This window comes from Gordonia otitidis NBRC 100426 (assembly GCF_000248075.1).
In the GTDB taxonomy this organism is placed as follows: domain Bacteria; phylum Actinomycetota; class Actinomycetes; order Mycobacteriales; family Mycobacteriaceae; genus Gordonia; species Gordonia otitidis.
In genome coordinates this window covers 1-42,116 of record NZ_BAFB01000128.1, presented here as the reverse complement: position 1 = coordinate 42,116, position 42,116 = coordinate 1, and the positions used below count along the sequence as shown (strand labels likewise).

Genomic DNA, 42,116 nt, shown 5'->3' with positions numbered 1-42,116 from the left:
GGGAGATCCGGGCGATCACCTGGGGCGTCGATCCCGACCTCGCGCTGGCCACGATCGACCGCATGCGCGATGTCGCCGAGAGCGAAGCGCCGGCCAGCAAGTCGGCGGAGCGATCATCGCAGCGTGATGCATCGGCGCAGGCAATCAGGGAGATGTTGGCGGCCGACGCCGAGGCTTCCGCCCAGTTCGAGGCGGTGCTCAATGCGTCGGCGCTGTGGATGCGCGGTCGTGAACGCGGACGCACCACGGCCGCGATGCTGATGCACGAACTCCGGCTGTGCGCCAACGAACTCGGCAGGCGATATGCGGAGAAGGGTGCCCTAGCGTCGCCGCGGCAGATCTACATGCTGTTCGACAGCGAGCTCGACGACTTCCTGAACAACCCGGAGAACTACACGGACACGGTTGCCGACCGCGAGCGAAGCTACCTCGACTTGTTCGACCGCACACCGCCATTCGTCGTCGATGGCACGCCTCCGCCCGTCACGGAGTGGGCTCTGCGCGCCGATCGGACGGCACAGGTAGCGTCGCAAGGCGACGTCATCTCGGGCGTGCCCGCATGCGGCGGAACGGCGACCGGCCGCGTGCGCGTGATCACCAGCCCCGACGACCCGTCCGCTCTCGAGCCGGGAGACATCCTGGTTGCTCCGATCACCGATCCCTCCTGGACCCCGCTGTTCGTCGCGGCGTCAGCCGTGATCGTCGACGTCGGTGCACCCTTCTCACACGCAGCCATCGTGAGTCGTGAGCTGGGTATCCCGTGCGTCGTATCGGCCACAGACGCGACGAAGCGCATCGCCGATGGTGCGACCGTCGAGGTGAACGGCACTGCAGGAACCGTCACCATCCTGTAGCGCACAGTCTTCGCTCGGGCCCGGAAGCCTGCGATGGCCCGGGCCCGAGCGAATCCAGGGCGCAGACTCCACGTGCCGTAAACCTTTGAAATACATCAGGTTCCACTCACAGATCGGGTCCGCGCAGTACGCGTGCCAGCGCCCATCGTCTCGCACACCCACGAGGAGCCCTCATGCATGCTTCCACAATCAGTTCTGACGGGCCTACCGCGCAGAGCAAGGTGGCTCATGTCTGAGACTGTTGTCGGGCTTCACACGCCGCGGGATCCGCGAATCGGAACCGACAGACTGGGATTCTATGCGCTCGGTGGACACGTCGAGAGCCCTCGACAGATGCTCGACGAGCTGGCGCTCGCGGAGGAGATAGGCCTCGGCCAGGCGTTCATCTCTGAGCGGCTCAATGTCAAAGAGGCGTGTGCACTGTCGGGAGCTGCGGGAGCAGTCACCGACACGATAGGCATCACGACCGCTGCGACGAACATCAACACCCGTCATCCAGCGATCACCGCGGCCTTCGCGACCACCATGCACCGCCTCACCGGCGGGCGGTTCACCCTGGGTGTAGGCAGGGGTCTGCGCCCACAGATCGCTGCCATGGGCCTGCCACAGACGACCACCGCCGAACTGGAAGAGTTCGCGCACCTCATGCGTCGGCTCTGGCACGGTGAAACCGTGCTCGACTACGAGGGCAGGTTGGGCAACTTCCCAGCGCTCAAGCTCGATCCCGGATTCCATGAGGACATCCCGCTGGCGACAACAGCATTCGGCCCCGCCACCCTGGCGATGGCCGGACGCGCATACGACGTGGTGGTTCTCCACACCTTCTTCGCCGACGACACCGTTGTGCGTGCGGTGGACACCGTCCGGACCGCAGCTGAGCAGGCGGGTCGCGACCCACGCTCGGTCACGATCTGGTCGTGCTACGCGACGGTCACCGACGAGGTGGACGACCAGACGTTCATCAAAAAGACCGTCGGAAGGCTCGCGACCTATCTACAGGTGTACGGAGACCTCCTCGTGAAGACCAACAACTGGGATCCTGCGCTGCTGGAACGTTTCCGATCCTCGAATGTGGTGTCAGGTCTCGACGGCTGGGCCGACGCCGTTGGCGATCAGGAGACGCTCGAGCGACTTCGCGAAGTGCTGCCTGCGGAATGGCTGGACTGCGCTGCCACCGGCTCGCCCACACGCTGCGCCGAACTCGTACGTCGTCAGTTCGACCTCGGCGTCGACGGTGTGATCATGCATGGGGCGACTCCTAGTGAACTCGTGTCGACCACAGCTGCTTTCGAGGAGATCGAGGAAGATGCTCGAGCGGGGTCGTCACCGTGCAGCGAGGTGCACCGCGCGTAGGTCTGCCGTTATTCGCCCCCGATCCGAGACCGGAACACCGCGTCCCGGCAAACCGCTAGAAGCTGGGCGGCGTGCTCACGAACAAGAAGACCGTCTCGGCGTCGGAGTCGTTGTGCCAGCGGTGTGTTGCCGTGGCGGCGTAGTGGATGGTGTCACCGGGATGCAGAAGGTAGTCGCGTCCCTCGATGCTCATGCGGAGTTCACCCGAGATGACGTAGACGAACTCCTCTCCTGCGTGCGAGGTGGCCGCCTCGGATTCGGAGCGCGGTCCCGCAGTTACTTCGTTGCAGTCGAGGAGCCGTCTGCCGGTGATACAGAATCGGACACGTGCATCCGTCCCGAGGCTGTACCCGTTGGTCTCCCCGGCACGCGACACCACGGTTGGCAGCCTGTTGCTCTGTTCGAGCAGGGCGTGCGCGGTCGTTCCCAAGGTCTGGGCGATCTTGTGGAGGTTGATGACACTCGGCGTCGTGTTGCCGTTCTCGATCTGACTGAGGAAGGGCTGTGACAGTTCGGTCGACCTGGCCACCTCGGACATCGTCAGTCCCAGGCCCTTTCGCGTCTCTCTGATTGCTGCGCCGAGCGCGCGGGCGATCTGGGCCTGGTCGTCGTCCACGTCTGCAAGGTAGCAGGCCTGCCACAGCGTCTCGGCGCTGTGTCTGGGCGCGAGGATCCGTCAGAGTGACCGGCGCAATGGGCGCGGTTAACGCAGGCGTAACAGATCGAAACCGTGCCGCAACACTATCGACACAGCTAATAAAAGATTAATCAGGATTATATGTAGTGCAGCTCGCGCCTTGCAGTATGCCATCGCCTCGGCGGCTTCACCACGCCTAGAGGCGATCTCTCACAACATCACGAGGAACCGTTTCACCATGTCAACCACACAAGCCGACAGCACCGCGTTCGAGGTGCCAGTCATCGACATCAGCCCGTACACCGGCAACGGCACGGCCGAAGACCGTGCCCGGGTCGCAGACGAGATGGATCGCGCGTGCTCCACGGTGGGATTCGTGCAGGTCCTCGGCCATGCGGTCCCCGACGACGTCTGGCGCGGCTTGGGCGAGGCGGTCGACGACTTCTTCGGTCAGTCGCTCGAGGAGAAGAAAACCTATGTGGCACAGGGGAACCGAGGCTACTCGCCGCCCAAGAGCGAGTCTCTGAGCCTCAGCTTGGGTATCGAGGCGGCCAGCCGGATGAACGACTTCTTCGAGGCATTCAACGTCGGCACGGAGGCGCGGTCTTTTGCCGGACTCGACCTCTCCGAGGACGACTACGGGATCAACGTCTGGCCTGATCTCGACGGCTTCCGGCCCAAGGTCGAGGAGTACTACGCGCACGCTGCGCGGGTCGCGCGGGTGCTGACCAGCGTTTTTGCCGACGCCTTGTCGCTGCCGTCGGACTTCTTCGAGTATCTGACCGACCATTCGGTCGACGTGCTGCGCATGAACAACTACGCGCTGCCCGAGGGCACGGTGACCCTCGACGGCGATCTGACCGGAATGGGTGAGCACACCGACTTCGGGCTGGTCACGGTTCTGTGGGCGGATCAAGTCGCAGGCCTACAGGTGCTCGGTCGCGATGGCGTGTGGCACGACGTCTCGCCCATCGACGGTGCGCTGCTGATCAATCTCGGCGACCTGACCGCCCGGCTCACCAACGATCGCTGGATGTCGACGCTGCACCGCGTGAAGCCGCCGATCGTCAACGGGACGATCCAACGCCGCCGATCTGTCGCCTTCTTCCACGACGGAAACATCGACGCCACGATCGAGACGCTGCCCAGCCATCTCGAATCCGACAATGGTCTGGCATACGAGCCGATCACAGTCCGCGAGCACATAGCCGCGAAGCTCGCAGGCTCCCGACAGGGCAAGGCCAACACGAGCGCCGTCCGCGAAGCAGCGCGCGTTCGTTCCGCAGCGGAAGCGGCGAGATGACCGAGCCCGCTGCAGTGCCCACGCCCGACGACGGGGGCTCGCCCACCATCGTTCTGATCCACGGCGCGTGGGCGGGCACCTGGGTGTGGGATCGACTTCTCGAACCGTTGGACCTGGCCGGAATGCGGCCTCTCCCGGTACGGCTGCCCGGCGTCGGTCCTACGTTGGACAGACCCGCAAGCCTCGGCGACGTCGTCGACGAGGTGCTGCGTCAGATCGACGACGTGGACGGACCACTGCTGCTCGTCGGTCATTCGGGAGGGGGAGTCGTTGCAACCCAGGTGGCCGAGCGCATCAGCGAACGGGTCTGCGGTGTCGCCTACATCGCCGGAATGATGCTGCCCTCCGACTGGAACTTCGGCGACCTGTGCGACGCGGCGGGGCTGCGCCCACCCGTCGGTATCGCCGCATTCCTCACGGTCAGCGACGACGGTGAGACGACGTCCGTACCGCCGGAGGCCGCGGCCAGCGTGTTCTTCCAGAAGGCGGACCCGGCCGACGCCATCGCGGCGTCGAGATCTCTGTGTCCGCAACGGGAATCGGGACGCCTCATCGCCCCGCACTGGACCGCGGAGCGATTCGGACGAATCCCGAGACTCTATGTCGAGGCCACCGACGACCGTTCGGTCCCAGTGGCCGCACAACGGCGAATGCAGCAACTCGTTCCCGGCGCGGAAGTCATCACCCTCGGCAGCGACCACGCACCGCAGCTGTCCGAACCGGCGTCCGTGGTGCGCGCGATCACGGAGTTCGCGCGCAAAGCTACAGCAACGTGCTTTCCTCAAGGTTGCGGCGGATGAGCAGTTCGTCAAGCAGCAGAGTCAACGATGCCTGTGATGTCGACGCTGAGAAGGTGCACCGCTGAGTGTCGGTCGGCAGCCCCCCGAAGTAGTAGTAGCTTCCAGCGGGCTGTGCTCGATGGATCTGACGGCGTCAGAGGAATGAATCGTCGCCGCTGAGTCCATAGCGCGGGTGGCCGCCGATGACGATGGACTCGAAGATTCCGTAGCCAGTCGCGTCGCCCTCTGAGCAGCGGATCACGCAATCGCGCAGCTGATGCACCTCGAGAAGCGTGTCCCGCTCGGTCATGTCCTCGTAGCGTTCACCGGAGGTGTAGTCGTTGCCGTGCCACTGACCGTGTCTATCGCCCTTGAATCCGAAGTAGTTCGCGGTGCCAAGATGGAATCCGGTGTCTGACACCGGCTCGATCTCGATCACCCGTCGATCCCCCCCAACCTGCATCGAAAGTGATGGTCCCGCCGAGGAGTCGCCTGGTCTGAACGTCGTACTTCAGATCGTCTGCGATGCCATACAACGATTGCTGACTTCCGTCTGCGTGGTTGAGGAAGCCCGAGAAGTAGTGCACCTCTCCGTCGACCCATTGCAGATAGTGGTGGATCTCGTACGGATCGCTTCCGTCTGCCGGTTCGAAGTACATGGGGCTCCAGGTCAGGATGAAGTTCTGGTTCATGCGGTCAGGGGCTTTCACATCAGGCGCGGGGGAGCCTACATCCATTCGTACGCCCCACGACCGGTCGCGGTAACCGAGCCATGTCTCGTCGGTGATGTCGGTACGTTTGCCGTCGACTTCGACCCAGCCCGACACTGTTCCGAGCTGGTGGAAACGGCGAAGGTCAGACGCTACGCGGAAACCGTCGCTGCCGCGCTGAGCATCTTTACGCTCGAGAAAGGGCGCCATGATCGGAGTGAACACGACGTCAAAACTCAGGGGTTGCACGTCGTTTTCGCGGAGGGTGCACCGTAGAGCCCGCATCGGCTCGATGATCTCATAATCAATTGGTCCTACGCCCAGACGTTCGGGATCATCGTCGTACTCGCGACTTGCGCGGACGGTGATTTGCTCGACACCCCGCGAGATCCCGGCGAAGCCATCGAACACGTTGCGGTTGATGTATTTTCCCAGACCGAAGTCGATCTGCAGCGAGCCGTCACGTGCGAACATCGAGAGCCAGACTTTCTCGGTCCACGAGTAGTCGGCTTGCGATACTGTAGCGAATGTTTCGGCGGTCTGGTGGATCAGAAACTCGTCCGAGGGGGTAACGAGCTGCATGTCTTGCTTCATGAGATACCTTTCCGAGCACACGGGAGTTCATATTGGTGTGCGCTTCGATTCGTGGAATGTGTTCAGTGCAGGGCAGTGAATGCGCTCGGTCTTGAGTGAGCGATCACGGAGCCACCAAAGAGGGCTCCGGCCTGGTCGTCGTCATCAAGTGGATCTGGATAAAGCGACATCGTCCGTTCGGAGATGGACCAGTCGATCTCGTCATCGATGCCAACCTGTTTTGCGAAAGGGCGCAACCCCCAGCTGTACATCCTGGTGGCGGAGAAGATCCGATCCTGCCGGTCCATACCGGTGAAATCCTGATAGAGCCGTAGGTGGTGTTGTGTGATCTCTTTCTCGAGATCACCCCATGCTGCGGACTCGAGGACGACGCTGCTTCCGTCTGCGCGCCACCCGATGACAGCTGCGTCGGTGACGGCACCGAGCAATTGATCAGGCTCGGTGAAAGTCGTTCCCCAGTCGTTGATCTCGAAATAGCCGAACGCTCTTCGTGGAAACCTCAGCGCCATGGTCACGCCGCTGAGTCGCAGATCGCAGTCTCGGGCCCACGGATAGGAGAACTGTCCGGAATCCAGAGACAGGAAGTCGCGAATCAGAATCGCGTGGTCGGGCCCATCTGCGTATGGCCCATTGTCACAGATTCCTACTCGGGAATCGGTGAAGTACATGAACCCGTATGCGGACAGCGTCGCGTTGAGTTGCTTAAGATCTCGACTCCCCGCATCGAAGAGTGGTCGTAGCTCAGCTCGTAGAGCGTCTACTTCGGGGGCTGGAAGGTAGCGATTTGTGAATCCCGCGTCCTTGTAGTCGAGTGTCCCGTCACCCCGGTATCCGAGCGAAAGACGTCGCCAGAAGTCGATCACAGTGCGAATATCGTCGATGTCCTCATCAGGGCGCAACCGACCGAGCGTGATGAGTTGCTCGCGACCGCAAAGGTAATGGTAGCCAACCATCCAGATCCACAATGGACTGATCAACCCCGGCCGGCGACGAAGTTCGGCGCCGATGTCCTCTGCTCGACGCTCCGCTTCGATGGCACGCACGCGAGGCGGGTACGTGTGGAAGTCCTCGATGGTCGACATGGCGATGTACGGCATCATCGGAAACAACTCAGACGTGAAGCCTGAGCGCCGCGTCATCTCGGGCTTGAACGATCGACCCATGTGGAGAATCAGGTCGTTGAGCCCTTCGTCGGTGAGTGGTTGCGCACACAAGCGGGCGACTGTGTCCGGACCGACGGATGACGGAAACGGTTTGCGCGCGATATCGTCTCCGACCGTCCTGATGTAGTTCCACCAGTCGGTCACCGCCGAACCTGACGTCCTCACGTCACGTGGTCCCTCGAGCTCGATTGGCGTATGGGTCACAGAGTCGTCGTTGGGTTCTCTGATTGCATGCTGCGCACCCGGGTCGTCGACACCGATGGTGTTCTCTTTGACCAGCGCTCCCTTTCCTAACGCATCCGAAGTCATGGTGACCTCTTCACCATTCTCAGGGATCCAGGAGCCGAGGTCGACGGATAGCAGGCACGGGACCTCGTACTCGCGGGACACGATCGCCAGATGCGAACGGGTAGTACCAGAGGTGCACACTATGCCGCGCAGTCGGCCGAGGATCGGGGACAAGAACGTGGTGCCGCCGGAATCGACGAGAGCGATGACGCCATCTAGATCGAGGTCGAAGGAGTCCAACACGTCCTGCGGGGTACGGAAGCGGCGGATGACGCCGTGTATCGGCGCGAATTCGTACGAACTGAACCCCACTCTGCGGACGGGAACGGTGGTGGTCACCGGGCACCTCCGATTGGGCGGAAGCAACTGTCCCGATCCGCGGGCACGAAGATCCCGCCGATGAGCGCGAGAGCTGTGTCGGGATCACTGAATCGCTCGTACGACGCGAGGATCGACGGACTGATCGACCAATCGATGTCGTCGTAGCATCCCGCAATCCGCGCCCACGCCTTGAGCTTCCAGCTGTACATCTCCGTGGCGTACAGATTGCGCAGTTCTGGGTCGGTCTCAGCCAGGCGGGCATACAGCGCGCGATGCGCCTTGCGGATGTGCGCTGTCATGTCGACGACGTCGTCGCGGCTCAGCGCGTGGAGTTCACCGGTGTCGTCGGTGGTGAACACACGGGCGGCGATCACGTCCGACAGGTAGTCGCTCGGGGTGAACCATGCCGTGCCCCACACGTTGTTGTCCATCGCCACCGTCGATGGCAGGCGGTAGGCAAGGACGAAGTTGTGATGGGGCAACGTATCTCGGATGCCGTCGAGCCACTCGAAGTCGCCGACACCGTCGCAGCACAGTTCGCGCAAGGCGAGAAACGTGCCGTCACCGAGGTCGTACGGGCCGGTGTCACAGACCGCGGTACGCGCATCGCAGTTCTCCAGGAAGGCGTACGCGGTCAGGCGCGCGGCGAACTTCCGCAGGGCGGTGGTGGTCTCTGCGTCGTTGGGTTCGAGCTGGGAGACGATCGACTCGAGGATGTCGCGATCGACGACGTGTGAACTGTTGGGCGGTGTGGCGTCCATGTTGTACAGCACGCCGTCGGTGCGCATGGCGATGGTCGCCCGACGCCAGAATCGGAGGACGTCGAGTTGTTCGTCGAGTCCGTCGGAGAGGGTGTTCTCGCCGAGGTCGACGTAGAGCTCACGTCCCGTCAGGTAGTGCAGTGGCATGGCAGCGAGGTTGATGAAGCTGCGCTTGGTTCCGATGGGAACGCTGTTGGCCACCAACTCTTCTGGCGACATCTTGTCGGTGATCACCCGGATACGTTCGGGAACCCGCAGGTAGTCCTCCATCATCGACATGATGATGTAGGTGTTCATGCCGAACAGTTCGGACTCGAAGACGGTCCGCCTGGAGAGCTCGGATTTGTATGCGCGGCCGCCTTCGCGGATGAGCTCGTTTCATTCCTCGAGCGTCGGCTCATAGTCCGGATCAGTCAGCAGGCGCTGGCTGTGGGCGACGGTCGGAGAGCTCACGCGATCACCGCCGGTGACTCGACGATGTCGATCGTGGCGGTCTCGGCGTCGGTGAGTCCGAGCGTCACCTGTGCGCCGGAGGGAACGTCCGCCGCCAATTGCGCTGCGAGGACACACGGAACCGCGGATTCGCGCGAGAGGATGGCGAGGTGTGACTCACGGCTTCCCGCGGTGCAGACGATGCCTTTGAGGTCGGGGAGGATGGGGGACAAGAAGGTCATGCCCCCCTTGTGGACGAAGGCGATCGTGTCCTCGAGGTCGTCGTCGTCGATGTCGAGGACGTCCGAGGTGTCTTCGAACCAACGGGCGGTACCCGAAAGATTGGCTGTAGCAAAGAGATTGACGCCGGTACCAGCGTGGTCGAGCGATGGTGACATGATGTGTCCTTGCCCTTTCTGCGAGCATTGGGTCTTCGCAGAATATGAACCAGATCACATCAACCGGCAGTCCACTTTGGGGGACAGAATTAGGCGAGCAACGTCGAATCCTGGGGATGCACCTCGTTCAGAGAGTGGCGTCCCGTGCGATGAGCGCCAGCTCCAGTCGTGACTGACAGCCGGTCTGGTGGAGGATTCGGGTGACGTACTTCTTCACCGAATCCTCTGCGATACACAGAATGTCGGCGATCTGCGCGTTGCTCTGACCGTCGGCGACGAGCTTCACCACTTCGCGTTGACGTCCCGTGAGGTTACGGACGGCCTGCAGTGCCGGCTCGATGGGTAGCCGCTTAGTCACCGGTGCGAGTTGCTGACCGACGAGACGCAGTACACCGATCTCGTGCGGTCCGAGGTCGGCCGCGTTCTTGCCGAACAGTCCGATGAGCGCGATGCGTCCACCCGCGAGCGGAAGACGCATTCCCGCAGCAGATCCGACATGCCAGCGCTCGTGCAGGAAGTGCCGGACGTATGCCTCCGACGACGACGGCAGACGGTGCTGGTTCTCGAGCTCGGCGAGTGACGCGACCGAGGAGGTCAACAGTTGTCGCACGGCGGGCGGAGACCCGAAGACGTCATGTGACGCCCAGCGCTCCTGATACTCGGGCAACATCTTCGCGGTCATGCCCGACGTCAGCGGTGTCGTGTCCTCGAACACGAGGTGAAAGGTCGACCCCGAGAAGAACGACACGTTGGAGACATCGAGATGCCGACACAGCGCCTCGACGAGGCCCTCGCGGAACTGGGCGAGTGTCGAGGCGTCGTGGCAACCCGAGATGATCTCGAACGCCTTGCGGTAGTCCTCGACGTCCAGGATCGCAGGCGGGGTCCAGGTGGAAGTGGTGATTGCCATGACGGTGACTCCTCGTGCCGAGCTGCTCGCGAAAGTGTCCCCCAATGTGGACTACATCACATGAAGCAGCGTCAATAGGTTTACATCACACCCGGCTCGTGCACCAGATACGGCCCTCTGACCAGGGCATATGGCGGCACGACTGTTGGGCGCGATGCTTCTCAGACCAAGGAGTCCCACCATGTCCGACTCGTCAACGATAGCCCCCAAGTGGGGAACGTCAGAGACCCTCCCACTGCCCAAGCGCTACAACGGTGCAATCCGGGAACTCACCGGAACCCGTACATCCAATGCGGACTTCGACTGGAAGCGCGACGTCTTCTCCGCTGACCTGTTCACGCTCGACGATGCGCGCGCCATCGAGCAGGACGCGCTCGACAGCGGGTATCGCTTCGAGTTCTCCGCGACGGCGTCCTTGGACTCCGAACCGGAGAAGTATCGGCGTCCCGAGGGCGGCGACAAGGGTTTCGTCGCCGACGAGGGCAGCAGTGATCAGTCGCTATCGGGGCGTGGCGACAACGTGCAGACCACGACTAGCAACACGGTGGGCATCGTCGCGCGCATCTCGCGGATCGAGCAGGTCATGGAGCTGCTGGCCAGCGGCGTGCCGGAGAACATTATCGCCGTCATCGACGATTCGGGCGGCACACTCACCGCGCCCATCCTCGAGGGCTTCCACGGTGTCATCTGTCTGGGCGGAACGGTGCGCTCGCACCTGGGCATCCTCGCCCGCGAGTACGGGGTGCCGACGCTGATGAACTGCCGAATCGACGGTCTCTCCGACGGTGACCGCGTTGAGATCGAGACGTCCGTGGCTCCGCCCGCCGCCGACGCATACGAGACCGGAGACACCGGCCACGCCCGCATCTGGAAACTCGACAAGTAGAAAGACCTGCCGACATGTCACGAGAGATCCGCTACACCGATCTGTTGGAATCGAACAGCTTCCTCCGCAATCTGAGCGACACCACCTACTGGCTGTGTATCACCCGCACGGTCCAGGAGTCGAAGCTCTTCCCGATGAACCCCTACATGCTGTTGAGCTATCTGAACAGCTTCTACCGCCTCCCCACCCAGCTGCGTGAGATCGAATCGGTTATTCCGGCAGAGGAACTCGGCGATCGGGTCCGAGAGGCCAGCTTCAAGGTCAACACCGTCAACGCCGCGTGGGGGATGCCCGCGTTCTACCTGCTCGGTCGGGAGATGTTGATGTCGTGGGGCCTGATCCGGCCGCAGGACGCCGCCGACGATGTCCTCGACGTCCTGGACTTCAGCAGGCGGTTCAACCTCTCCTACCACCGCAACGACGGTCATGTCAGCAACAAAGAGTTCGGTGATCGTTCGCAGTTCCTGCCCGAGCGCACCCTCGACGGATTCAACGACCAGCTGCACGGAGTGAGCAGCGGCGACCGTCTGCACACGGCGACGGTGAAACTGCTTGCCACACTGTCGCAGTACGCCTTCCTCGCGCACTGTGAGTGCCGGATCGGAATCCACAACAGCGGGCCGTACAACTTCGGCGACAATCGGCAACTGCTCGTCCGCGACTTCTTCGACCTTACCGAGGGCGACTACCCGTGGCTCGACGGAATCGCGGTCACGTTGCCGCACAACAACCTCACCATCCCGATCGTATTCTCCGACACGAACTTCCGTCTGGTGGACGACTGGGCATCGTTCGAGGCGGAGCCGAGTTACGACGCAGCGAACATCGCCGCCGTCGGTATGTACACCTCCGATCCGTTGACCGACGGCTACGTCCCGGTGGGCATGGAGAACGCCGAGGTCCTCGCGGAGACGATGGAGCACTACCGCGACATCCTCACCGAGGCGACCGCCGACCTGTGGAAGCGGATGGCCACGTGGAGTCGTGAGCAGATGATCGACGCGGGCGCACTGGTGTATTCGTCTGTCGGCAAGGATTTCGCCCATCTGGCAGGCACGTACCGGCAGAGCGATTGGTTCGACATTGACGAACGCGTGCAGCGGTTCAAGCCGCTGATGAACGACGAGTACGCCCGTGACTATCTCGCCGAGATGGTGGGACTCATCGGGTTCCCCCAGCAGAAGACCAACCGGTACTCGATGGCGCGCTACTCCAATCTCAACCAGAACATGATGAGCGGCATCCCCTACTCGGTGCTCGTCGACGACGATTTCGCGCCGACCGTCGGTGGCGAATTGCGCGGCGGGTCGACACTCGACGCGAAGAGTGCACTCTGGACCACCAGCGCCGGACGTATCGACATCGATGAATACAACCGTCGTGCACGAGGGTTCAGTCCCGTGGTGCACGACGAGAAGTTCCGCTATCTCGACGAGGAGTGGGTCAAGTGGAACCACGGTTCCCCCCTCGCCGACGAGTTGTACCGCGTCGGACGTCCGCACGCGTCGACCGAGGGTGCGCAGTGAGCGGACAGCACATGCAACTCGCCGATCTCATCAGCAGGGCTGCGCGCACCTTCGGTGACGCACCGGCACTGATCCAGGGTCGACGAAATATCAGCTTCGCCGAGTTCGACACGGTCACCGATCGTCTCGGTACCGCGCTGCTCGCACGAGGACTGGCGCCGGGCGATCACGTCGCGGTGTTGGTGCCCAACGGAATCGACGGTGTCGTGACGTACTACGCGCTGGCCAAGGCCGGACTGGTGCGGGTGCCACTCAATGCCCGAGAGACCGACGTCGAACTGGCCTACAAGATCGTCGACTCTGGCTCGCGTGCGCTGATCACCGACGGGCGGGTCCCCGAGCGAACTGACATCGTCATCGGGACAGACGAACTCGACACTATGATCGCGTCGGCGCCCGACGGGCCGTGCCGCGTGGTCCGCGATCCGGAGGCGCCGCTGCGACTGGCCTACACGGGCGGTACTACCGGCAAGCCCAAGGCCGTGATTCTCACGACGCGAAGCGAACTCGCCGAGGTGGCGAACTTCCTCGTCGACCTGCTCCCCAACCTTGGGCCCGACTCGGTGATGCTGCACGCTGCGCCGATCACGCACGGTAGTGGTGCATTCTTCCTGCCCCACCTGGTCAAGGGCGGCAGCAGCGTCATCCTCGACAGGTTCACGCCGCAGGGATTCGTCGACGCGGCAGTCGAGTACGGCGCGACGTCGACATTCATGGTGCCCACCATGATCGCGATGCTGATCGAGGACGCGGTGATCGACCGGGATCGACTGGGATTGACCCGCCTCTGCTACGGGGGCGCGCCGATCGCTCCGGCGCTCCTCAGACGTGGGATCGACAAGCTCGGACCGGTGTTCGCTCAGCTCTACGGACAGGCCGAGGCGCCACTGGCGATCACGTGCCTGCAGCCGCACGAGCACACGCCGGAGCGTCTCGCGTCGGCCGGGAAGGCCTACACGTTCGTCGAGGTCGATATCCGTGACGCGCAGGGAAACTCGCTCCCGGCAGGGGCCGCGGGCGAGGTGTGTACCAGAGGTCCGCACACCATGAGTGGCTACTGGCAGCGGCCCGAGGCGACCGCGGAGACGGTCGGCGCGGACGGGTGGCTACGCACCGGCGACATCGGACAACTCGACGACGACGGATATCTGTACCTGCTCGACCGACGTCATGACGTCATCATCAGCGGCGGGTTCAACGTCTATCCCCGGGAGGTCGAGGACGTACTGCTCACCCACCCCGCGGTGCGCGAGGCCGCGGTCGTCGGGGTCGACGACGAGCGGTGGGGCCAGCGAGTCAGCGCCGCGGTCGTGGTTCGCGAAGACGTGACCGAGCAGGAGATCGTCGACCACTGCAGCACGCAACTGGCCGGATTCAAACGACCCCGCCACATCGAGTTCTGGGACGAACTGCCGAAGAGTTCGGTCGGGAAGTCGTTGCGACGCACCGTCCGCGAGGCGATGGCGCATCACAAGGAGGTTGAAAATGCTTGACCCGAAAGATCTGACCCTGCACGGCCTCACGCTGAAGCAACTCGCGAGCGCCGAACAGCTCGTCGACATCATCGAGCAGGATGACGTGACGGTGTCGCAGAACCTGGAGGCCGCGGTCGCCGACGCCCAGGTGATGGCCGCACGAGGCTCATACATGATCACTCCCGCAGGCCGGGAACACCTCGACTCGGTGTATTCCGAGGCATTCGCCGAGCAGCGCAACGACGCCGAACTCGCTGCTGCCCTTGCGGACTTCGAGAAGGGCGTCAACAAGCAGATGCTCTCACTCATGACGTCGTGGCAGACCGTCACCGTCGATGGGGTGCAACAGCCGAACGATCATTCCGATGCCGACTACGACGACAAGGTCATCGACAGGCTCGCGCGTCTGCACGAACGCGCGGAATCGGTCCTGGCACCGTTCGCAGGCTCGGATCCGATCACGAAGCGGTTCGTCTCGAGGCTCGACGTCGCGCTGCAACGTGTCGACCGTGGCGACCGGGACTATGTCAGCAACGTGCGGCTCGATTCTTATCACACGGTCTGGTACCAGATGCACGAGCACCTGCTGCGCATGATGGGGCAGGAGCGGGAGGAATGACTGCACAGGTGACCAATCCGTCGGTGCTCCGCATCACCGAGCTCGACGACGAACCGGCGCGAGAACTGGTAGGTGGTAAGGCCTGGAGCCTGTGGCGCATGAGTGCACTCGGCCTGCGCGTACCGCCGGCCTTCGTCGTGACCACGACGTCGTGCGCCGACTACTTCGCCTCGGGCAAGCGACTGTCTGACGAACTCTTCGCCGAGATCGTAGAGGGGGTCTCCTATCTCGAGGATCGCACCGGACGTACCTTCGGCCGCGGTGAGCATCCGCTGCTGGTGTCGGTGCGCTCGGGTGCTGCGGTGTCGATGCCGGGGATGATGGACACGATCCTCAATCTCGGCATCAACCCGGACACCGAGAGCGCGCTTGCCGCGGAGACCTCGCACGCCGACTTCGCAGCCGACGTGCACCGCCGGTTCGTCGCCCTCTACGGAAAGCTCGTGTCGGGATGCGTCGAGGATCTCGAGGATTTGCCGGACACCGCAGCCGTAACGGCCGCCATCGCCGACGAGACCGGCGACACGATTCCAACCGATCCGATGACCGCGCTGCGCAAAGCCGTTGCTGCGGTGTTCGATTCCAGCCAATCACGTCGGGCGAAGGCCTACCGGGCGCACTACGGCATACCCGACGATATCGGCACCGCCGTGACGGTACAGGCGATGGTGTTCGGCAACCTCGACGAAAATTCTGGTACCGGTGTGCTGTTCACTCGCAATCCGCTCACGGGTGCCAAGGACCCATACGGCGAGTACCTACCCCGCGGGCAGGGCGAAGACGTCGTCTCCGGGCGCGTCACGCCGCAGCCATTGGCGTGGCTGGCGAGCAATCGCGCGTACCTGCACGACGAGCTCATCGCCGCAGCAGATCTACTTGACCGCGAGGGCGCCGACGCGCAGGACATCGAGTTCACCGTGCAGCACGGCGAGCTCTACCTGCTGCAGTCGAGGCCGGCCAAGCGCACCGCGAGGGCCGCGGTCCGTATCGCAGCGGCGCTGGTCGGCGAGAACGCCATTGAGGAGGCAACAGCCTGCTCGCGTGTCACCGCCGATCAGGTCCGACACCTGCTGAGGCCGAGTATCGATGCCGATGCGGTGGGTGACACGCAACCACTGGCCACTGGGGTCTCGGCGAGTCCGGGATACGCCGTGGGACGAGTCGTACTCACTGCGGATGAGGCACAACGGAATCCGGGATCGATTCTCGTGCGTGAATCGACGAGTCCGGAGGACGTACACGGCATGATCGCCGCCTCGGCGGTTGTCACCGAGCACGGTGGTGCCACATCGCATGCGGCGGTGGTCAGTAGGGCGCTCGATACGCCCTGCGTCGTGGGTTGCGGTGCGGGAACCGCGCCAGCACTCGCCGGCCGCATCGTTACGGTCGACGCCACCGGCGCCCGCATATTCGACGGTGAGATCGGCGGAAGGGCGACACGAGTCGACGACGACGCCGATCTCGCAGCACTGGCACGCTGGGCCGCCGCGATCGCCCCGCTCCGGGCGGTGTCCGAAACCGCGCAGGGTGTCGAGGTGTTCGACGCGGACGCCGCGATCGCCGCGTCCGGCGGGGAGACCGTAGAGATTCCCGAGAACTGCCGCGTCGTGACGGGCGCGTACTTCGAGACCGACGCCGGGGTATCCGCAGCACTCGACGCTGGTGTCGAGGTGATCGTGACGACCACACCGCTGCCGGTACTTCTCGCCGCGGTGGCACACCGAAAGGCTGACCGATGAGTGAGCAGGCCGCAACAGCCGAACAGTCGATTTCGGGAACACCGCGACTCGGGCCCGATGACATCAACGAGATCCTGCGCACCTTCGCTGCGTCGGGATGGGCGGGAATGCGCCTCGACGTCGGCGATGTCACGATCGCCGTCGGCAAGGACGGCCCACCTCCGGAATCCGCCGGCACGCAACCGCGCGATGCCGCAGCCCCACCAGCCCCGGTGCCGTCGCAGGTCGCTCCCACGGCGGCACCGTTCACCACCACCGCGCGTGCCGTTGCAGCTCCGACCGCACCCACACCCGTCACACCGGGTCCGAGAGTGCCGAACTCGACCGGCGAGGTCGAACTCGACGAGACCGGGCTGATCAGCGTGACCTCGCCGACGGTCGGTGCGTTCTGGGTCGCTCCCGATCCTGGGTCGCCGCCGTTCGTCGCCGTGGGTGACACGGTGTCAGCGGGTGATCAGCTCGGCATCGTCGAGGTGATGAAACTGATGAATCCGGTCGTGACCGATGTCTCCGGCGAGGTGGTGGCCATCCGTGCCGCCAACGCCGACATGGTGGAGTTCGGTCAGACGCTCTTCCTCATCCGGCCCCATGAGTAGTCCACAGGCGCTGCAAGATCGTCGTGTCACCGCGCAGGCCCGAACGCCGGTCGGTGCACTGATTCGGCGTGTGCTCGTCGCCAATCGTGGCGAGATAGCCGTGCGGGTCGTGCGTGCGTGCCGTGCGCTGGGGATCGAGAGCGTCGTGGTGACCTCGGAGGCCGATCGCGACACGATGGCTCCGGAAATGGCCGATCGCGCAATCTGCATCGGACCCGCCGCGGCGTCGGCGAGTTATCTGAACGCCGATGCCGTACTCGCGGCGGCTCTCGGGACCGGCTGTGACGCCATCCATCCCGGATACGGTTTCCTCTCGGAGAATCCTGATTTCGCACGACGCTGCGTCGAGGAGGGACTCGTCTTCATCGGGCCCCGCCCCGCCATCGTTGCGGGGACCGGCGACAAGGCCCAGGCACGCGAGATCGCGAGGGAAGCAGGCGTTCCGGTCTTATCCGGTTCCGACATCACCGCGAGTCCGGACGAGGCAATCGCGGCCGCTGCGACCATCGGCTACCCCGTCCTGATCAAGGCTGTTGCCGGTGGCGGTGGACGTGGCATGTCGGTGGTCGCAGACGACTTCGAACTACGTCGCCGACTGCCCATCGCGATCGCGGAGGCTACCGCCGCGTTCGGTGACGGGCGGATCTACGTAGAACGGTTCATCGGGCGTGCGCGTCACATCGAGGTACAGGTCATCGGTGACAAACACGGATCGGTGGTGCATGTCGGCGAGCGGGACTGCAGCGCGCAGCGGCGTCATCAGAAGGTGATCGAGGAGTCTCCGGCGCCGGCGCTTCCGGCTAGAACGCGTGCCGAGATTCACGCCGCCGCAGTACGATTCGCGCAGGCGATCGACCTCGACAGTGCGGGTACCGTCGAGTTCGTCTACGACACCGACACCGATGTGTTCGCGTTCCTCGAGTTCAACGCGCGCATCCAGGTGGAGCACCCCGTGAGTGAACTGGTGTCGGGAATCGACCTCGTCGCCGAGCAAATACGGGTGGCTGCCGGACTACCGCTGTCCTTCGGGCAGGACGACGTTCGTGTCGCAGGACACGCAGTGGAGGCACGGGTGATGGCCGAGTCACCCGAGCGCGGCTTCATCCCGATGCCCGGCACGGTCCGGACGTGGGCGCCACCGTCGGGGATCGGTATCCGCGTCGACTCCCACTGCCGTGCGGGCACGGTCATCAGCCCGTACTACGACTCGATGATCGCCAAGGTGATCGCCTACGGACCCACCCGCGATACAGCACTCAGCCGACTCGACGCCGCACTTGCGGAGTTGCACGTTGACGGGGTCACCACCACCGTCGACTTCAGTCGATTCCTGTTGAACGCCAGTATTTTCCGCGACGGACTGATGACGACCCGCTGGATAGACCAGACGGGTGCCGACGAGTTCCGCGCCACTCGTGAGGAGACGAGATGAGTAGTTACCTCGACTCTGCCGACCGTTCCGTCGGCGGCAAGCGAACGATCGACATCGTCGACCAGACACTGCGCGACGGGCCGCAGAGCTGGTGGGGGATGCGCATGACCAAGTCGATCGGCCTGCCGATCGCCGCCGAACTCGATCGCACCGGGTTTCGCACGATCGACCTGGTGGGGAGTTCGATCTTCGAGGTCCTGGTGCGGCACTGCAAGGAGGACCCCTGGGATCAGTTGATCTCGCTGTCGAAGGCCATGCCGCACACCACGGTGCGCGCAGGTACTCGAAGCAACGGCATCGTCACCTTCGGCCTGACCGCTGACAGCGTGATGGATCTCTGGGTTGAGCGACTCTGCGCGCACGGCATCGGCAGCTTTTGGATCTACGACGGTCTGTTCAACACCGACAAGATCGGCCGCTTGGTCAAGGTGGCGCAATCCAATGGTGCCCAGGCACTTCCGTGCATCCTCTACGCCGATAGCCCGTACCACACCGACGAGTACTACGCTGCACGCACGCGTGAACTCGTCGCACTCGGAGCCGATGGCATCGAACTCGAGGACGCAGCAGGCCTGTTGACGCCTGAGCGCACTCGCACCCTCATTGCGGCGATCAAGGCGGAGGCCGGCGATCTCCCCGTCGAGGCGCACTTTCATTCGAACAACGCCCTGTCACCGATGAACTACCTCGAAGCGGTACTGGCCGGTGCCGACCGGGTACACAGCGCGAGCAGACCGCTGGCGGCAGGGGTGTCATTGCCCTCGACGGAGAACACTGTCGCCAACCTGCGTTACGCAGGATTCGATGTCGATATCGACGACTCACGGTTGGAACCGGTCGAGAAGCATCTGGTCAACGTCGCGGGTCTCGACGACCTGCCGGTGGGGGCACCCGTCGAGTTCTCGCTCTACCAGTACCGTCACCAACTTCCGGGGGGCATGGCCGGCACCTTCAAAGCACAGCTGCGCGACCGCGGAATGGAGGACCGGTTCGAGGAGGTGCTCGACGAAATGTCCACGATCCGCAAGGAACTCGGATATCCGGTCATGGCCACCCCGTTCTCGCAGCTCGTCGGCACTCAGGCGGTGCTGAACGTGGTGACCGGAAACCGTTATTCGGTGGTCCCCGACGAGGTATTGCTCTACGCCAACGGCTTCTACGGCGACTCGGTGGCGCCGATCGATGAGAATGTTCTGGACAAGATCATGGACTCCCCGAAGGCGAAGACCTACCGCGATTGGGAACCGCCCCAACCGGAGCTGTCCGAACTGCGGAAAAAGTTCGGCAAGGACATCTCCGACGACGAGCTGATACTCCGACTTCTCGTGCCCGAGCACGACATCGACGTGATGCGCGCAACGCCGCAGCGCACCGTCGATTACGGGCTGAGCAGCAGGGAGGTCGCGAATATCAAGAAGCTCATCGCCACATCGGTCGGCGCGTATCTGCACATCGAATCCGGCGGGTTCGAGCTGACGCTTCACGGAGACCACTGAGGAGACCAGGGAGATGCCGACAGACGAGAAACGCAGCGATGTGAAGAAGTCCGAACTGACCGACCGTCCCAACAAGAGGCGACCCGGGGCACAGGCGGGTGGCCTGTCGGTTGCAGACTCCCGACCCCGGGTCGTCGACGGTTTCCTCCGGGGTGCGCGGTGCACACGATGTGCTCACGCGCTGTCGCAGACTGATGTGCCCTGGTGCCCGGTGTGTTTCGGCCAGATCGAGCCCGCCGGGTTCTCCCCGTCGGGCTCCGTCTGGGCAGCCACGACGGTGCGGATGCCTGTCGGCCGATGGCGCCCGCCCTTCGCCTTGGCATACGTCGACGTCGACAACGGGCCCCGCGTACTGGTGCACGTCGCCGCAGAGCCAGCACCGCACGCTGGAGATCGCGTCGTCTTCGACAGTGACGAGGCGGGCGACCTCGTCGCGCACAACGCCACCACAGCAGTGACAGAAAGAGTTTCGCGATGAGAGGCGATGTCGCAGTATGGGGGGTCGGAACATCCGACTTCGGAGTATTCACCGACCAACGTGTCGAGGCGCTCGGATGGCGTGCCGTCAGCGAGGCGATCCGCGACGCCGGTGTCACACCCGACGACATCGAGGCGATCGTCGTCGGATCGGTGTTCGGTCCGCCGGGAGTGGCGACCCGCATCCAACGGGGACTGGGCATCGGTGCGATACCGATGTGGACGATCGAGAACGCCTGTGCGAGCGGCACAAGTGCCTATCATGAGGCAGTTGTAGCGGTTCGGGAAGGTCGATTCGGCTGTGTCCTTGTCATCGGAATCGATCAGATGTCGACCCTGTTCACCGGAGCGATCGTGCCGGAGGCGACCGATCCCGAGGGGGCGACCGGTCTGCCGCTGCCGGGGCTGTACGCGTTGACGGCGGCCCGCTACATGGACGTCTACGGACTCACGCTCGAACAGTTGGCCGCAGTCGCGGTGAAGAACAAGACGAATGGTGTCGACAACCCGCGTGCCCACCTGCGTCGTGAGCCGCCAACCGTTGAGCAGGTGCTGCGGTCGCGGCCCATCGCTGATCCGCTCACCATGCTGCAGTGTTGTCCGACGACGGACGGCGCCGGCGCGATGGTGATCGGCAGCGGACGTCGGACGCAGCGTGACGTGCTCGTGGAGTCGTCGGCAATGGTGTCGGGTAAGCCATGGGATCAGCGCAACGACGAGGTGTGGGGCTTCGCGTGCGTACGCCGTGCCGGCGAGCAGGCGCTTGCAGGCGCCGGCCGGTTGATCGGCGAGATCGACGTGTTCGAGGTGCACGACGCCTTCACGATCGGCGAGATCACGACGTTGGAAGCTCTCGGGGTTGCCGACGAAGGGAAGGGCGGCGATCTGGCGGTATCGGGTCACACCGCGAGAAGTGGTGCGCAACCGGTTAATCCGAGTGGCGGACTCTTGTCACGAGGGCATCCGCTCGGTGCCACCGGGACCGCGCAACTCGCCGAGATCGTTTGGCAGCTCCGCGGTGAGGCAGGTCCACGGCAGGTTGAGAAGCATCGGGTCGGCATGGTCGAGACCATGGGTGGCGGTGCCGCAGGCATGGACGGCAACGCCTGCGTGGTGACGGTGCTGTCGGCATGAGGGAACCAGTGGGATCGAGCCTCGAGGGGCCCGCCGGCCTGCTCGGATTTCGCCCGATCGCCGGTCTGCGCACAAGCGACGGAAGACGAGTAATCGACGGCGCGTTGTACCGCAGTGCGACACCACAATTCGTCGCTGCGGCAGATGCGCGGCACTTCGTCGAGCGAACGGGACTCCGCCAGATCGTCGATCTGCGTCTCGACTACGAGGCAGCGGCCGAGGGCAGCGGTGGCTTCTCCGCGACGGAAGTCGCGATACTCAACATTCCGTTCGCGATTCGTGCGCCCGTCGCAGAGGGGTCGGCGGTGGCGCCCATGCCCGGTGCCGATCCACTAGTGGCTACGTACCTCGGCTATCTCGGTGCGTGTGACGCCTTCAGAGCGCTCATCGACGCACTGCTCGACCGGGACGGTTTGCCCGCCATGGTGCACTGCACCATGGGTAAGGATCGCACCGGTGTTGCCGTGGCGATGGTGCTCGACTCGATAGGCGTTCTACGTCGCGACATCTGCCGCAACTACGCGCAGCGCAGCGAAGACATTCCGGCCATGATGGGTCGCCTGCGTGAGATGGCGAGTTACGGCGACGCCGTCGACGTGTACCCACCTGAGGCGATGCAGATGGACCCCGCCACAGTCCTGCGATTCCTTGCATGGATGGATCTGCGCCACAACGGTACTCGTCAGTGGCTGGCATCCGTGGGGGTCGACGCAACTCGGCTACTGCAGTTGGAAAACACACTCCTGGAGGACGATATGACAACCGCATCGACACAGATTCTGCGATCTGTCGTCCTGCCAGCAACACCCGACGAGGTGTGGGCAGTTGTCGGTGATACCGGCGGCGTACATCGATGGATCCCCGGCATCGACTCGTCGTCGGTCGACGGTGAGGTCCGCACCGCGATCTTCGACGACGGTTCGCCAGCGCACGAGCGGATCGTCGAACACGACGACGCGCGGCGTACCTACACCTACAGCTATCTCGATGGCCCGATCCCACTCGACGCCTACGAGTCGACCATCACCGTCGGGCCCGAACTCGACGGCGACGGTGCGCTGTTCGTGTGGAATGCGACCCTGTCGGCGACCCCGGAGGTGGTCACGGCCGTTGAGGGACTGTACGACGCTGGGATCGCACGATTGCAGGAGATCTTCCGTTGAGTTGGCCCGGAGCATGCCTCCGTGATTCCCCGGATCGAGTAGTCATCGCGCGGACAGGTAGTGCCGTGCCGGGAACTCACGTACCGGCACGCTGATTCGATTCCTTCGCGGGCTTGCGAGATTGGGTGTCGACGGGTTCCAAGCCCGTTGCTCCCGACATCGAAGCACTGGAGGAACCATGTCCGACAAGACAATCCGCAAAGCAGTACCCGGGCGTCGCACCCGCCGCGCCACCGTGGTGGCGGCGCTGACCGCCGGTGCGGGCGCGGTGACCATCGCGTTGGCCGCACCCGCGTCCGCAAATGTGCAGAATCCCGTGGTCACACCTGGTATCGACGGCAAGGTCGCAACAACCTGCGAGTACAACGTGACAGTCCCGCTGATCCCCGGTGCATTCAAGGGACCGGTAACCCTGAAGGACGGCAACCAGCTGGTAGGGACACTGCCGACGCAACCGAACGACTCGAAGGTCGTGTTCAGGTGGACGCCGAACCAGACCGGAAATCGCACTCTCACTGCTTCGCAGACGTTCTTCGGCAACATCGTGATGACCCGGACAGCCGACGTGTTCGTCGTTCCCGGGCTGAACCTCGGAAGTCTCTGCATTGCGCAGTGATCTCGGCGCCGCCATTTCCTGCGTGGACGGTTCGACAGGTGAGGTCGAACCGTCCACGCAGGCGCCGTCCGACTGGTGCCGTCGTCCCGGCTAGTGCTCGTGGCTGGAGCGTGCCGTGAACGACGCGTCGAACGAATTCTGTGCGATGGCGCGGAGGTGACCGTCGCTCAAGTCCAACTCACGTCGCACCTCGACGAACGCATCGCCGACGTACCCGCCGAAGTAGGCCGGATCGTCGGAGTTGATGGTGACGACGAGTCCGGCGTCGAGTAGATCGAGCAGCGGATGGTCGGAGAGCTTTTCGACGCCTCGCAGGCGCACGTTCGAGAGCGGACAGGTCGTGAGTGGGATACGGTCGGCCGCCAGCCGTGTGAGCAGTGCGCGATCTTCGAGAGCGCGGACACCGTGATCGACACGTTCGATCCCGAGGACGTCGAGTGCCTCCCAGATGTACTGCGCAGGCCCCTCCTCGCCCGCGTGCGCCACGACATGGAGTCCAGCATCACGGGCACGGTCGAAGACGGGTGCGAATTGGCCTGGGGGAAAGCCGAGTTCGGCGGAATCGAGTCCGATCCCGATGATGCTGTCGAAGAACGGTTCCAGAGCATCGAGGGTTGTCATGGCATCGGCGACCGGCTTGTCACGCAGGAAGCAGGCGATCAGGTCGGCGTGAACGCCGGTCTCCGATGATGCCGCGTCGAGCCCACGACGCAGCCCCCGCACGACGACGCCGAGGTCGACGCCGCGCGACGTGTGCGCCTGCGGATCGAAGAAGATCTCGGCGTGTGTGACTCCTTGCGTCGCGGCCTTGCGCAGGTACGCCGCCGCGAGGTCGGCGAAGTCGTCCTCGGTACGCAGCACAGCCATGCAGGCGTAGTACAGGTCGAGGAAGTGTGGAAGGTCGGCGAAGGCGTGTGCGCTGCGCAGCTGATCCACAGACGCGTAGGGCAGCGCCACATTGTTCCGAGCGGCGAGAGCAAACACCATCTCGGGTTCGAGCGTGCCCTCGATGTGGATGTGCAGTTCCGCCTTCGGCAGTGTCAAGAGCTCGGCATCGTCCATGATGTCCATCCTGCCCGGCGGGTCATCACGGCCGCTGCACAGCCTGGAACACGGCCTCCCGTCGGTGCGTGAATCCCAGGTTCTCGTAGAGCCGGATCGCCGACGTGTTGTCAGCGGCGGCATGCAGGAACGGCAGGTCGCCGCGACGGCGGATCACCTCGACGACCGCGAGCATCACTCTGCTCGCCAGCCCCTCTCCGCGAAACTCGGGATCGGTGCACACCGCGCTGATCTCGCTCCACCCCGGCGGATGCATCCGTTCGCCCGCCATCGCGATCAGCGTGCCGCCGCGGCGGATACCGAGGTAAGTGCCCAATTCGACGGTGCGGCGTCGAAAAGGCCCGGGGCGGGTGCTTTGCACGAGGTCGAGCATGTCGTCGACGTCGGTCGCACCCAACTCGACGACCTCGGCGTCGGACTGTCCACGCACGGTGTCGCCGATCATCTGCACGCCTGCCATGCGCATGCGGCTGATCCAGCCCTCGGGCGGCTCGACGGTCACGGTGGCGAGCGTGATGGTCCCGTTCGGGCCGACGAGCTCGGCGGCGTCATCCCAGTCGGCGGTCGACGGATCGTCGGGGAGCGCGACCCACGGCGACACATCGACCGGGTACCGGAGCGCAGTGCCGTACCTCTCGGCGAAGCGCGCATGCGGTCCGAGCAGTGCCGAGTGGGCGGGATTGTCGAGAACCGCGCTGTCGGCGTCCGGATCGACTCGTCGGTCGGAATCGGGGATGCGCGCCACGCCCTCGACGATATGTGGCGCACGTCGTCACGCGCCTCTCGGGGTTGCGCGGTCTATCGCCTCCTCCAACAAAGCGCAGAAGTGTCGGTAGAACTCGGTTGCGTCGCTGTGTAGCCGGATCTCACCGAGATCGGCACCACGTTCGCGTGCTGCCGTCGCGGACTCGGCTGCGTCGGCGGCCAGGCCGCGGCACACCCGCAGGTACTCGCGAAGGCGGTCGGTCTTGCCGTTGGCCAGATGAACGATGCGGGAGGATGAGAGGTTGTCGCGCATAGCGAGATCGAACAACGTCTGCAGTCCCACGGGCACGGCGCTGTAACCGCAGTTGTGTGCGCCCGGCCCACCGGAGTTCAACACCTCGACCAGTCGACACGCGGCGTCGGCGAGAAACCTCCGCCACGTCGAGAGTGCCGATGCAATGTTCTGCGGTTGCAGCACAGCGGCGTCGACGACTCGTTGCGCATAGACGTGGTCACGGTCGACGGTGAGCGCGATGTCTGGCCAGCGCGCCGAGTGGTCGACCACGAGCCGACCCAGCAGCGCGGAGTCGAGCAGCCGGTGCGAGAGGGTCGTCGTGAACACCAGGCTCGGCCCCTGAGGTGATGCGAAGATGCGCCACGGCACGACGTCGAGCGCGGGTAGTTCGATGCATCCGTCGACGATCGCGACCTGCGATCCCAACAGTGTGGCCACCACGTCACGCGTGATGGCGAGGAGCTCGGCTTCACTTTCGACGACGTATCCGGTGGCGACACAGTCGGGTAATGCGTCGAGTGCAGCGGTCAGGTCATGAAGCTCGCCGAAGGAGGTGCGTGCGGCTGGTCGGAACGGATCATTGATCATGACGAAGACGGGGTGGGCGTGACCGAAGACCTCCCGCAGTGTGCTGACCGCAAGCTGAGTCAGGCGAGGGATGTCGCCGTGTCCCGCCTGCGCCATGTGGTTGTCCTTGCGAGGTAGGAATCGCCAGCCGAGCTGGGCCAACTGGCCGCGCGTACGGATCCACTCGGCTCGATCTGACGATCGGAGGAGCGCGCTGTCGAGCGTGCAGCGGATCTTCCCGGAGTCGGCCGCAGTGAAGGCAACCAGTACCCGATGACGCTGTCCGTCCTGCCGTGTGACCTCGATGTACTGCCCGGTTTCGAGGCGGGGCAGCCGGAGCGCGAGCGTGCTGGCGAACTCGCGCCAGGCATCCTCGATGAGATCGTCGAAGCTGAGGTCGGACATGCTGTTCCCCATCTCTCCTGTCGGCCGCCTGAGCGCCCGTAGTACGAATGTGTGTTCGAAGAGAACGGTATGTGAGGGGTATGACATCCGACGTTTGCGCAGTTCAGTAGTAGTAATGACGCGATATCTGGATCATCCGATCGGTCTCGGACGGAATGCGCCTCCGCCTGTGAGTGTTGGCAAATACAAGTAGCAATGAGGAGAGTGACATGACAGCGGAGATGTTGACAGTGCCGTCGACAACCGCAGCACCGGTCGCCGATGTCGCGGGTGGCCCACTGCTGCCCACCGAGGACAGCTTCTACGACGCTCCGTCCGACTTGGGTTCGTACGGTCCGGGGGAGGTCATCCGCTCCCGGCAGGTCGAACTCAAGAACTTCTGGGTGTCCCATCACCAGGCATGGCAACTGCTGTATCGGTCGACCGATCTCGACGGCAATCCCGACGCGACCGTCACGACCGTCGTCGTACCCGATCGGTCGAAGCATCCCAATCCCGCAGTGCTGTCCTTTCAGTGTGCGATCGACGCGGTGACGTCACAGTGTTTTCCGTCCTATGCCCTGCAGAAGGGCGCCGACGCCTCGCGTGCGGTTGCTCCGTTCGAGTTCATGGTGGTCCGACGCGCGCTTGCGAAGGGCTGGGCAGTCTCCATTCCCGACCACGAGGGCGCAAAGGGTGCCTGGGGCGCTCCCCGCGAGCCGGGTTACCGTGCGCTGGACGGGATTCGGGCCGCACTCTCCTTCGAACCCCTCGCGCTCGACCCCACGAGTCCGATCGGCATGTGGGGATATTCGGGTGGCGGGCTGGCAACGTCGTGGGCTGCCGAGGTGGCACCCGACTACGCACCTGAACTCAACATCGTCGGGGCCGTGCTGGGCTCACCGGTCGGCGACATGGCGTCGACGCTGCTGCGACTCAACGGCGGTCTGCATGCCGGGCTACCGATTCTCGTGATTGCCGGTTTGCGTCGGGTCTATCCCGCTCTCGATCGCATGATCGACGAGCATGCCACCGACTTCGGTGCACGTAACCTCGACGATGCGACCCGGCTGCCGACGCTCGCTGCCATCCGGCGCTTCCGCAATCACGACCTCGACGACTACTTCGACATTCCGCTCGCCGACCTACTCGCCGACCCCGGCATCGTCGAGATGATGGACGATCTGCAACTCGGCACCCACCCGCCGAGCGTGCCGCTACTGGTGATGCAGGCCGTGCACGACGAGGTGATCGACGCCGACGACGTCGACGCCCAGGCACAGCGGTACCGCGACCTGGGTGTTCCGGTCACCTACGTACGCGACCTTGTGACGGAACACTATTCGCTACTGCCGCTCTCGGGGCCGCTGGCGATCAGTTGGCTGACACATCGACTCGACGGCCGGCCGGGCGAGGACAAGACGATCACTGCGATTGCCGGTCAGCGGATGTTGCTGTCCAGGTCACGCTGACCGGGACCTCGTCGTCCCACGGCTGTCGGGTCACCAGATCGGCGACGCGTACGTAACCTCTCTCGAATTCGCCTGTCGCGGCGTCGATCAGCCGGTATTGCTGAGTCTGGGTGTGTATGGGCTGGGCGTCGACGAGCACGATCCGTACCTCACCCGGCTCGAACCCGCATCGTTCCTGAAGTGAGGCGATGAGTTGTTCGTTGGAGAGGTGGCCGTCGCCGAAGTTCCAGCCCATCGCCGTCGAGCAGATGCGTTCACCGTCGGTCAGCATGTACTGGGATTCGTCGTGGTCCGCCATCGCTCGATGGGCAAGGGTGAACAAGGCGCGGCCATGACTGTTGAAGGCGCGGAACGCATATCCCATGTAGAGCGCGACCTGGGCGGCTTCCGGGGTGCCGTAGATGCGCTGCAGTTGCGATGCCGGTAGTGCCGCGATGGCCACCACGTTCTTCTCGAGCTTCTCCGACGCCGACGGCGTCATACACCAGATGCCCGTGTCCCAGTTGCCTGCGTAATAGCGCATCCCTGGCAAGAACGACACCTTGCGCGGAAACAGATTCCCGATCACCACGGTGCCGGCGACCACGACGAACAGCAGCGCAACCCACCATGGATGCTCGAGGTCGGTGAGTCCGAGGTCGGCATGCCCGACGAACAGTGCGAGCACCCCGAACATCATGAAGACGTTCCACTCCAACGGAACTCCCATTGGAATGGAACTGAGGATTCCGAAGTGGAAAATCAGCATGACAGCCGCGGCGACCCAGGTGAGCCACCCGCCGTGCGAGAAGAACAACACGATCGGCACGAGGCCCTCCACCGCGGTGGAGAAGTGCGCTATCCACCGCGACGGTCTGCCCGGCCGCAGATCGTCCGGAAAGCGCTCGAAGAACAGACGTTTCATCTTCGGCGATCGAATCACCGCGTTGTTCGACATCATCGTGGCGATCACGAACGGAAAGTGCTTGTTCAGCTTCGACGTCGCCGCGCCGAGCCAGATCACCAGGAAGACGATCTTCGCCGCGACGATCATGTCGACACCTGTGAACAGGAACGTCACACACAGCGCGCCGTACACCTCACCGCGTGCGGCGAGAAAGACTGTCTTGTCGCGTAATCCGACCACGGCGAGGAGCGCGAGAATCGTCCAGACCTCCCATACCGGTAGCGCACCGGTTGCCGTGTCGAGGTCGGGCAGCGGTCTGCTGCCGGGACTCGCGAGGCCCACCACGAGCATGACGAGGAGTGCGGCGTAGAGCGCGATGTCGACGGGTCCGCGTACGTCGCCTCGGGTCAGTGGTACCCGAGTAGGCCACGGTGGCTGACGAATCGTGTTGGGGCGCAGCCAGTACAAGATCGATCCCAGCGGCGGGAAGAACCTGTTGTTGAGCGGTCCGAAGCCACAACCGAGCCCGACGACCTCGAAGAGCATCGTGTACAGAACGATCTTCTGGAACACGACCGGCTCGTTGTACCAGGACGCGACGTCGAAGAATCCGCCGACGCCGGGCGTCGCCGCGACGATGGCCCAACCGACAGCGATGTACGCGAGGATCTTGACCACGTAGAAGAGATGAAGAGCAACAGGGGTGCCGAACCCGACCTCGGCCCACTGCCGTGCCATGGGGCGGATCTTCTCGGCTCGCGTTCCCTGACTCCACGTCGGGAAGTCGACTTCGGGACTGGTTTGCTTGAAGAACCCCATGTTCGCCCTCGCTGCCTATCGCTGCCGCAGCCTGGACCGTAACAAACCAAGCGAATGCTTGGTTGGGTTTCGAGCTATCCGTCCGGGTCAGCGGAACGGACGGAAGAACGCACGTAGTTCCGAGGCGTAGCTGTCGGGTACCTCGAAGGGTGCGAAGTGACCGCCGTGGGCGGGTTCGGAGTGATAGACGAACGGATCTACAGTAGGCGCCTTGCCGTGGGCGCGCCCACCCTTCGGTGGAGTGGTCCGCCGATGCGCGTACGGACATTCCCGACAACCCGCGATTCGTCCGGCCTGATGGTCTGTGCGGGCGTACCGTGACGCCTGTACCAGTGACAACCCAATGGAGTGTCCCATGTCTGATGCCCTGGAAACCGTCAAGAAGTACGTACCCGACGCCGACCCCGCCGTGGTCGAGAAGATGGCGTCGACCTACCGCCTCGCCCTGTCGAACGCCGACGCCGCGCTTGTCTCGGCCAGCGATCCGGAGGAGCTCAAGACGGTTCGCGAGAACTTCCTCAAGAAGAAGCTCGGTCTGACCGAGAACGATGCCTACCTCGACAACGCGATCAAGGATGTTCTCGAGGAAATGAAGGACGGCAAGTCCAATCCCCGGCTGGCGGTGTACTACAAGCTGGCCGACAAGTTCGGCAAGCTCGGGGTGTTCAAGTAGAGCAACCCGCATCAGCGGATTCTCGGCGGCCCGCGCCTCCGTGACGGTGAGCTCGTCACGGGGCGCGCGGGCCGCCATCTGCGTTGAATACCTCGTCGCGCTCGACACCGGAATCATCTCCTGCAGTGAGGACGTTGAGACACAGCAGGATTGGGTGTAACTGCGGAGGCGGATCAGCGCGCTCATGCCTGTTCTCACGGAAGCGACAGCTGCCTCGGCGGATGTCAACGGGGCGGGAGGCGGGTGGCGTAGCCGATCCGAAGGCTGCTCTCAGGTCGTGTTGATCGAGTGGCAAGGGTCGACTGGCAGAGTCGACGACGTGAACGAGACAAGATCACCTCGTCGATAGACCACACCCTCGCGATGTGACCCCGTCGTAGACGACAATGTCGCGGCGGGGTCGCTGCCTTCCCTAGACGTAGTGCCAGCGGCACGAGCAAGGAGATGCACATGGCAACACCTTCCGGACCGATCCCGCAGTCCTGCCAAAGCGGGGAACAGGCAGATCCGAACTCGCCCACGGAGATGTTCGCGGTTCCGACGGCGCATCGCGGAGTCGGACCGAGCACTCGCACGGAGCGCTTCCCGCAGTTGCGTGAGGACCACGATCTTCCCAAACCCGTACGCGACGAACTCGTCTCGTTGCTCGGTTCACACGGAGCCGACCCTGCGCTGCGCCTGGGTCTCTCGCCTGACAGCGACCCGCGCGAGATCGCAGCGACAGCGCGACGCATGCTGCAGGTGTGGCGCGACCGATCGACCGATCCTGCACTCACCGCTCGTGGTCGGAAACTGTGCGGCATCGCGGTCGCTACGTGTGAGGAGATCCTGCAGGAGATCGAGAAGGGCGCACCCGAACCACTCATTTCGCCGTCGGCTGTCGATGACAGGCCGATCGCGAGTCCACCGGAGGACTCCAATGCGCCCCGGGACTCGGCTGCGGCGCGCGAGACTACCTCGACGCCAGGCCCGAAAGCGCGATCTGCGCATCCGAACTCGCTGCAGGCAGTCCCTCGCGCACGAGCCGGTTGGTTTCGCTTTGGACGAGGGCGTTGACCGGCGTCGGGACGCCGTGCAACCGTCCGAGCAGCACGATCTCGCCGGACAGGTAGTCGGTTTCGACGCTGCCCGAACCACGCGCGACGCTCTGCCACGTCGAACTGCCCAGCGAGTCCTCGCCCGTGTCGCGGCGCACGATGGCGTCGCCGCGGCGCTGCTTGTCGGTGGCCTCCGAAACGATGTCGATACCTGCTGCCGTGATGACCTGCTCGCCTTCGGCCCGTGCACGCCGAACGAGTTCGCTGAACGCCTGGCCGTCGTCGCGGAAGCTGGCGTCGATGCCGTTGACCAGGTTCATGATCAGCTTGCGGTACTTCCACGCCATGATGTCCGAGCGCGGCTCGGACAGGAACGTCGCGGTTCGTAACGCAGACGAAATCGACTGCGCCACTTCGTCTGTACCCGACGGATAGCGACCGACGTCGAGGATCCCGGGACGATTCGACGACGCCTGCACCACGACGCCCGGTTCGAGGTGGAGCGCGGGCAGCATCACGCACAGCGAGTACACGTGCGGGAAAACGCGCGGTAGTTCGCGTTCGTTGGCGACGCCGTTCTGCGCGGAGACGACTGGAGTCTTGACGGGCATGTGCGCGCGGAGGTCATCGATCGCGGCGGCGGTTTGCTGTGATTTGACGGCCAGAAGAACGACGGTGTCGTCGTCCCAGCCGACCTCCGAAGCATTCGACGCAAGGGCGGTTGAAACCGATTGTCGCCCGTCCGCGGTGTCGAGGACGAGTCCGTGTTCGCGCATCGCGCGCAGATGCTCACCACGCGCGACCAGTGTTGTGTCGGCTCCGGAAAGTGCCAGGTGAGCACCGATGACTCCGCCGATTGCTCCCGCACCGTAGATGACGAAACGCATGGTTTCAGGGTAGGTGCGAACGGCGGGATGGCGGAGGGTACGCGGTGTGGGTCATGCCGGGCGGCCTGTCGGCGGTGGGATTGTACGACGGTGGGCGGAGTGAGCACTTGCGCGTAGCGTGAAAACCATGACTGCTGACAACACCGAATTCGAGCGCATCGGCGAGCTGATCTCCAAGGCCAACGTCGCCTTTGTCACCACCAGTGAGTCCGACGGCAGGCTGCTGAGTCGGCCGCTCGCCGTGCTGGACAGGAAGTTCGACGGCGATCTGTACTTCTTCACCGTCGACCCATCGCCCAAGACCGGCCAGGTTGCTGAGGACTCACGCGTCAACGTGAGTCTCCAAGCCGACGACAGCTACCTGTCGATCGCGGGAACGGCGTCGGTCACCCACGATCAGAAGCTCATCGACGAGCTGTGGAACCCTCACGCAGAAGCCTGGTTCGAGAAGGGTCGGGAGGACCCGGGCGTCGCGCTGCTGAAGGTGCACGCAGACTCCGCCGAGTACTGGACTCTCGACAGCCCGAAACCCGTTGCGCTACTCAAGTACGCCAAGGCGATCGTGTCCGGCGACCAGCCTGACGTCGCGAGCAACAAGTCGGTCGACCTCTGACGGCCTAAGAGGATCGAGCGTGCTTCCAGATCGCGTGGTCGATCTCCCAGGGCGTGACAAATCGATTTAGTCGCGCCGAGACGAGTGGCGCAGCAGTCCGGATGTAACTCTCTGCCAAGCCGGGATCGCTCGGAAGTCCAAGTCGGCGAAACCAGCTGAGAATCATCCGGTCGGGCTTGATCCGGTTATCGTCACCAACAAGCATCCAGAAATATCCGCGACGGATGCCATGTTGCCCGTCTCCGGGGACGGAAGAGAGTTCCGTGTCGATAGTGGTCAACTCCTCTTTGTCCGCCAGTACATGATTGCATCCGAGAGTGTTTCTATGCCGTTATCGGATAGAACCCGCGCAAAAGCGATCGATGCGTAGGCTTTGGTCACTCCTCCGCGAGTCGAAGTTCGCTGCATGTTGGTGAGATTCAACAATGCGTCCTCGTCGAACATCGCCAGTGTGGGAGCAGGCAGTGGATCATCGGTGGGAACCTCATTGACCGGAACCACTGCGTTGGTGACACCTTGAGAGCGAGCGAACTCGATGACGAGGGGTGCAACGACTTTGTCGTAATGGGCTCCGATACTCCACACGGCGTCGAGGACGCAGAGGCTGATACTGCTCCATCGTCGCGTGCGTTTCTGGGGATTCAGATCGACGATTCCGTCGATGATGGCGTTGAGTTGATCATTAGTCAGTGGCATGTTGTTCCGATCGTCAGCTGCGTTGCTGTCAGGGATCTATCGGTCTCGCCTCGGCAGTGGTTACAGGGCATCAGGTCGCCGTGATTGACTCGATCACACAACGCGCCGCCGAGCGGACACCGGCGAAGGAGAAGGAAGAACACGTAACGGAGACGGCGATCGCCACGAGGTGTTGGCACCACGGCAGGGTGGCCTGTCTCTGATGAAATGCTGCACCTCATCCGTAAGTTCTGACAATTCCGCGTAGTCAGTCGACGCCGAGTCGACGCGCAACTTCAGGTCCTCCGACGGTGCGTATGAACTCTGGATCACCGCACACTACGAGTTGGTCCCGCGCTCGCGACAGCCCCACGTAGAGGCGCTCCGTCGACCTGTCTCTCGGCTGTGATTCATTGAGTGCGAGCACGATTACTCGACGCTCCAGCCCTTTGAAGCCGAGTACGTGGCCATAGAAGACCTGGTCGTCGTCCCAGAACGTGGCCCAGTACGACTTGTTGCCCTCAGCCTGCCGTTCGATCTGTTCCGGATGGCGGCTACCGGTGGTGAGCAAGGCGATGTCCTCGGGACGCCAGCCGTCGTCGAGGAGGGCGTCGATCTGGTCGTCGGCTGCCTCGAGTGACTCTTCTGCGGTGCACGGAACGAATCGAACGTCGGGCCCTTCACCACCCTTGAGTAGCATGCGCTGTCCCACAAGCGAACTGAATGATCTGGCGATCTGGCGTGTGTTACGTAGGTTGTGATCTAGGACGATGGGAACGAGCGGGACCGGTGGTGAGCCCTGTCGGTCGAAGACCCGCTGCGCCTCGTCGCTGAACACGTAGATTCCGCTGGTTTCCTGGTCGCGCAGACTTGCGAGGAGCGGTGGCCACCACTCGTCGGCGAAGTCCTGTGCCTCGTCGACGATGATCGAATCGAATCGCTTGCCGGGTGGGAGCGTGTCGGCCAGATCGCGCATCTGTTGCGGCAGTTCGTGTTCCCAGAACTGCGACGCAGCCTCGCTGCGCACAGACTCGTCCGGTCCGGCAGCGGCACCCCATTGCATCCCGAGGTCGTGGAACTCGCCGACGTACGACGGTCGGTCTTTGCGGTTCCACGCCGACGTGATGCGTTCGAGGTATGACGCGAGACCGTGCGAGTAACAGACCAACGCGACGCGTTGCCCCGCTCGCGTGAGGCGACGCGCCTGTTCCAGCGCGAGGAAGGTCTTTCCGCTCCCGGCGCCGCCTCGGATCTCGACGCGCGGCAACTGGTCGATGGCGCGCAGGATGACCGCTTGATCTGCTGTGAGTGCATCGGCGACGTTCTCGTTGTCGATCGCGCGTGCGACCACGTCGCGTTGAGGAAGGCCCCGACCGCCGAGCGCCACCATGAGCTGCTCGATACCGCTGCTGTCGAGGAACGGTAGATCGGACGTCTTCTGCAACAGCACCCGTCGGACCAGCGGCATCACCTCGTCGAGTTGGGTGCGGTCGATGATCTTCCACCGTGGGCAGTCCGGTAGCGCGAAATCGGCGGGGACCTGCGAGTGCGGAAAGACGACGAGATGGTCCCAGCGTCGGCGGCCCTGCGTCCACCGCGGATCAGCCTCGACGAAATCGCGTAGCGCATAACAGCCCTCCAGTGCCTGCCGGACCGGCGCGATCCGTTTCGGTGGCCGGCCGCTACGCGTCTGCCACCAAGACTCGCCGTCGTGCCACACCTCGCCACCCTTGACCTCGAGACAGGCGATTCCCGCGCCCTCGATCGCCACCACCAGGTCGATCTCGTGGTCTTTGTCATGGTCGGTGACTCGTTGATTCGCGATGAGCAGGTCGGTGTCGGAGAGTTGCTCGTTCAGCCGTTGCCAGATCGCCTCTTCGGCGTTTGACGCGAAGCGAGGTGCCTGCGGGATCGTCTGCGGCATGCGTCAACCCTCTCGACTGTGGTGATGCGAAGTGCGTCTGTGATGCATGGTGCGTCGAGTAAGTGTGCCAGGCGAGTCCGACATTGCGGGCGAGGTACGGACTCAGACGATGAGCCGAAAACATGTTCGACAAATCCTTGAGGATGTCGGATTAGCCCGCTATCATAGAACACACATTCGATCAACCGGCGGCCAATCACCGGCGTGTTTGCTCAACTACTCAGCATTGTTCTCTACTCAGCACTGTTCACCGATCAACAGTTGTCGACGGCACAGGTTAGGGGGCGGGGGTGGCGTCAGGTGCAAGGAAATGATGACGAAGTCCCAAGCGGGCGTGTCGGTTTGGGATCAGTGTCGCTGACTTCGGCCGTCCTCGACGCTGCCTTGCCAGGTTCCCCGGATGCTGCCATCGCCGAGAAGCTGCGCCAGTTGGCGGTTGTGCTCGACGAGTTGGCACAGGTCGACGTGTCGACATTGTCGGATGCCGCCGTGGCGGAGGCCGCAGTTCACGCTGAGCGGTTGGCGAGGCGGACGTCGAGCGCGGTTACCGATCGGTTGGTGGTGGAGGCATCCGATCGAGATGTACCCCGCAAGCTCGGATACCGCGATGTACGAGGCTATCTGTCGCACCACCTGCACATCGGAGACCCGGCGGCACGTCATCGATTGATCACGGCGACAGGAACATTCACCTCATACGGCGGTGAACGGCTGGCGCCTACCTGTCCCCGCTTGGCCGAGCACGTTGTCGAGGGCACGATTGCCGGTGCGCATGCCCAGGCCGTGCTGGACATCCTGAAAGCCGTCCCACACGAGATCCCCGACGAGACGAAGGTTGCCGCCGAGGCGCAGATGGCCGACTACGCAACACAGTTCACGCCAGCCGAGATCACCAACCTGGGCATGCGATTGTTGGCTCACCTGGACCCGGACGGCTCGATCACCGACGACAAGGATCGCAAACGACGGCGTCGACTGTGGGTGAATCGTCAAAACGCACAATTGATGTCGCGTCTGACCGCCGATCTCGATCCGGTGGCTCGGGCTCGTCTCGATGTGGTGTTGGAGGCATGGGCCACCCCCGGGATGAACAATCCCGACGACCCCGCCTCGCCGTCAGGTCCGGCCACGGCCGCCAATGCCGAAGACGTGGCGGCTGCAGCTGAACGTGACACACGCTCGCGTGGGCAGCGCAACCACGATGCGCTCTCAGCGCTGTTGGAGCGCGTCTTGGCGTCGGGGATGCTTGGCAACACCCACCGGGGACTGCCGATCCAGGTGATCGTGAAAACGACATTGGCCGAGCTCGAAGCAGGCGCCGGGGTGGCGCAGACCGCGACCGGGTCGCTGCTGCCGATCGCCGATGTGGTCGAGATGGCCGCTTCCAGTGGCGCCCAACCTCTTCTGGCGGTCTTCGCCGATCACACCACGGTTCCGCTGTATCTGGGTAGGTCCAAACGGATCGCCACTGTGGGACAGCGCTTCGCGTCGTTCGCCTCCGACGGAGGCAGCATGTGTTCGGGTCCGGGATGTACGGAACCAGCCTCCCGGGTGCAGATGCATCACGCGGCAAAAGATTGGGCCGACGGTGGACTGACGGATATCGACCAGTTGGTGCCGGCTTGCGCCATCCACAATCGCCGGGTTGGGCCGAAGCCCGGCCAGTACACCACGCGCATCATCACTGAAGGACCAGACACCGGCCGCGTCGCGTGGCGACTCAATTCCGCGCCGGGTATGCCGCTCAACCCTGAGCACATCAACCGAGCTGCCGACGTCGCCGCTGACTTGCGCGACTACCTCGGTCACCGTTCGCCATCTGCCACAGGTCATGTCAGTGGCACCGACGTTGGCTACTCCGCCCATTCGGTGAGCCCTTCACGCATGGCGGACGGCGAGGGTACGGACAGCGCCGGAGACTCGAGACGTAACACCGGTGCCGCGCGCAGTTCGGTCGAGGCCTCGCTGACCTCGGCAGTGCCGAGTGGGCTCGTCCTCGTCAGCGACACACGAGTCGACTTCAGTTGGCCCCCGTCCGGCCCCGACGCCCCCGATCCGCCCAAGCCGCCGAGTCTGCCGGATCCACCGGGCCCCGCGAGCGGCGTCGACCCACCGGGCGGGACCGACCCACCATCTCTGCCCGACGCAGCCTGACACGCGCCGCGGGAACTCAACCGAGTCGTCGCGCCAAGCCCAACCCCGCCACCACACCAGGTGGCGGGGCATAGGGAGTTTGTTCGGTGCGCGCGAACGATTCGACGTCGCAGCATCTCTTGACGGGATCAGGGAGATGCTGCGCGGCTAGCGTGAGGACTGTCCGGGTTCGGGGGTCCCTACATCCCGCTCGGTTCGGGGCCTCCGCGTGCCGCAGCGGTGACCCCTGCTGACTGCGTGCTCGCCGGTTGTGGGCACTCAGCCGAGTTCCTCGTCTTCGAGCGCGGCGTCGGACTTCACCTGCTCCATGTGTTCGCGCATGGTCTTCTCCGGCAGCCGGTAATGCACGGCGACGTAAAACACGATGATGCTGAACGCCACAGTCACGATGTTGGCAGGCCAGAACCCGAGGATGGCTGAGTCGTCGAGATCGCCTGCGAGGTAGGAGATCAGGGCGAGGCCGGCCAGCCAGATGATGATCCAAGAGCCCGAACGCATCTCGAGCACCGGCTGGTCGTAGACCATCTCGAGGACGGCGAGCAACACCAGGCCGATGAGGACCGCGATGAACAGCTTGAAGTTGATCGTCCACGTCGACCAGATCACGATGAGATTCGACGAGACGAACGCGAGTACCGGGATCACGTCGCCACCCGGGACACGGAAGGGGCGGTCGAGTTCTGGTGCGGCACGACGCAGCGCGGCAACAACCACCGGTCCCGCAGCGAAGGACAGCACCGTCGCGGACGTGATGAACCCGACGAGCTGCTGCCAACTCGGGAACGGTAGCAGCACGATCAATCCGAGCACGAACGCGACCAGCAGACTGACGAGTGGGACGCCGCGGTGCGTTGTCTTGGCCAGAGGTCGTGGCGCGTTGCCGTTGCGCGACATGGCGTAGGAGACGCGCGCGGTGACAGTGGTGTAGATCAGGCCGGTGTCGGCGGGCGACACGATCGCGTCAATGTAGAGCAACGTGGCCAGCCATGCCAGTCCGAGAGCGGTGGCGATGGCGGCCAGTGGACCGAAGTCGTTCTTGAAGCCCATCTCCGACCAGCCCCTGGCGAAGTCGGCGGGATTGAGTGAACCGATGAACGCCACCTGGAGGGCCACATAGATGACGCCGGTGAGCACCACCGAGCCGATGACGGCGATGGGTACGTACTTGCGTGGGTTCGAGGTTTCTCCGGCGAGTTCGATTCCCTGGCGAAAACCGAGAAAGGAGAACACGATTCCCGACGTCGCGATGGCTTCGAAGACGCCCTGCCAGTGGTTGGGCATGAAGCCCTGCGAGGTGAAGTTGTCGGTGCGGAACTGGGTGGCCAGGAAGGCGATGATGACGATAAGGATGATCGCGAGCTTCCACCACACCAGCACGTTGTTGATGCGGGCGAACCATCGGACGCCGACGTAGTTGATGACCACGAACAGTGCCAGCAGCACGAATGCGACGATGTAACCCAGTCCGGTAAGTGTGTGCACCGTACTGCCGTCGACGGTGCTCTTCTCTGTGAACGCCGCGTATTTGGTGGCGTACTGCAGTGCGCCCTCGACCTCGATCGGAGCGACAGTGCCGCAGGCGATCCAGAGGATCCAGCCACCGGTGTAGCTCGCGAACGAGCCGAAGACGATGTGCGGGAAGCGCACCACACCACCCGACACCGGGAACATGGTGCCGAGTTCGGCAAAGGTGAGTGCGATGAGCAGGATCATGAAGGCGCCCAACGCCCACGAGATGATCGCGGCGGGACCGGCCTTTTGCGCGGCGTTCATGGCGCCGAACAACCAGCCGCTGCCGATGATCGATCCGACGCTGGCGAACAGAAGTCCGATGAGCCCGACGTCGCGACGCAGCGTGTGTTTGGCTGCTTCTGGTGAGTCCGAATTGGTTTGAGTCATCTCGCCTCCCCGTGACGGCACTGCGGTCTTGAGCCAACCTAACCGCCAGGGCGACGTCGGACTGCGGGAACGAGTCCATTGCTGCCGAAATGTGTTGCAATAGCGTGCAAATCGGTCATATACGACCGTGCGCCTCGTCGTGGTGCGCCGTGCAACTCACAGATCGATATCGTGTTCGTCGAAGTCGACGCGTTTCAACGGTTCGATGTGCTTGCGGCCCAGCCAGACCGGTGTGGTGTCGGGCTGGGTCGAGTACAGGCCGTGTGATGCCGATCGGACGCGGTCGTACTGGCTGGGCCAGCGAATGCTCTCGGCCAGCGCGTCGATGACGTCGCGGCCGCGATCGAGGACCCGGACTACGTAGAAGGGCGCGGGCAGGACGTCGGATTTGCTTGTGTTGCACGGCTGGCAGGACAGGACGAGGTTCGCCAGGCCGTCGATGCCGGTGCGCGACCACGGGAGGACGTGGTCGACGTGACGTCCGGCGCGCAGGCGGGCGTTGCAGTAGAAGCAGTCGTTGCCGAACTGGTCGGCGAGGATGCCCGCGGGTCTGATCAGCGAAACGCGTTCGGTGCCGAAGAGGTGGTCGGCGATGTCGGGGCCGTCGTCGAGGACGTCGCGGTTCATGTGCCGCACGTCGTCGACCCATGCGAGTTGGAACGCGGGCTTCACCAGTGGTGCGAGCCGAGCGAGTGTGTGGCAGACGCCGCCGAAGAGTACGAGTCGGTTGCCGTGGTCGGCGATGACGCGGGTCGAGTCGGTTCCCATCCACGAGTCGTCGTAGAGGAAGCACTCGTGGGTGTGGGTGCCCACTTGCTGTAGCAGGTGCAGCGGGTAACGGACGAGAGTCTTCTTGATGGTGTCGTGTGCCGCGGAGTAGTGCTGTGGAGCAGCCATTTTCGCGGTCTCGATGGGGACTTCGCGTAGGGAGCGGCATTCGTCCCGGAGCTGTTCGAGTGCGGAGAAAATGACGCCGCGGCCGTCGCGCGATTGTCGGAGCACCAGCTGGTCTCGTTCGCTGAGTGGTCGCAGCTGGGTCCAGTAGAGTGCCATCACGCGGTCGGTCAGGTCGTCGAGGTCAATGGGCACTTCGGCCGCGGGGTCGTCGGGAACGGATTCGACGGCGAGGTCGAGGAGCGCGACCATCACCGCGAGCTTGTACGTCGACGTGCGCCGACCGCCCTCCAGCACCGCAACCAGCTGCTGGCCGAGCGTCAGGGGGTCGGAGGGCATGGGGTGAGTGTAGGACTGCGCCCCGTCCCGAACGCGGCTCGAGTTTGCAGACGCGGGTGGTACACCAGCCGCATCTGCAAGTTTGGGCGGCGTTTGGGATTACTCGCGCTGCCCGAATGTCTTCACAACCGGGTGACCTCGAGCCCTCCGTCGTGGAACGTCGACCGCAGGCGCTTCTTGTCGAACTTGCCGACGCTGGTCTTGGGGACCTCGGGGATGATGGTCCAGTTCTCCGGGAGCTGCCACTTGGCCACCTTGTCGGACAGGAATTCTCGCAACGACTCGGGCGTCGCGTCGGAACCCTCGCTCAGCACCACGGCGACCAGGGGCCGCTCGTCCCACTTCGGATCGGGGACGCCGATGACCGCTGCTTCGAGGACGTCGGGGTGGCCCATGACAGCGTTCTCGAGGTCGACCGAGGAGATCCACTCACCGCCGGACTTGATGATGTCCTTCGTGCGGTCGGTGAGCGTGAGGTAGGCGTCGGGCGTGATCGAGCCGACGTCGCCGGTGCGCAGCCAGCCGTCGTCGAACTTGTCCGGAGCGTCAACACCGTAGTAGGCGCCGGTGATCCACGGGCCGCGGACCTCGAGTTCGCCGACGGTTTTTCCGTCGTGGGGGAGGGTTTCGCCGTTGTCGCCGACGAGGCGTGCCTGTACGGAGACTGGGAATCGACCCTGCGTGTAGCGGTAGCGCCACCGCTCATCCCTCTCGCTGCCGGCGGGCGGTCGGGCGACAGAGCCCAGCGGTGAGGTCTCGGTCATGCCCCAGGCGTGGAGTACCTCGACGTTGTGCTCGTCCTCGAAGATGTGCATCAACGACGGCGGCACCGCCGACCCGCCGATGAGGACGTCGCGAAGCGAGGAGATGTCCTGCGGGTGCTGGGTGAGGTACTGGTGCAGGCCGAGCCAGATGGTCGGGACGGCTGCGGCGGTGGTCGGCTGTTCGGCGGCGATGAGCGCGGCGAGCGGTTCGGGCTGCAGGAAGCGGTCGGGCATGATGAGCGACGCTCCGATCATGAACGCCGCATAAGGCAGACCCCATGACATTGCGTGGAACTGCGGCACGACGGCAAGTGCGCGGTCGCCCTGGCTGAGTCCGGGGCCGTCGGTCATGCAGACCTGCATGGAGTGCAGGTAGATCGAACGATGGCTGTAGGCAACACCTTT

General features: G+C 63.9%; 37 protein-coding genes and 1 pseudogene. 20 read left to right on the top strand and 18 right to left on the bottom strand.

The window, feature by feature from the left end; translation table 11 throughout:
• Together GOOTI_RS13335 and GOOTI_RS13330 are read left to right on the top strand one after the other, a co-directional pair.
• Positions 1-854 (top strand): PEP-utilizing enzyme (locus tag GOOTI_RS13335; protein ID WP_007239125.1); only part of this gene is annotated, 854 nt, incomplete at its 5' end.
• A 228-nt stretch (positions 855-1,082) separates the two neighbouring features.
• Positions 1,083-2,207 (top strand): TIGR03857 family LLM class F420-dependent oxidoreductase, encoded by a 1,125-nt coding sequence (locus tag GOOTI_RS13330; protein WP_007239124.1) that lies wholly within the window; start codon positions 1,083-1,085, stop codon positions 2,205-2,207.
• 55 nt (positions 2,208-2,262) lie between these two features.
• Here the strand turns inward: GOOTI_RS13330 and GOOTI_RS13325 are convergent, their stop codons facing one another.
• Entirely contained in the window at positions 2,263-2,823 is a 561-nt protein-coding gene (locus GOOTI_RS13325) for a helix-turn-helix domain-containing protein (RefSeq protein WP_007239123.1), read from the bottom strand.
• A 259-nt stretch (positions 2,824-3,082) separates the two neighbouring features.
• Here GOOTI_RS13325 and GOOTI_RS13320 point away from each other — a divergent pair, with 259 nt between their 5' ends.
• Positions 3,083-4,147 (top strand): isopenicillin N synthase family dioxygenase, encoded by a 1,065-nt coding sequence (locus tag GOOTI_RS13320; RefSeq protein ID WP_007239122.1) that lies wholly within the window; start codon positions 3,083-3,085, stop codon positions 4,145-4,147.
• Positions 4,144-4,947, top strand: a complete 804-nt coding sequence (locus tag GOOTI_RS13315) for an alpha/beta fold hydrolase (protein WP_007239121.1) — start codon at positions 4,144-4,146, stop codon at positions 4,945-4,947. The genes GOOTI_RS13320 and GOOTI_RS13315 overlap by 4 nt, the downstream gene beginning before the upstream one ends.
• 133 nt (positions 4,948-5,080) lie before the next feature.
• Here GOOTI_RS13315 and GOOTI_RS27375 read toward each other — a convergent pair whose 3' ends face one another.
• From GOOTI_RS27375 to GOOTI_RS13290, 6 genes are all read right to left on the bottom strand, one after another.
• Complete coding sequence (locus GOOTI_RS27375) at positions 5,081-5,389, bottom strand: Rv3169 family protein (protein WP_505674645.1); 309 nt, start codon at positions 5,387-5,389, stop codon at positions 5,081-5,083.
• Positions 5,289-6,230 (bottom strand): Rv3169 family protein, encoded by a 942-nt coding sequence (locus GOOTI_RS13310; RefSeq protein WP_007239119.1) that lies wholly within the window; start codon positions 6,228-6,230, stop codon positions 5,289-5,291. Before GOOTI_RS13310 ends, GOOTI_RS27375 begins: the two co-directional genes overlap by 101 nt.
• A gap of 62 nt (positions 6,231-6,292) precedes the next feature.
• On the bottom strand, positions 6,293-8,020 hold the full coding sequence (locus tag GOOTI_RS13305; RefSeq protein ID WP_007239118.1) for a PEP-utilizing enzyme: 1,728 nt from the start codon (positions 8,018-8,020) through the stop codon (positions 6,293-6,295).
• A complete protein-coding gene (locus GOOTI_RS13300) occupies positions 8,017-9,060 on the bottom strand; it encodes a hypothetical protein (RefSeq protein WP_007239117.1) in 1,044 nt (347 codons plus the stop codon). The genes GOOTI_RS13305 and GOOTI_RS13300 overlap by 4 nt, the downstream gene beginning before the upstream one ends.
• A gap of 152 nt (positions 9,061-9,212) precedes the next feature.
• Positions 9,213-9,593, bottom strand: a complete 381-nt coding sequence (locus GOOTI_RS13295) for a PEP-utilizing enzyme (protein ID WP_007239116.1) — start codon at positions 9,591-9,593, stop codon at positions 9,213-9,215.
• A gap of 127 nt (positions 9,594-9,720) precedes the next feature.
• A complete protein-coding gene (locus tag GOOTI_RS13290) occupies positions 9,721-10,503 on the bottom strand; it encodes a helix-turn-helix transcriptional regulator (RefSeq protein WP_007239115.1) in 783 nt (260 codons plus the stop codon).
• Between the two features lie 181 nt (positions 10,504-10,684).
• Here GOOTI_RS13290 and GOOTI_RS13285 point away from each other — a divergent pair, with 181 nt between their 5' ends.
• From GOOTI_RS13285 to GOOTI_RS13225, 12 genes are all read left to right on the top strand, one after another.
• Positions 10,685-11,389: a PEP-utilizing enzyme gene (locus tag GOOTI_RS13285; protein WP_007239114.1), complete on the top strand. Its 705-nt coding sequence runs from the start codon at positions 10,685-10,687 to the stop codon at positions 11,387-11,389.
• A gap of 14 nt (positions 11,390-11,403) precedes the next feature.
• A complete protein-coding gene (locus tag GOOTI_RS13280; RefSeq protein WP_007239113.1) occupies positions 11,404-12,915 on the top strand; it encodes a hypothetical protein in 1,512 nt (503 codons plus the stop codon).
• Entirely contained in the window at positions 12,912-14,408 is a 1,497-nt protein-coding gene (locus tag GOOTI_RS13275) for an AMP-binding protein (RefSeq protein ID WP_007239112.1), read from the top strand. The genes GOOTI_RS13280 and GOOTI_RS13275 overlap by 4 nt, the downstream gene beginning before the upstream one ends.
• A complete protein-coding gene (locus GOOTI_RS13270) occupies positions 14,401-15,009 on the top strand; it encodes a hypothetical protein (RefSeq protein ID WP_007239111.1) in 609 nt (202 codons plus the stop codon). Before GOOTI_RS13275 ends, GOOTI_RS13270 begins: the two co-directional genes overlap by 8 nt.
• On the top strand, positions 15,006-16,748 hold the full coding sequence (locus tag GOOTI_RS13265) for a pyruvate, phosphate dikinase (protein WP_007239110.1): 1,743 nt from the start codon (positions 15,006-15,008) through the stop codon (positions 16,746-16,748). The genes GOOTI_RS13270 and GOOTI_RS13265 overlap by 4 nt, the downstream gene beginning before the upstream one ends.
• Positions 16,745-17,344 carry an acetyl-CoA carboxylase biotin carboxyl carrier protein gene (locus GOOTI_RS13260; protein ID WP_007239109.1) on the top strand — a complete coding sequence of 200 codons (600 nt, stop codon included), beginning with the start codon at positions 16,745-16,747 and terminating at the stop codon, positions 17,342-17,344. The genes GOOTI_RS13265 and GOOTI_RS13260 overlap by 4 nt, the downstream gene beginning before the upstream one ends.
• Positions 17,337-18,776, top strand: coding sequence for an acetyl-CoA carboxylase biotin carboxylase subunit (locus GOOTI_RS13255; RefSeq protein ID WP_083835916.1), 1,440 nt, complete (start codon positions 17,337-17,339; stop codon positions 18,774-18,776). Before GOOTI_RS13260 ends, GOOTI_RS13255 begins: the two co-directional genes overlap by 8 nt.
• Positions 18,773-20,272, top strand: coding sequence for a hydroxymethylglutaryl-CoA lyase-like TIM-barrel protein (locus tag GOOTI_RS13250; protein ID WP_007239107.1), 1,500 nt, complete (start codon positions 18,773-18,775; stop codon positions 20,270-20,272). Before GOOTI_RS13255 ends, GOOTI_RS13250 begins: the two co-directional genes overlap by 4 nt.
• A 13-nt stretch (positions 20,273-20,285) precedes the next feature.
• A complete protein-coding gene (locus GOOTI_RS13245) occupies positions 20,286-20,750 on the top strand; it encodes a Zn-ribbon domain-containing OB-fold protein (RefSeq protein WP_007239106.1) in 465 nt (154 codons plus the stop codon).
• The gene (locus tag GOOTI_RS13240; RefSeq protein WP_007239105.1) at positions 20,747-21,883 is read left to right on the top strand and encodes a thiolase family protein; all 1,137 of its coding nucleotides are present in this window, start codon (positions 20,747-20,749) and stop codon (positions 21,881-21,883) included. Before GOOTI_RS13245 ends, GOOTI_RS13240 begins: the two co-directional genes overlap by 4 nt.
• Positions 21,880-23,046 carry a tyrosine-protein phosphatase gene (locus GOOTI_RS24770; RefSeq protein WP_051997973.1) on the top strand — a complete coding sequence of 389 codons (1,167 nt, stop codon included), beginning with the start codon at positions 21,880-21,882 and terminating at the stop codon, positions 23,044-23,046. Before GOOTI_RS13240 ends, GOOTI_RS24770 begins: the two co-directional genes overlap by 4 nt.
• A gap of 178 nt (positions 23,047-23,224) precedes the next feature.
• Positions 23,225-23,662 (top strand): hypothetical protein, encoded by a 438-nt coding sequence (locus GOOTI_RS13225; RefSeq protein WP_007239103.1) that lies wholly within the window; start codon positions 23,225-23,227, stop codon positions 23,660-23,662.
• A 90-nt stretch (positions 23,663-23,752) separates the two neighbouring features.
• Here GOOTI_RS13225 and GOOTI_RS13220 read toward each other — a convergent pair whose 3' ends face one another.
• Genes GOOTI_RS13220 through GOOTI_RS13210 form a run of 3 tightly spaced genes read right to left on the bottom strand, consistent with a single transcriptional unit; the run spans position 23,753 to position 26,696 of the window.
• Positions 23,753-24,724: an adenosine deaminase gene (locus GOOTI_RS13220; RefSeq protein WP_007239102.1), complete on the bottom strand. Its 972-nt coding sequence runs from the start codon at positions 24,722-24,724 to the stop codon at positions 23,753-23,755.
• Positions 24,725-24,749: 25 nt separating this feature from the next.
• Complete coding sequence (locus tag GOOTI_RS13215; RefSeq protein ID WP_007239101.1) at positions 24,750-25,469, bottom strand: GNAT family N-acetyltransferase; 720 nt, start codon at positions 25,467-25,469, stop codon at positions 24,750-24,752.
• A gap of 27 nt (positions 25,470-25,496) precedes the next feature.
• Complete coding sequence (locus GOOTI_RS13210; protein ID WP_007239100.1) at positions 25,497-26,696, bottom strand: TY-Chap domain-containing protein; 1,200 nt, start codon at positions 26,694-26,696, stop codon at positions 25,497-25,499.
• A gap of 209 nt (positions 26,697-26,905) precedes the next feature.
• Here GOOTI_RS13210 and GOOTI_RS13205 point away from each other — a divergent pair, with 209 nt between their 5' ends.
• Positions 26,906-28,147 carry a lipase family protein gene (locus tag GOOTI_RS13205; protein ID WP_007239099.1) on the top strand — a complete coding sequence of 414 codons (1,242 nt, stop codon included), beginning with the start codon at positions 26,906-26,908 and terminating at the stop codon, positions 28,145-28,147.
• Here the strand turns inward: GOOTI_RS13205 and GOOTI_RS13200 are convergent.
• Complete coding sequence (locus tag GOOTI_RS13200; RefSeq protein ID WP_007239098.1) at positions 28,101-29,852, bottom strand: DUF3556 domain-containing protein; 1,752 nt, start codon at positions 29,850-29,852, stop codon at positions 28,101-28,103. The two genes, GOOTI_RS13205 and GOOTI_RS13200, sit on opposite strands and share 47 nt — an antisense overlap.
• Before the next feature lie 87 nt (positions 29,853-29,939).
• Positions 29,940-30,209, bottom strand: a complete 270-nt coding sequence (locus tag GOOTI_RS25195; RefSeq protein ID WP_007239097.1) for a hypothetical protein — start codon at positions 30,207-30,209, stop codon at positions 29,940-29,942.
• Here GOOTI_RS25195 and GOOTI_RS13195 point away from each other — a divergent pair.
• The gene (locus tag GOOTI_RS13195; protein ID WP_007239096.1) at positions 30,208-30,525 is read left to right on the top strand and encodes a DUF2853 family protein; all 318 of its coding nucleotides are present in this window, start codon (positions 30,208-30,210) and stop codon (positions 30,523-30,525) included. The two genes, GOOTI_RS25195 and GOOTI_RS13195, sit on opposite strands and share 2 nt — an antisense overlap.
• 952 nt (positions 30,526-31,477) lie before the next feature.
• Here the strand turns inward: GOOTI_RS13195 and GOOTI_RS13190 are convergent.
• Positions 31,478-32,449, bottom strand: a complete 972-nt coding sequence (locus GOOTI_RS13190) for a ketopantoate reductase family protein (protein WP_007239094.1) — start codon at positions 32,447-32,449, stop codon at positions 31,478-31,480.
• Positions 32,450-32,576: 127 nt separating this feature from the next.
• Between GOOTI_RS13190 and GOOTI_RS13185 the strand changes: the two genes are divergently transcribed.
• The gene (locus tag GOOTI_RS13185; RefSeq protein ID WP_007239093.1) at positions 32,577-33,062 is read left to right on the top strand and encodes a pyridoxamine 5'-phosphate oxidase family protein; all 486 of its coding nucleotides are present in this window, start codon (positions 32,577-32,579) and stop codon (positions 33,060-33,062) included.
• Positions 33,063-33,066: 4 nt separating this feature from the next.
• Here the strand turns inward: GOOTI_RS13185 and GOOTI_RS27370 are convergent.
• Positions 33,067-33,758: pseudogene (locus GOOTI_RS27370) on the bottom strand (DUF8548 family protein).
• A 247-nt stretch (positions 33,759-34,005) separates the two neighbouring features.
• Positions 34,006-35,661, bottom strand: a complete 1,656-nt coding sequence (locus GOOTI_RS13175) for a nuclease-related domain-containing DEAD/DEAH box helicase (protein ID WP_007239091.1) — start codon at positions 35,659-35,661, stop codon at positions 34,006-34,008.
• A 351-nt stretch (positions 35,662-36,012) separates the two neighbouring features.
• Between GOOTI_RS13175 and GOOTI_RS13170 the strand changes: the two genes are divergently transcribed.
• Entirely contained in the window at positions 36,013-37,815 is a 1,803-nt protein-coding gene (locus tag GOOTI_RS13170) for an HNH endonuclease signature motif containing protein (RefSeq protein ID WP_007239090.1), read from the top strand.
• A 258-nt stretch (positions 37,816-38,073) separates the two neighbouring features.
• Here GOOTI_RS13170 and GOOTI_RS13165 read toward each other — a convergent pair whose 3' ends face one another.
• From GOOTI_RS13165 to GOOTI_RS13155, 3 genes are all read right to left on the bottom strand, one after another.
• Positions 38,074-39,714, bottom strand: a complete 1,641-nt coding sequence (locus GOOTI_RS13165; protein ID WP_007239089.1) for an APC family permease — start codon at positions 39,712-39,714, stop codon at positions 38,074-38,076.
• Between the two features lie 156 nt (positions 39,715-39,870).
• Positions 39,871-40,947, bottom strand: coding sequence for an HNH endonuclease (locus GOOTI_RS13160; RefSeq protein WP_007239088.1), 1,077 nt, complete (start codon positions 40,945-40,947; stop codon positions 39,871-39,873).
• Between the two features lie 122 nt (positions 40,948-41,069).
• A partial coding sequence (locus tag GOOTI_RS13155) for an AMP-binding protein (protein WP_007239087.1) occupies positions 41,070-42,116 on the bottom strand: 1,047 nt, incomplete at its 5' end.

Excerpts from the sequence above, each read along its gene's own strand:
- GOOTI_RS13330 (WP_007239124.1), top strand. The coding sequence starts at position 1,083 with ATGTCTGAGACTGTTGTCGGGCTTCACACGCCGCGGGATCCGCGAATC.
- GOOTI_RS13320 (WP_007239122.1), top strand. The coding sequence starts at position 3,083 with ATGTCAACCACACAAGCCGACAGCACCGCGTTCGAGGTGCCAGTCATC.
- GOOTI_RS13315 (WP_007239121.1), top strand. The coding sequence starts at position 4,144 with ATGACCGAGCCCGCTGCAGTGCCCACGCCCGACGACGGGGGCTCGCCC.
- GOOTI_RS27375 (WP_505674645.1), bottom strand. The coding sequence starts at position 5,389 with ATGCAGGTTGGGGGGGATCGACGGGTGATCGAGATCGAGCCGGTGTCA.
- GOOTI_RS13310 (WP_007239119.1), bottom strand. The coding sequence starts at position 6,230 with ATGAAGCAAGACATGCAGCTCGTTACCCCCTCGGACGAGTTTCTGATC.
- GOOTI_RS13300 (WP_007239117.1), bottom strand. The coding sequence starts at position 9,060 with ATGAACACCTACATCATCATGTCGATGATGGAGGACTACCTGCGGGTT.
- GOOTI_RS13295 (WP_007239116.1), bottom strand. The coding sequence starts at position 9,593 with ATGTCACCATCGCTCGACCACGCTGGTACCGGCGTCAATCTCTTTGCT.
- GOOTI_RS13290 (WP_007239115.1), bottom strand. The coding sequence starts at position 10,503 with ATGGCAATCACCACTTCCACCTGGACCCCGCCTGCGATCCTGGACGTC.
- GOOTI_RS13285 (WP_007239114.1), top strand. The coding sequence starts at position 10,685 with ATGTCCGACTCGTCAACGATAGCCCCCAAGTGGGGAACGTCAGAGACC.
- GOOTI_RS13280 (WP_007239113.1), top strand. The coding sequence starts at position 11,404 with ATGTCACGAGAGATCCGCTACACCGATCTGTTGGAATCGAACAGCTTC.
- GOOTI_RS13270 (WP_007239111.1), top strand. The coding sequence starts at position 14,401 with ATGCTTGACCCGAAAGATCTGACCCTGCACGGCCTCACGCTGAAGCAA.
- GOOTI_RS13265 (WP_007239110.1), top strand. The coding sequence starts at position 15,006 with ATGACTGCACAGGTGACCAATCCGTCGGTGCTCCGCATCACCGAGCTC.
- GOOTI_RS13260 (WP_007239109.1), top strand. The coding sequence starts at position 16,745 with ATGAGTGAGCAGGCCGCAACAGCCGAACAGTCGATTTCGGGAACACCG.
- GOOTI_RS13255 (WP_083835916.1), top strand. The coding sequence starts at position 17,337 with ATGAGTAGTCCACAGGCGCTGCAAGATCGTCGTGTCACCGCGCAGGCC.
- GOOTI_RS13250 (WP_007239107.1), top strand. The coding sequence starts at position 18,773 with ATGAGTAGTTACCTCGACTCTGCCGACCGTTCCGTCGGCGGCAAGCGA.
- GOOTI_RS13245 (WP_007239106.1), top strand. The coding sequence starts at position 20,286 with ATGCCGACAGACGAGAAACGCAGCGATGTGAAGAAGTCCGAACTGACC.
- GOOTI_RS13240 (WP_007239105.1), top strand. The coding sequence starts at position 20,747 with ATGAGAGGCGATGTCGCAGTATGGGGGGTCGGAACATCCGACTTCGGA.
- GOOTI_RS24770 (WP_051997973.1), top strand. The coding sequence starts at position 21,880 with ATGAGGGAACCAGTGGGATCGAGCCTCGAGGGGCCCGCCGGCCTGCTC.
- GOOTI_RS13225 (WP_007239103.1), top strand. The coding sequence starts at position 23,225 with ATGTCCGACAAGACAATCCGCAAAGCAGTACCCGGGCGTCGCACCCGC.
- GOOTI_RS13220 (WP_007239102.1), bottom strand. The coding sequence starts at position 24,724 with ATGGACGATGCCGAGCTCTTGACACTGCCGAAGGCGGAACTGCACATC.
- GOOTI_RS13210 (WP_007239100.1), bottom strand. The coding sequence starts at position 26,696 with ATGTCCGACCTCAGCTTCGACGATCTCATCGAGGATGCCTGGCGCGAG.
- GOOTI_RS13205 (WP_007239099.1), top strand. The coding sequence starts at position 26,906 with ATGACAGCGGAGATGTTGACAGTGCCGTCGACAACCGCAGCACCGGTC.
- GOOTI_RS13200 (WP_007239098.1), bottom strand. The coding sequence starts at position 29,852 with ATGGGGTTCTTCAAGCAAACCAGTCCCGAAGTCGACTTCCCGACGTGG.
- GOOTI_RS13195 (WP_007239096.1), top strand. The coding sequence starts at position 30,208 with ATGTCTGATGCCCTGGAAACCGTCAAGAAGTACGTACCCGACGCCGAC.
- GOOTI_RS25195 (WP_007239097.1), bottom strand. The coding sequence starts at position 30,209 with ATGGGACACTCCATTGGGTTGTCACTGGTACAGGCGTCACGGTACGCC.
- GOOTI_RS13190 (WP_007239094.1), bottom strand. The coding sequence starts at position 32,449 with ATGCGTTTCGTCATCTACGGTGCGGGAGCAATCGGCGGAGTCATCGGT.
- GOOTI_RS13185 (WP_007239093.1), top strand. The coding sequence starts at position 32,577 with ATGACTGCTGACAACACCGAATTCGAGCGCATCGGCGAGCTGATCTCC.
- GOOTI_RS13175 (WP_007239091.1), bottom strand. The coding sequence starts at position 35,661 with ATGCCGCAGACGATCCCGCAGGCACCTCGCTTCGCGTCAAACGCCGAA.
- GOOTI_RS13165 (WP_007239089.1), bottom strand. The coding sequence starts at position 39,714 with ATGACTCAAACCAATTCGGACTCACCAGAAGCAGCCAAACACACGCTG.
- GOOTI_RS13160 (WP_007239088.1), bottom strand. The coding sequence starts at position 40,947 with ATGCCCTCCGACCCCCTGACGCTCGGCCAGCAGCTGGTTGCGGTGCTG.